A 57671-nucleotide genomic window follows, 5' to 3' on the forward strand; every position below is an offset into this window, starting at 1 on the left:
GAAATAAGTTGTGAGTTTGTGCGTGTCACATTTTCTTCGACAAGACTTTTGAACAGTCGATAGTACTGTGGCAGTCGTTTAGCAGTTGCTTTAGGCAAGCTTTTGCTTGGTTTATGATCAGTCATTGTTATACCTCAAAAATTTAATTCGATTTTATTAAAACTAAGTAATATTTAGTTTCTTTGTGATAATTTTATCAAAAATTTGTGAAATTATCAAACAAAAGGAATGGAATATTTACAAAAAATGAGAAATTGATTACAATTCTAAAAAAATATTTATTTTCCTCTTTTAATTAAGGCGCTTTCATGTTAGAATAGAAATATGAAAAAATAGATAGGGAGAAAATATGATTAAAATTTATCTTAGTGGTTCATGTTCATCTTGTAGAAAAGCTAAAAAATGGTTACGTAAACATCACATTGAATTTGAAGAAATTAATTTATCAAAAGATGTTATGGAAAAAGATGATTTAATCAAAATTTTATCCTTGACTGAAAACGGATTTGAGGATATAATTGCGACCCGAGGGAAAACATACGCATCTTTAAATTATAATTTCGATGAATTAGGACTAGAAAAAGCTTTTGAATTAATTCAGGAAAATCCACGTCTTCTAAAACGACCATTAATTTTTGACGAGGACTGTCTATTGATTGGTTTTAACGAGGATGGAATCAGAGCGTTTATTCCACCAGAAGTTAGGAGAATTGAATTGCGCGAAAGATTAATTTTAGTCTAATATTAATTTTATTTTTAGCTTATCAGATTTGGTAAGCTTTTTAATTTTAAGAATTTGGAAGAACTACAAAAAACTTGCCTTAAATGCTATAATAGAAGGACTGCTTTTCTATCATATGAAAAGGGAAAACGAAGTATTAAAAATATGCTTTGAGATTTAACGAAGAGGATAAATATCATGATTTTACTGCAAGGGAATGGAATTGCACGCACTTTTGGTGGCGATGTTTTATTTGAAAATATCAATTTTAGTTTACAAGACCATTCAAGAATTGCCCTAGTTGGCCGAAATGGAGCTGGTAAGTCAACCTTGCTTAAAATTATTGCTGGAGTTGAAGAAGCGAGTCGCGGAACTGTATCCAAGACCAAAGATTTGACAATGAATTATTTAGCGCAAGATACTGGGCTGAATTCCTCAAGGACAATATTTGCCGAAATGCTCTCTGTTTTTGATTCGCTTCGCCAAATGGAAAAACAATTGCGCCAGATGGAATTGCGAATGGGAGAACTTGCTGGGGATGAATTGACAGCTTTGATGAAACGTTACGATGCTTTATCAGAAGAATTTCGGATGAAAAATGGATTTACTTATGAATCTGAAATTAAGTCTGTCTTAAATGGTTTTCGCTTTGATGAAACAATGTGGGAAAGAGAAATTTCAAGTTTATCGGGGGGACAAAAAACACGTTTGGCTCTTGCTAAGATGTTGCTTGAAAGACCACAACTTTTGATTTTGGATGAACCAACTAACCACTTAGATATTGAAACTTTAGCTTGGCTTGAAAATTACCTTAAAAATTACGAAGGTAGTTTATTAATTGTCAGTCATGACCGCTACTTTTTGGATAAAGTGGTTAATGAAGTCTTAGAATTATCTAGAGGAGAATTGACTCGTTTTTCTGGAAATTATTCTCGCTATGTTGAACAAAGAGAGCAAAAACTCTTGTTAGAACTCAAAAATTTTGAAAAACAACAAAAAGAAATTGCTAAATTAGAGGACTATGTTGCCAGAAATTTAGTTCGGGCTTCGACGACTAAAATGGCGCAATCGCGTCGTAAAAAGTTGGAGAAAATGGAGCGTTTAGACGCACCAACAAGTGATGATAAATCGGCCAATGTTACTTTTACTCCTGAAAAAACGTCTGGAAATGTTGTTTTAACCGTTTCAGAAGCAACGGTAGGTTATGAAGATAATCGTCTCTCTGGTCCGATTAACATTGACGAGCGTAAAGGTGAGTCCCTTGCTATTGTTGGACCAAATGGAGTAGGTAAGACAACATTGATTAAGTCAATTGTTGGACAGATTCCATTTTTAGCAGGTCAAGCAAAATTGGGTGCCAATGTTACTTTGGGATATTATGACCAAGAACAAGGAAGATTGACAGCTTCCAATACTGTCTTAGACGAATTATGGAATGAGCATCGCTTACTTAATGAAGTTGAAATTCGCAATATGCTTGGAGCCTTTCTTTTTAGTGGAGATGATGTAAAGAAAACGGTTGGGATGCTTTCGGGTGGTGAAAAAGCCCGTCTTTTACTTGCTAAATTAGCAATGGATCACGATAACTTTTTAGTTTTAGATGAACCAACCAATCACTTGGATATTGATTCACGTGAGGTCTTGGAGAATGCTTTGATTGATTTTCCAGGAACAATCTTGTTTGTTTCTCATGACCGCTATTTCATCAATAGAGTAGCTACCAAAGTTTTAGAAATTGCTCCCGAAGGAAGTACAGAATTTTTGGGAGATTATGATTATTATGTCGAGAAAAAAGAAGAAGTACAAGCTGAGAGTAATTCTTCAGAAAATGGGGAACCGATAGAAAGTTTAGCTCAACAAGATTTTACAGCTCAGAAAGAAGCTCAAAAGAATCGACGTAAAGTAGAGCGCGAAATCAAGGCTTGTGAAGAGAAACTAGCCGATTTGGAAGCAAAAATTGCAGCTCTATTATTGGAAATGCAAGAAAATACCGCTGATTTTGTTAAATTAGGAGAATTACAAGCTGAAATTGACCTCTTTAATGATGAAAAAGATGAGATAGAAATGACTCTTTTAGAAGCGATGGAAGAATTGGAAAATTTGTAAGTGTTGTGAAGAGAATTTAGTGTAAATAAGCTAAAACGCGAAGCTTGAAAGCTTTGCGTTTTTTTGTTTTGTAATCTAAAAATCCTATATTTAAATAAAGCGAAACAATCATTGCTTTTTTGTTAAAAAGTAGTACAATTTAATCAAAATAAATTGAAATGCTGGAATGTGGGATGGTAAAAAGCAATAGAACAATCTCTTTGATGGGAGAAATTTTCTATGATTTACGAACACAACGAAACTTTAGATTAACTGACTTTGGAAAAGTAGGTTTGTCAAAATCATCACTGTCAGATTTTGAAAGTGGAAAGTCTATTCTTAGATTTGATAAATTAGATGCAGCTTTAGAATTAATGCATATTGAGGTTTCTGAGTTTGAATATTTTTTTAACAATTACCATTCTGATTATTTTGTTGAGATTTGTGATGAAATTGAAGATGCGAATTATATGCAAGATACTGTAAAATTAAAAGCGATTAATAGTGAGGCTGGAAAGTATGATAATGAACAAGGAAATCGAATGATATTTCTAGCGACTCAAAATTTGCTTTATGGATTGACAGAGCGAGAAGAAGTTGAAGTTACTGATTTAATGTTTAATATCGAAGTTTGGTCATATTTTGAGTTAAGTATTCTTTCGTTTGTTGTAGAACACTTGAATACCCGTTTGACTCTCTCTTTGATGAAAGACTTTTGGAAAGAAAATTTGCATTATCTCAAAGTTAAAAAATATCGGGAAAAAATTGTCCAAATTGTTTGCCGAGCAGCTGTAAAGTATATTAGTGAGAATAAATATTCCATTGCTCAAAAACTCTTGGAAGATGTTAATATTGCTTTAATACCTTATAAAAAGGATTTATTTTGCCGTAATATGTCTCGCTTTACTCTTGGCTTATTGCTTCATCAATCAGGAAAAACTGCCGAGGGGAAAGCTAAAATGGAGAGTTCTATCCGTCTTTTTGATGAATTGGGTTTGCCAGAGATGAAGGCTTATTATCAAAAAATATTTGATGAATCTGTAAAAAACTAGTGGGATATAAAAGGGATTTGAGTTCCCTTTTTATTTTTTATAAAAAATTTTTCCGAGATTTCGGAAAAGGCTTTTTGGGGCAGTTTGATTTGATATAATCATTTTAGAAAATGATTCATGAATCTTGAGTGTCGCTCACTCAGAATGGTAAAAGGAGGGTTAAAAATCTTGAAAGAAGAAATGTCACCGTAGCAGTGATGCAAAATCTCTATTGATTTGCATCGCATCTCAAAAAGGAGAAAAAATATGTCACATTTAAAAAATAATCTAGTATTTTCAAGTCTAACAATTTTACTCGTAACGGGTGGAAGTCTTGGGCTTGCCCAATCTGCACACAATAAGGTCTCATCACAAAAACTCGAAGCTAAAAATGTAAATCAAGTTTCAAACTATTCTGGTGATATTGACTTGTTGGCAGTAAGCCAACCAACTACGCCAACGACGAATAATGGTCAAATTAATCAATACTTTATCAATCGTTTTGATAATGCTATATCTTTTTTAAATGGGAAATATGTTGTAAATCATAATGTGTTACCTCAAAATACAAGTGGTGAAGAAATAAATAAATTAAATGAATCAGTTAAAATTGCAAATCAACAACTTATCGTTGGAGCTCAAAAAATCGAAAAATCTGATATTGATGTTAAGGTTGTTCAAAAAGGAAATTCCATTATTTTAGCTGAAAACCCAACGACTTTGAAGAATTCTGCTACTTCTATGGCTACTAAACATGTAGGAGTAACAAAAGTTGAATTTCACTGGTATGGTGTGCGTTTGTTTTTAAGTAAAAATGACGTAAATAAAATTTTGAAGTATGGTCCTACATCTGTTTCAATTGCGACGATTTGGATGCCAACGACTTGGGTGGTTAAATTGGCAGCATCAGCCGCTGCAGCTTCAAGTGTTAATGGAGGAATCTGGATTGACTGGGGACTTATTCCAACTAAGTGGGGATGGCAATGAAGGAGGTTTATGATGAAAAATAATAACAAGAAAAGATTTGTTGCTATAGCTCTCGTTCGTACAATTTTATTTTTAGGTGGTGCTATTCTAATTAACAATTCCGAGAAATGGAGCATTGGTTATATTTTAGGGTTTGTAATTGCACTGTTTGTTTTAGTTTCAACTTTCTTTGATAAGAGTTTGAGAAAATAACTAAGATTTCAGTGGAGGAGTCTGGGGGTTTGAATGGCAATGATTACTAAAAAGAGTATAAGAATCGTACAATATCTGAGTAGTATATTTGCCGTAATACTCGGTGTTTTAATTTTTATTTTTCCAAATGGCCTTAGCATACTTAAATATATTTTTGCAAGTATTGCAGTAATTCTTAGCATTTTAAGTCTTATCATGCAAGCTTTTCATAGAAATAAATGATAGGGTTAGGGCTGAGGGGATTTGATTTTCAATCATTGAGGGAATTTAATGAAAAAATTTATATTTTTAGCAGATGTTATCTTAAGATTTCTTTTTATGGTTTTGGTTTGGTATGTTTATACAAACTATTCGGCTGATAATAAAATGAAATGCGTTGGTTTGTCTATGGTTGCATTCAATATTATTACAATGTTTTTTGATTCCAATTATCATAAGTCGAAAAAATAAGACTTGCAAATCTGGCTCAAGTTTGTTAAACTAATAAGCAATATAACTTTTAAACTAGTCCAGAGAGGCTAGCAAGGTTGAAATCAGGAAAAATTGATTCTATTTTTACTGACAGGATTTTCTGTCAGTAAAAGTGAATTTGTTTTGATACTTTTTACACTTGCTAGGATTCTTGGCAAGTGTTTTTTATTGCTGACAACTACCAGGATTGGGCTGCACGTTATCTATACTCGCTACGGTAGTTCTGTCAGTTCAATATGACCAAAGGGAATTATTGAATCGGTAGAAAAATGAACTGTCAGCTTTGCTGATGGTTCTGTCAGTAAACTAGAAGGAGAAAATATGTCAATATCAAAAGCCATTGCTGCAGATTTATTAGAAATTAAAGCGGTCAGTCTTTCACCAAGTCAACCTTTTACTTGGGCTTCAGGAATTAAGTCGCCAATATATACTGATAATCGGGTGACCTTAGCTTATCCGGAAGTTAGAAGCCAAATCGAAGGTGCTTTTGCAGAATTGATTAAAGCGGAATTTCCAGAAGTTGAAGTCATTGCAGGAACTGCTACAGCAGGAATTCCTCATGGTGCAATTATTGCTGACTATCTTAAATTACCATTTGCTTATATTCGTAGTAAACCAAAAGACCATGGAGCAGGTAATCAAGTTGAGGGACGTGTGACAAAAGGCCAAAAAATGGTTGTGGTTGAAGATTTGATTTCGACTGGTGGTTCTGTTTTAGAAGCTGTTGCAGCCGCTGAACGTGAAGGTGCTGATGTTCTTGGTGTGGTTGCAATTTTCACTTATGAATTAGAAAAAGCGAACAGAAAATTTGCTGATGCTGGTGTTAAATTAGCCACTTTGACAACTTATTCTGAATTGATTGAAATTGCTAAAGAAACGGGTTATGTGACAAAAGAAGAATTAGAATTACTTAAAAAGTTCAAAGAAAATCAAGAAACTTGGCAAAATTAATTCACTGACAGAAATTCAAAGAGCCTGTCAGTAAATAATTAGGTTCTGGAATATCTGTCAGTTCAATGCGACCAAAGAGAGACATTGAATCGGAGGATAAATGAACAAGTCAGCAAAGCTGATTGTTCTGTCAGTTCAATGCGACCAAAGGGAGACATTGAATCGGTGGATAAATGAACAAGTCAGCAAAGCTGATTGTTCTGTCAGTAATTTATGAAAGGAAGAAAATGACTTTATTAATTAAAAATGGACGACTTGTTGACCCCAAATCAAATCGAGATGAAGTGTTAGATATTCTGATTGAAAATGACAAGATAGTAAAAATCGGCTTAAATTTGTCAGTAGAAAATGCAGAAATTGTTGATGCAAGGGGATTAGTCGTTGCCCCTGGTTTAATTGATGTTCATGTTCATTTTCGTGAACCAGGACAAACACATAAAGAAACGATTCATAGCGGTGCAAAATCAGCTGCGGCTGGTGGTTTTACAAGAGTAGTTATGATGGCAAATACAAAACCTATTTTATCTACGCCAAAAGTACTGACAGAAACTTTAGAAATTGCTGACAAAGAAGATATTAAGATTGATACAGTTGGGTCAATTACGCAAGATTTTGATGGAGAGCATTTAACAGATTTTGATGAACTCATTAAAGCAGGAGCAATCGGCTTTTCTGATGATGGTATTCCACTGACAGATGCTGGCGTTTTACGTAAAGCTCTGCAAAAAGCGAAATTAACTGACAGCCTGATTTCAATTCATGAAGAAGATCCAAATTTGATTGGAACTTTAGGAGTGAATGATGGCGAAGTGGCTCATAAATGTGGCTTCACAGGGGCACCGACTGTTTCAGAATACAGCATGATGGCGCGTGATACTATGATTGCTTACGAAACAGGCGCTCGCTTGCACATTCAACATTTATCAGCTGGAGAATCTGTTGAAGTGGTGCGATTTGCCAAAAATTTAGGAGCAAATATCACAGCAGAAGTGACTCCACAACATTTTTCGATTACAGAACAAATGATTTTTGAGCAAGGGACCAATGCTAAACTCAACCCACCATTGCGTAGAACTGCTGATATCGGTAAAATAATTGAGGGATTGAAAGATGGAACGATTGATGTCATCGCCACAGACCATGCCCCTCATACTCATGAAGAGAAAAATGTCAGCCTTGATAAGGCGCCTTCAGGAATGATTGGATTAGAAACTTCATTGCAACTTGGCTTGACAAACTTAGTCGCAAAAGGCCATTTGACACTCAGTGAATTACTGACAAAAATGACCGTTAATCCAGCTAAACTTTATAATTTTGATGCAGGTTACCTCGCAGAAAATGGACCAGCTGACCTCGTCATTTTTGACGCTGAAAATGACTATCAGGTCGGTGAAACATTTGACTCCAAAGCGACCAATTCTCCATTTATTAAACAGAAAGTTCAAGGGCAAGTCAAATATACAATATGTGATGGAAAAATAGTCTATCAAGCGAAATAATAAAAAAAAGACCTAAGAAATTAATTTTCATAGGTCCTTTTTTGTGTTACTTTACATCAGTATAAAGAACCGTTGTAGAGTAAGTCATTAAGTGAGTGGATAATTTCTAAATTATCTTTGATTGATTTTTCATTTTCTACTTTTTGAGTAATTTTTTCTGTTTGTGTTTTCATTGTTTATTTCCTTTCAAATGTCCTTTTGTTTATAAGTATAGTATATCAAGGATTTGCTTGCTAAATTCTTACAAAAATGTAATTGAAGAAAATAATTACTTTAGGAAATTAAGCTCTGAAATTAAATAGTATAAAATAATTGATTAAAAATTTTCTAAAGTTTAACTGATTTAAGTAGTTTTTATGTGAAGTTCATTGAACCATAATGACGCGATATGCTATAATAGTTCTATGAATTATTACGATGAATATAGCAAAGGGCATCTTGTCTTACCAAATGTGATTTTAGCACATTTTAGTAAGCTTTTCCCTTCTGCTTTTGATTTTTTGATTTGGTTATACTTTTTTGAAAATCAAGATATTGCACCTAGTGAAATTGCTGAAAAAACAGGTAAAAAATTATCGGAAGTCAATCAGGCCATTGATAATCTGTCCAAATTTGGAGCAATGAAGGTGACTTTAATTGAAATTGATGGAGAAATGGAAACTTTCTTTGATATTAGCCCGGCCTTTAAGCACTTAGATGAAATTTTGGGTGGTGCTGTTGCGAGTTCAACTCCAGAGAATGAAAAAGTTCAGGAAGAGGGGCAGCTTAAAGAATTAGTTAGCATGTTTGAAGCAGAAATGGGCATGATTTCTCCTGTACAAATGGAAGAATTGAGAGCTTGGCTGTTTGAAGATGGTTATGACTTTTCGTTGATTAAACAAGCTTTGCGTGAAGCAGTCCTCAATCGTAAGGTATCTTTAAATTACATTAAAGCTATTTTACGAAATTGGAAAAATGATGGGGTGAATTCTCTTCAAGCGATTGAGAGTCGACAAATGGAACGCGAAGAAGCTAAGAGAAAGAAACCACAAGAAGATTTTTATATTCCTTTGGATGGACCATGGAATAGTTAATAGAGATAATGGACGTGCACGATGTTAAGTAAAAAAAGATATCTTGAAGCTTTAGAAATTATTGAAGACATGTTCCCGCAAGCTCACGGAGAATTAGAGTGGGAAACTCCTTTTCAACTATTGATTGCGACAATTTTATCTGCCCAAGCAACTGACAAAGGAGTTAATAAGGCGACGCCGGCTCTTTTTGCGGCTTTTCCAGATGCACAAACAATGTCACAGGCTAAAGTGGAAGAAATTGAAAAGCTGATTCGGACAATTGGTCTTTACAAGACTAAAGCTAAAAATATTTTACGGACATCACAGATGTTAGTGACCGACTTTGGGGACCTTTTGCCTGATTTGCCAAAGGATAAAAAGGTTTTACAAACTTTACCGGGGGTGGGTCGAAAAACAGCAAATGTTGTTTTAGCAGAAGCCTACGGAATTCCGGGGATTGCGGTTGATACACATGTTGAACGAGTTTCTAAACGTTTGGATATCGTTCCCCAAAAAGCAACAGTTTTAGAAGTTGAAGAAAAGTTGATGAAGCTGATTCCGCAAGAAAAATGGGTACAAGCACATCACCATCTCATTTTCTTTGGGCGTTATCATTGTACAGCCAAAAAGCCGAAATGTGCAGACTGTCCTGTTTTAGATTATTGTAAATTTGGAAAGAAATATTTAAAAAATGAATGAAATTAAACTTTCAAAACGTTTGAAAGCAGTAGCTGACTATGTTGATAATGGAGCAAGACTTGCTGATATCGGCTCGGACCATGCTTATTTACCAACTTATTTGATGCAAAAATTGGTGATTGATTTTGCGGTAGCGGGAGAAGTGGTTAAAGGGCCTTTTGAAATTGCTAAAAATCATGTATCAGAAGCTGATTTAAGTGATCGGATTGAGGTTCGATTGGCCAATGGCTTAGGTGCTATTGAAAATACTGACAAGATTGATACAATCGTGATTGCTGGTATGGGAGGAATATTAATTTCCGAAATTTTAGAGGCAGGTAAAGAAAAGTTAGGCCATGTTAAACGTTTGATTTTGCAGCCTAATAATCATGAGGAAAGCCTCCGTCAGTGGTTAGTGAATCATCAATTTGTCATTAAAAAAGAAGAGATTTTATTGGAGGCTGGTAAGTTTTACGAGATTATCGTTGCCGAACCACTCTCAAAATTAATGACAGAAAAGTTGTCAGTAAATGATTTAACATTTGGCCCTTTTTTATCTAAAGAAAAATCAACTGTTTTTCAACAAAAATGGCAAAAGGAATTAAATACTTTGAATAAAATTATTGCTCGTTTGCCTGAAGAACAAGCCGAAAAACGTCAAGAGGTTTTAAATCAAATTGCGAGAATTGAGGAAGTGCTTCGATGAAAATTTCTGATTTTATGCTTGAATACGAAAAATTTTGCCCCAAAGAATTAGCTGTTGAAGGTGATCCTGTAGGTTTACAAGTTGGGAACCCAAACGATGAACTAACAAAAGTTTTGGTAACCTTGGATATTCGTGAGCAAACAGTGGCAGAAGCAAAAGCGCTGGGTGTGAATCTGATTATTGCTAAACATCCTTTGATTTTCCGCCCCCTTTCTGCATTGACTTCAATGAATGATCAGGAAAAATTAGTTTTGGACTTGGCGCGAGCTGGAATTGCTGTTTATACCAGCCATACAAATATTGATGTGGTTACTGGTGGTTTAAATGATTATTTCAGTCAGTTACTTGGAATGACTGATATTGAAGTGCTAGATGACGAAGAAGGATTGGGACGTGTTGGAAATATTGAACTGACAGAATTATCAGTGCTGACAGAAAAAGTGAAAGCAGCATTTGGGTTAGAGAGATTACGTCTTATCACTTATGACCATAATTTGACTCAAAAAATTGGAAGAATTGCAATTTGTGGTGGTTCAGGTGGAAAATTATGGCCTAAAGCTTTGGAAAAAAAGGCAGATATTTACATAACAGGAGATATTTATTATCATGTTGGTCATGATATGCTTTCAGCTGGTTTATTAGGAATAGACCCTGGTCACTATATTGAGCATGCTTTTATTGGATTAGTTGCTGACAAGCTTCGTTCTTTTGATATGGGTGTCAAGATTTATGAAAGCCAAGAAAAGACAAATCCATTTTATGACATATAAAAAAGACCCTCTTGGAGGGTCTTTTTGGTTGGGACTAATTAGCTAGCTTTTTGTTTACCACGGAAGTCAACGATTAAAAGGTTAGGGCTGAGCAATTCAGCTGTACTTCGCAATTCAATCAAATTATATGAAGGATTAATTTTGGTAGACATTTCATCTTGGAAGAAGTAAGAACCATAACCTTTATAATAAATTGGTCCAAATTCAGAATCGATACTTGCATCAAAAACTTCAGGAACATTTCCTTTTTCTACGGCAACGATACGATAGCGAGAAATTCCACCAGCACAAGCATCAACTTCAGTATTGACTTCACTCAAAGTATGGTCAAAGTCAAAAACTAAATCAACATCACCAAATGCTTTAATTTTATCAGCTGTTTTTTCATCAAATGTAATTTTCATCTTATTACCTCCACTATATATCAAGAGATGACTTGTAAATTCATCTATTTGTTATCTTTTTATACTTATATTATAACGCTAAAAAGTTCAGTAGGGAACAATAATGCTCATAAATTTTTAATTAATCTTGGTAATCTTTTAAAACCCATTCATTAATCGCATAAGCAACGCCTGATTTAGCATTTGATTTAGTTACATATTTAGCAATTTTTTTCAATTCCGATTTTCCGTTTTCCATCACAACAGGACAACCTGCAACTTCAAGCATTGAACGGTCATTTTCTTCATCTCCAATAGCCATTACTTCATCCAAGTCAAAAGAAAGTTTCTCAGCCAAATGTTGAACTGCTGACCCTTTACTTGCTTTTTTATTCATGAATTCTAAATAAAACGGTGTTGATTTCACTACATTATATCGTTCAAAGAATTCGAAGGGAAGGTATGCAATTCCGTCATCAAGAGCCGCAGGTTCATCAACCATCATTACTTTAGCAATTTCTAAAGCAGCAATATCTTCGGGTTGGCGAATATAAAGTGGCATTTTAACCATTTGGGCTTCTTGGACAGTATATCTTCCGACATCGTGATTTGGAGTATAGATTCCCTCGCGAGTGATTGCGTGAATCGGCAGTCCAATTTTACGAGCAGCAGCATCTAAGTCAAGCCAATCTTCAGAACTCAAAGTTTCTTTGATAAATTCTTCACCAGTTGCTCGCTGAACCAACCCACCATTATAAGTAATAACATAATCACTTTGGTCAGTTAATTCAAGTGCTTTTAGAATATCAACAACACCAGGTAAAGGTCGGCCAGTTGTAATGACAATTTTAACGCCAGCCGCTTTAGCTTTTTTAACAGCCGTTTTTACTTCGGCAGTAATTTGGCGATTAGGGTCAAGTAAAGTTCCGTCAAGGTCAATAGCAACAAGTTTAATCATAAGAATTTCTCTTTCTATTTCTTTCAATTTATTAAATATTTAGCAATTATAGGTTGTCATCAAGTGATAATTGTTTACTGACAGAGCCGTCAGTATTTTCAGAGGCAGTAGAATTTCTGTCAGTAAAATTTTGATTAATCACCAAGCTGTCATTAACAATATACTTGGTAAATTCAGGATTTTCTAGCATAATTTTTGGAAAATAGAATCGGCTATTTCCATGAATTGTACCTGTCAAACTTTTAATAAGTGGAGAAAGTACTGACAGCTCTGTAAGCGAACCATTTTTTTGTAAAATATTAATTTCAGTCCGCGGTTTTTCAGAACTTGGTCGATAGAAATCATAAGGTAAATCATAATTACTATGAATACCAGTGTAATAGTCAGGATTAAAGCCTGCTTCTTCAACTAAAGAAGATAAAATTTCTAAATCTTCTAATTCTACAGTCTTGGGGTCAAAAGTAATTGATTTGAGTAAATGACGATTGACATAAGCAGAAGCTAAATCAGCGAGAATTTCATCATCATGACTCATCCAAACTTGAAAATAAGTGTTCATAACGCCATCATCAAGTCTTAAATAATCTTGTAAATTATGATTTTGCTCGAAAAAGGGAACGAGACAAGGACTTGATATCGCAAAATAGTCTGGCTGACTGGCATATAAAAACTTAGCACGTGCGAGTAACTTTTGCAGTAAAACTTCCATTGAGCGTGAAGAAGCATGAAAATAAACCTGCATATACATTTGGTATCGACTGACAATATAGTCTTCAACTGCATGCATTCCTGAGTACTTAAAAGCAATTCCATTTTCCGTAGGAACAATCACTCTTAAAATCCAAGTTAAATCAAATTGTCCATAGACAGCACCTGTAAAATAAGCATCTCTAAGGAGATAATCCATGCGGTCAGCATCAATTTGACTTGAAATCAATTGAACAACTTGAGGATTAGAATATTCATGAGAAATAACAGAAGCTACCTTTTCAGGAAAATCAGGGGAGACTTTGCGTAAAATTCCATTAATTTCTGTATCAGGAGAAGTAATTATTTCTCGAGTGACCGCCTCGTGGTCTGTATTAAATAAACCTTCAAAAGTATGTGAATAAGCACCGTGTCCAACATCGTGTAATAAGGCTGCACACTGAGTTAAAAGATTCTCATCAGGATTCCATTCCAAAGGGAAATTCCGACTAAAATAATCAGTAATCCTTTTGGCAATGTGGTAAACACCCAAACAATGAGAAAAACGGGTATGTTCAGCTCCATGGAAGGTAAAGCTTGATGTTCCAAGTTGTTTAATTCGTCTTAAACGTTGGAATTCAGCAGTGTCAATCAATTCTGATATTACAGGATGATTCACCGTGATATAGTCATGAACTGGGTCACGAAAGACTTTTTCCAAAATAAAACCCCCTCTAAAATTTAAGGTCTATTCTCTATTAAAAATAAATCAGATTTTCCCTTATTTTATCCTAATTATACCCTATTTTCTCCTAAAATGCAGACCCTCATCACCTTAATCTTTTTAGCACAGACTATGTTTTTAATATTCAAGGAATTATAGTAAAATATGATTATGGAAATTATAATTAGGAATAGAATTAAAATTGACCAGCAAGAAGAGTTGGTCAAAGAAATATATCAGGGAGAGTTGAAAAAAGGAGAACATCAGACCTTACTCAAGTATCAAAATGCTGCAAATGAAAAAGTTTTACTTAAATTTGATGAAAAAGAAGTGATAATGACCCGTTTTGCAAAGCGACCTATCAAAATGCATTTTCATCCAGAAATTCCAGGTTTAACTGAATATGAAGGTTTAGGAGAACTATCAATTTTGACAAATGCTTTAAGCATTGATCATGAGAGCAGGACAATTAAAATTAATTACCAACTTTCGCAAGGTGCCCAAAAAATAGCCGATTATCATTTGAGAATTGACTGGAGAGAGCAAAATGTGGAAGGAGAAACAAATGGATAAAATTCATCTACCTAAAGAAATATATGAACGATTAGACCTTAAAGAAAACGAAGAAATTGAAATCGTCGATTTAGCGGCTGATAGTTTTACCATTCGAAAAATCAATGCCAGAAAATCAGATAAGGCGCCCAAGTGGTTTATTATTCCAACGATTATTTCTGCATTTATCTTTATTATTTTTGCCTTTGTCCTAAAACATCCTCATGTTATCGCGCTTTCTGGAAATGAATCTTTGGCAACGGCGGTTATTACAATTGCTAATGCAGTAGGGATGCTGACTTTTATTTCTGCTTATTTCTCTCGCAGAAAAGAATTTTATAAACAGATGACCAAAAGAAGTTACTGGCGGACATTTGCAACAGTCACTTTATCTGTTTTACTTATCGTCATTTTAGCATCGATGGGCCTTTTTTGGTTTTTAGGTCAAATTTTTTATGGTGTAAGTTTTGGACTCTTTACTTCCACCCTAATCTTTACTATTTTTTCTGGAATCATTAATTATGTCATGATTTTTGTTGTAGATACTTTTTCGATTAATATGATGGTAACAATGCTTTTAGTGGTTTCTATTGGTGGTTTCGTCTCAAGTATGGCCACCAATGGAAATCAGTACTGGTGGCAAAGGAATTTTAGTTTGCTTGGAACTCAGGCTTCACGTTCAAGCTGGCAATTTAATCTGACGTTAATTGTTTCGGCAGCCTTATTTGCAGCATTAATTGATTATATTTTTGTTTCATTAAGGCAAAAAGCGGGCAGTCATTATCGACAAAATATTTTGCAAGTTTTATTGACACTTTGTGCTATTTCAATTGCTTTAGTTGGATTAATTCCCAATGATCCAGGCTGGATGCATATTGCTCATGACATTGTTGCTCAATTAATAGTCTTATTTATGGCTATTTCGATACTAGGAATTCGTTGGTTTTTACCAAATGCTGATCCAAATTTATATCGTATGTCTTATTTTATTGTAGGTCTTATCTTAATCTCTTATGTTTTATGGCATCCTATTCATTATTTGACATTAACGGCTTTTGAAATTCTTTCTTTTAGCTTGTCTTTTGCTTGGTTACTCTTACTGGTAAATACTTTGATTAATATGCTTTGGAATACGAAAAAGATTTATAAAGTCTCGCTTAATTCTATAGAAGAAAAAAGTGAAAAATAAGACTTGAAAAGTAGAAAAAGAAGTAGTATAATAATATAGTTGTCTTTGTGAAGTCTCATAAAGTGCAACCGCACGAAGTTTCGTATTAAGTGGCATACGCCCACGAACAAAGGCGAGTCTAACAGTCGCTTGACTTAAAAGCGATGAAATCTAACAAGGAGGAATCACAATGTCAAACTATGCAATCATCAAAACTGGTGGTAAACAAGTTAAAGTTGAAGAAGGTTCAGTAATCTACGTTGAAAAACTCAATGTTGAAGCTGGTCAAACCGTTACTTTCGACGAAGTTATCTTTGTCGGAGGCGAAACAACTAAAGTTGGTGCACCACTCGTTGAAGGCGCAACTGTTGTTGGTGAAGTCGAAAAACATGGTAAGCAAAAGAAAGTTGTTACTTTCCAATACAAACCTAAAAAACACTCACACCGTAAACAAGGTCACCGTCAACCATACACTAAAGTTGTTATCAAATCAGTTAACGCTTAATTATGATTGAAGCTTGTATCAGGACAAAAAGAGACAAAATTGTTTCTTATGAAATCTCAGGACATGCTGAATCTGGCGAGTATGGACACGATGTAGTTTGTGCGGCGGTCAGCGTTCTATCAATTACAACGGCAAATAATATCTACGAGATGGCTCGCATTAAACCTGTGACTCAGATGGAAGATGGTTACTTGTATGTTGAAATTCCTTTGAGCATACCTGAAAAACAAGGCGTATTGGCTCAAACTTTGCTCGAAGCTTTTGCAAATTCGATGAAAGCAGTTGAGAAAAGCTATGGTCAGTACATTACACTTAAATTTGAAAATGGAGGGCAATAACATGCTTGAACTTAATCTGCAACTCTTCGCCCACAAAAAAGGTGGGGGTTCTACTTCCAATGGACGTGACTCACAAGCTAAACGTCTCGGTGCTAAAGCATCTGACGGTGAACTTGTAAGCGGCGGTTCAATCCTTTTCCGTCAACGTGGTACACATATCCATCCAGGTACTAACGTTGGCCGTGGTGGCGACGATACTCTCTTCGCTAAAATCGAAGGAACTGTTAAATTCGAAATGAAACGTGGTAAAAAACACGTATCAGTTTATCCAGTAGTGGCTAAATAAGAATTTTGAAACCTGTCTTTGACAGGTTTTTTTTATATATTAATGAATAAAGTCCTCTTGAGGGCTTTTTTTGTATCTTTTTAAATATATTTATAAATATATGCTAAAATATTTGAAAAAAAGATAAGGTGGTGCTATAATATTTTTATTATCAGTTATAGATTAAAAAGTTTGATAATTTCTTAAATCGATAATTGATTTATTTTAATTACTATAAAAATATACTTAACATAATGGTTGTTGAATTTTATTCAACTTAGAGCTAGGAGAAATAATGAATGATAAAGAACATCAACGTCATCGATTGATTTATCATACGAATGGAAAATCCTTAGAGGAAATAAATGGGACAGTAGAAGTACCTAAAAATGTTGGCTTTTTCAAAATGTTGCTAACTTACTCAGGACCGGGTGCCTTAGTTGCAGTTGGTTATATGGACCCAGGAAATTGGTCAACCTCAATAACTGGCGGACAAAACTTTCAATACTTACTGATTTCAGTCATTCTGATGTCAAGTTTAATTGCAATGCTCCTTCAATATATGTCGGCAAAATTGGGTATTGTCAGTCAAATGGATTTGGCTCAAGCTATAAGAGCAAGAACAAGTAAATCTCTAGGAATTGTTTTATGGATATTAACTGAACTTGCCATAATGGCAACGGATATTGCAGAAGTAATTGGGGCTGCTATCGCTCTTTATCTTTTATTTAATATCCCATTAATCTTAGCGGTTTTTATTACCGTTCTTGATGTCTTTTTGCTTTTGTTATTGACGAAAGTAGGTTTTAGAAAAATTGAAGCCCTTGTTATCTGTTTGATTTTAGTCATTTTGGTCATTTTTGCTTATCAAGTCGCTTTATCAAATCCAGATTGGAAAGGAATTATTGAGGGATTTATCCCCAATAGCCGGACGTTTGCCTCTTCACCAACAGTGGCAGGGATGTCTCCTTTAACAGGGGCCTTAGGGATTATTGGTGCTACAGTTATGCCTCATAATTTGTATCTCCATTCTTCTATTTCACAAAGCCGAAAAATCAATCATCAGGATAAAGCAGATGTTGCTAGAGCGGTGAGATTTTCAACATGGGATTCTAATATTCAATTGACAGTGGCTTTTGTTGTGAATTCCCTCTTGTTAATCATGGGAGTTGCCGTATTCAAAACGGGCGTGATTGATGATCCATCATTCTTTGGTTTATATGATGCCCTCTCTAATCCAACTGTTTTAAGCAATGGACTGCTTGCCGATGTAGCAAAAACAGGAGCTTTATCCACTTTGTTTGCCGTAGCTCTTCTTGCTTCAGGACAGAATTCTACTATTACAGGGACTTTAACTGGTCAAGTTATTATGGAAGGTTTTATCCATATGAGAATGCCAATGTGGGCCAGAAGATTAGTAACACGTTTACTCTCAGTTGTTCCGGTTTTGATATGTGTTTCTATGACAAAAGGACAAACTTTGAAAGCACAGCATGAAGCAATTAATAATTTGATGAATAATTCTCAAGTTTTTCTAGCCTTTGCTCTACCTTTTTCAATTATTCCTTTGTTGATGTTGACTAATAGTAAAAAGGAGATGGGTGATTTTAAAAATAATTTGATTATTAAATGTTTGGGTTGGTTTTCAGTTATTGCTTTGACCTATCTTAATTTGATTGGTTTGCCAGATCAAATTGCCAACTTTATACCTCATAATCTTGGACTATCTCATCTTATTTCTGGTTTTCTTATTTTGGGAGTTCTCTTTTTATTAATTTGGACAATCGTAGAACTTTATCGAGGAAATAAAAAAATGATGGCTTACTAAAATTGATTTAACTCTATTTTAAAATAGAGTTTTTCTTTATATTCAGTAAGGTGTGATTTAAATTAAAATATGAAATGTGCTATAATGTAAGAAAATGATTAATGGAGATTGTGTATTTGACTAAAAATTCAATTGAATTTAAACTAGAAAATCCAGAAGATGCAAGTCTACTTTTTGGGGTACAAGATAAATATTTGAAGTTAGTTGAATCTCAACTAGGGGTTGAGATTAATTATCGTGGCGAAACGGTTCAAATCGTTTCTGAGGATGAATTGACAAGGGAGCGAGCTCGTAAAGCCCTCCAAGCTCTGCAGGTACTAGTAGGTCGAGGAGTTCCAGTTCATGCGTCAGATGTCATTATTGCAATAAAGATGGTTTTAAATGATGATATTGAAAATTTCACTGCACTTTATGAAGTTGAACTGACGAAAGATGCAGCTGGAAAGTCAATTCGACTAAAAAATCTGATTCAAAAAACTTATGTTGATTCTGTCAAACATCATGATATTGTTTTTGGAATTGGACCAGCTGGAACAGGGAAAACGTTTTTAGCTGTTGTGATGGCTGTTCAAGCATTACGTAATGGTCAGGTGAAACGAATTATTTTGACAAGACCAGCTGTAGAAGCTGGTGAAAGTCTTGGGTTCTTACCAGGTGATTTGCAAGAAAAGGTTGATCCTTATTTACGACCAGTTTATGATGCCCTTTTCCAAATTTTAGGAAAGACGGCAACTGAGCGAATGATGGAACGAGGAATTATTGAAATTGCTCCGCTTGCTTACATGCGTGGTCGTACGCTTGATGATGCCTTCGTCATTTTGGATGAAGCACAGAATACAACAACGATGCAGATGAAAATGTTTTTGACTCGGCTTGGTTTTAATTCTAAAATGATTGTTAATGGAGATATTTCACAAATTGACTTACCTAATAAAGTAAAATCAGGTTTGATTGATGCCAAAGATAAATTAAGTCATGTGAAATCAATTGATTTTGTTTATTTCATGGCAAAAGATGTCGTTCGACATCCAGTTGTTGCTGAAATTATCAAAGCCTATGGTGATGAATAGTTTGGGACTTTTGTTAATGTCAGATTGATCAAATTTCTAGATAAGAAGGAAACAATAATGGCCGAAGGTTATGTCATGGATTTGCGCAAAAAAATTGGGCATGTCCCAATGGTAATTGCATGTGCAAGCTTGATTATTTATGATGAAAATCGAGGAATTTTACTTCAAAAACGGGCAGATAATGGGAAATGGTGTTATCATGGTGGGTCAGTTGAACCGAATGAAAAGGTTGAAGAAGCAGCGAAACGTGAACTCTATGAAGAAGTTGGCTTAAAAGCTGGAAAAATAAAATTGTACACTGTAGCTTCTGGGACAGAACAACACTTTTTCTATCCAAATGGGGATGAAGTTCATATTGTTGATACTGTTTTTACTTGTAATGATTTTTCTGGAGAGATTCTTTTAGAAGAATCAGAGGTTCTTGACTGTCAATGGTTTGCCTTTGATAATCTGCCAGAAGATATATTAATTGCCACAAGAGGTCCCATTTTGTCCTTTTGTAAGGAAATGTTGCAAAAAAAGGCTGACAGAAAGTAATTGTTGATTGTAAGTGACAGATTGAATGAGAAATTCTCTGACAGTTCTGTCTGTCATTAAAATTTACTGACAGAATAATAGAAATAGCTAAAATATTGAGCTACTTAGGGCTATTTTATGAATTATTGTCAGTAATTAAATAAGGAAAAAAATGTACGTAGAATTAGTTGATGAAACAGGCAAAGTGCCAAGTGAGATTATTGAACAAACCAAAGAAGTTTTAGCTTTTGCTGCTAAAAAACTGAACTTGAAAGAATCAACAGAAATGTCAGTAACTTTTGTTGATAATGCTCGTTCACATGAGTTGAATTTGCAATATCGCGAAACTGACCGACCAACCGATGTTATCTCATTAGAATATAAACCTGATGAATCAGAATTTTTCTTTGATGAAGATATGGAATTACCAGAGGAATTGTTGGAAGAAATGGATCCATTTATTGGTGAATTGTTTATTTCAATAGACAAGGCTGCTGAACAGGCTGCTGATTATGGTCACTCGATTGAACGTGAATATGGTTGGTTAGCTGTTCATGGCTTTTTGCATATCAATGGTTATGACCACTACACACCAGAAGAAGAGTCAGAAATGTTTGGTTTGCAAGAGGAGATTTTAACTGCCTATGGACTCACAAGATAAAGATGTAAAACTCTTTAAGAAAAAGGATTTTAATAATGGTAAAAGACCTGTTCAAGAGGATAGGGCCCGTTGGAAAAATCCTAATTTACTTTCGAGTTTAGACTTTGCACTGTCTGGAATTTGGACAGCTTTTAAAGAAGAACGTAACATGCGTAAACATGCTTTGGCAGCCTTTTTAGCCATTGTTTTTGGTCTCGTTTTTCAAATTTCAGAATTTGAATGGCTCTTTTTGTTGTTGTCAATTTTTCTAGTTTTTATGGCAGAACTTTTTAATTCTGCTATCGAAAATGTGGTGGATTTAGCATCAGATTACCAATTTTATATGCGTGCAAAACGAGCCAAAGATATGGCAGCTGGGGCAGTTTTAGTTATTTCGGGATTTGCATTGATTGTTGGTCTGATTGTATTTTTACCTAAAATTTGGCATCTTTTCTTTTAGAGGATAAGCGGAAATGGATAGAAAAAATGATTTTCTAAAAATATTGAAAAAGAACTCCGAATTGATGTTCATTTTGGATGAAGTTTCTGTTTTAAATTTGCCTAATTATTATCTAGCCGCAGGAAGTGTCTTTCAAACGGTTTGGAATTATTCTGACGGAAATAATTTAATGACAGGAATTCACGATATTGATATTGTGTACTTTGATAAAGAGATTTCTGCTGACAGCTCTGCTAAAAATGATAAAAAGTTAGAAAAAGTTTTATCTGAAAAATTTCCCTATCAATTTGATATTCATAATGAAGCATACATGCATCTTTGGCATAATGGAAATAAAGTACCGTATAAAAACACAGAAAATGCGATTGAGCGTTGGATTGCTACGGTTCATGCTGTAGGCATAAGTGGTAATTCACGCAATATTGAAATTTTTGCTCCCTACGGCTTAGAAGATATTTTTACTAAAACAATTCGGCCAATTTATCATGTCGATAATAATCGAATACTTTATGAAAATAAGCTTGCTAGGTGGCAAGAAAGATTTAGTAATTTAAAGATTATTGAATGGTCAGATGAAATAAAGAATTTATAAAAAGCTGAAAGGCTTTTTTATTTGATTTAATGATTAACGGCAGAGAGAAAAGCTCCTTATTTCATGAACACCAGCTTCTTTTAGAATTTGTGATGCGTGATATAAGGTGGTACCTGTTGTATAAATATCGTCAATTAATATAACTTTTGTAGGGACTTTTAGCCCTTTTTTTAATTGAAAAGGATTTGGACTTTCCAATCGTTCTTTTCGATTAAGGCTAGATTGTTTGACCGAATTCTCTTTTTCAAGAAGTTCAATAAAATTATCTTGTTGAAGAAAAGCAGTCACTTGATTGAAACCACGTTCCTCTAATCTTTTTGGTGAAATAGGAATTGGAACCAAAGGAGATTTTAGGGAAATACTTTTAAAATAGGGCTCAAAAATTTGGTATAATCGATAATCTCCAACAAATTTATACTGGCTAAAATAATCTTTCATTGCTTGATTGTAGTGAAAAATTGCCTGATGTCTGATTTTGTATCCTCTTTTTTCCCAATTTTGACAATCAGTACAGATCTCATGGACATTTGGCTTACAGCAGCGAGGACAGTGAGCTTCAGGGATCTTTTCAAAATTTTTTTGACATTTAGAACATAAAAGATTTTGAGGACTTTTGAGTAGGAAAAGTTCACTAAATAGAAAGTTTTGAGCAATACTTCTTGAACAAAGCAAACACTTTATCATGAAAAAACTCCCAGTTGGTTCATTTTTTTGATTTCTCTAACTGCCTGACACATTGCTTTGGATTTTCCGTAATGAAAAAAACTAACTAAGCCTGTTGGACGTTCAGGACTACGACCCACACGTCCAGCCATTTGTATCAGTGCGGATTTAGTGAAGTTTGGGTGCTCACTGTTGATGACAAAAACATCAACATTTGGAAAAGTGACTCCCCGTTCAAGAATTGAAGTCGCTATTAAAATAGTAATTTCTTTATTTCTAAAAGCTTTAACAATTTCCAATCTATCTTTTGTTGTTGAAGCAACGGAAGCAATTTTTTCTTTAGGAAATTTCAATTGTAGTTGTTTTGCAAATTCTTGTCCAAATTCAATTTCAGCAGCAAAAATAAGAAGAGGAAAGCCACTATTTCTTTGCTCAATTAATTTCTTATCAAATTTATTTTTCCAAAAAAATTTAGGCACGACTAAAGGAAAATTGTGAAAACGACGCGGGAGAAACAAAGGATAGAGTTTTTGCTTTTTTATATCTTTTTCAAGTTTGTCAGTAGAAGTTGCGGTCAAATATATTAAATTTCCTTCTATTTTTCTTGCTTTTTCTGCCGCAAAATAAAGCATTTCATTATCTCTAAAGGGAAAGGCATCAACTTCATCAATAATCAGCAAATCAAAAGCTTCCTTGAAACGTAAAAGCTGATGACTGGTCATTATTATTAATGGAGCTCGGAAATAGCTGTCGCCATCATGATATAAGAGTGGAATCTTACAGGAAAAATCACGTGATAATCGCTGATGAAGTTCAAGACAAACATCAATTCTTGGACTAGCTAGACCAACAACTCCACCGCTTTCTAAAATTTGTTCAATGACTTGATAAATCATTTCAGTTTTTCCAGCTCCAGTCACAGCTTGGACAATTATTTGCTGATGAGAATTAATTTCCTGACAGAGGGCATTTGAAATTGATTTTTGATTCTCTGTCAGTTTTCCCGACCAGTTTATATATGATTTCTTTGGGAAATTCTTTTGTGGCAGAAAGTACAAGAATTCATCGGAGCGGACTCGACCTAATTGAATACAACTTGGACAGTAAAATACACCAATTGGAAGTTTGACAGAATTTTTTATATGAACAGTCCCACAACGGTTGCATTTTATTTTATTGGAAGAAATTGAAGTCATTCCCAAAATTGGATTCACCTTCGCTTCTAACAAAAAATTACTAAAAATTTTACTGACAGAAATCTTGTCAGTACTTTTTATAAGTTGTAAAATATCATTTTTTAATAATAAACGGCCAAATAACTTTTCTTGATTAGTGCTCATACTATTCTATACGAAAATGCTGTTAAAATGTAACAAAATTTGTTAAAATCAGTAGCATGACTATCACTATAAAAACTGATTTTATCAATGAAGAGGAAATTAAAAAATCACGATTTATTTGCCATTTGAAAAGAATTTCATCTGAAGAAGAAGCGCGTGATTTTATTGCGAAAATCAAAAAAGAACACTGGAAAGCCAATCATAACTGCTCGGCCTATACATTAGGTGACCGTCAAGAAATTCAACGAACAAGTGATGATGGAGAGCCGTCAGGGACTGCTGGTGTTCCGATGCTTGAAATTTTAAAGAAAAAAGAAATAATCAATGTTTGTGCCGTTGTTACTCGGTATTTTGGTGGAATAAAATTAGGTGCTGGTGGTTTAATTCGTGCTTATGCGGGCAGTGTAAATCATGCCATCGAAGCTGTTGGTTTAGTTGAATTTATCAATCAACGTGAGCTTATTTTAAACCTTGATTACAGCCTCTATGACAGCTTACAGCGCTTTTTAATTGACCAAAAAATCAAAATTTCGGATAGTGAGTTTTTGTCGGATATCAAAGTAAAATGTTTTATTGACGAAGAAAAGGTTGACGAAGTCATGAATTTACTGACAGAAACTTTTAATGGAAAAATAATCATGAAAAAAGGGGACAGTCAACAAGTAGAAGTTGAATTCCTGTCATAAAATATTGATTTTAAAAAGGGAGAATTCCCTTTTTATTTATATCATAACTGATAAAGGTTTCTGTTTAAGTTAAATCAGTTAAAATACTAAAAGAACAACAATCGAAAACCTATTTTCTTAAGAAAGGAGAAAAATGACAAAAAAATTAGCACAGCTTTTATTTTTCATTTATATATTAGGACTGGTTTGGCTGGTATTATTTAAACTTTCTTTTCATCCATTTGCTTTTCTTGAAATGACGAATACAAGAAGTCTTAATCTGACACCTTTAGCCATGTCCGGTGGTCGTCGCGAGGTTTTATTTAATATTCTAGCTTTTATTCCTTTTGGTATTTTATTGACTATGAATGCACCAAAAATCTCCTTTTTAAATAAATTGGCAATTTCCATTTTATTAAGTTTTTCATTTGAAAGTCTACAATATCTTCTTGCCATTGGTGCAACGGATATTACTGACCTCATCACTAACTCACTTGGAGCCTTACTTGGAATAAGTTTCTATTATTTACTCATAAAAGTCTTTTCAAAAGCAAAAGTCGACCTTATTTTGACAATTTCTTTTACGATTTTGCTCATTTTTACGATAATCTTTATCAGGCAAAGCATAGTTCTAGGCACAGTGAGAGTGTAAAAAGTATGTTAGAATAGATGAGAAGATTATTTTAGAAGAGGAGACCTATGAAAATATTCAGAGGCTCATTTATTGTTAGTTTAATTGCCCTAATTATCGCATTTGTTTATGCTGGGTGGAATGGACTTTTTATTACGCTTATTCTTGCTGTTCTAGAAATTTCCTTATCTATGGATAACGCTATTGTGAATGCACGTATTCTCGAACGAATGAGTTCTGCATGGCAAAAAGCTTTCTTAACCTTAGGAGTTTTGATTGCCGTTCTTGGAATGCGTTTGATTTTTCCACTCTTGATTGTTGGAGTGTCAGCCCAAATTGACCCTATCAGTGCTTTAAAATTAGCTTTAGAAAAGGGAAATCCCAATACAGTAGGAACCTATGGCTATATTTTGCACCATGCTCATCCACAAATCGCAGCTTTCGGTGGAATGTTTCTATTGATGCTAGCCTTAGGATTTTTCTTTGATGAACGGGCACATACTTGGCTTAAAATACCAGAGAAAATCCTTCAAAAAATTGGAAATTTTCCGGCAGCAAATGCAATTATTTCCATTATTTTGCTTTTAATCACATCGGAATTTATTGCTAAAGATGCTCACGCTGTTTTATTTGCTGGAATTTTAGGAATCCTAACTTTCATGCTTGTTGACGGTTTTGGAGAAACGATGAGTCATAGCAAAGCTGCAAACACAACAAGTAGTGTGGTTGCGACTGGTAAGGCTGGACTTGCTTTATTCTTATATTTGGAAGTAATAGATGCTTCATTTAGTTTTGATGGGGTAATAGGTGCCTTTGCAATTACAGCAGACCCGATTATTATTCTTTTAGGATTAGGTGTGATTGGAGCGATGTTTGTAAGAAGTCTAACGCTTTATCTTGTTCAAAAAGGAACATTGAATGACCTTGTATATCTTGAACACGGAGCACATTGGGCCATTCTCACGCTTGCATTTTTAATTTTAGCAAGTATCAAATGGGAGATTGGTGAGGTTGTTACAGGACTTCTAGGAGCTGTATTTATTATTCTTTCCTTTATTTCGAGTGTGATTTATAATCGAAATCATTAAAAAGATGACGGAAGTCATCTTTTTATTTTTAGAAAAAAGTTTAAAACACAATATATTGTGTTTTTTATGATAAAATATAGATATTAAATACTATATATAGGTTTGGTTGTGATAATGAAACTTAGCATTTTACATATAAATAATACTCATCTCACCCTTGATAAGGATTTTTCTTTAATTAATAAAATCAAAGAAGAAAATAAAAAAAGAGTCATAGAAACTTTAGTTTTAGGAGATGGAAATAGCATTTTTAATAACATTGAGCACAAAAATGATGAGCAAGACCTCCTGAATACCTTTCCTTTTGATGCGACGACATTGGGAAGTCATCAATTTGATGAGGGTTCAAAAGGAATAGTGGAAAATCTAAATAAAATAAATTTTCCAATCTTAGCCGCTAATGTTAATTTTGAAGATGATAAACTTTTAAATCCTTTAGTAAAAGAAGGAAAATTTATTCCTTATCTCCTTAAAAATACAACATCAGGTAAGAAAATAGGAATATTTGGTTTGACAACAATGGATATTGTTTATCGCTCACATCCGAGTGCGGAGACTATCTTTTCTAACCCTTTTGATAAGGCAGATTTCATAGTTAAAAGATTAAAGAACCTTGGAGTTGATGTTATTATTTTATTAAGTCAACTTGGAGAAGAAATGAACCAAATGTTAGCTCAACAATTTTTAGAAATTGATATTATTATCGATAAACCCGTAGGGACATCAGGAAAAAAAGTTGAAAAATGCGGAAATACACTCATTATTCAATCTGAAACTGATAACTATTCTCTTATAGAATCTGAAATCAATATTGATGACGAAGGCAATTTACTTTTTATTCAAGAAAATAATTATGTTTGAATATGATAGATAAAACCAGAAAATTGATACCAAATAAGACAGAAGTAAGGGCATCAGTTTATTTTGCCTTGACAAAATGGGAAAATAGAGCTAGAATTTATAGGTAGCGACTCGAAGATAGTGAAAGTTCGAGAACAATAATGGCTTAACTTAAAACTGTAATGAACACAAATAAAGTAAAAAATAAAGGTGGAACCGTGCATTTGCACCCTTTGTCTCTTTTCGGATTTTTTTCGAGGATTGATGAGTGTGTGAATTGCGGTTTTTTGAATTTCGGAGGAAAATAATGGCAAATAAAAAACTAGCATTTCAAGATATTATCTTGACCCTACAAGGCTTTTGGTCTAAACAAGGGGCAAACTTGATGCAAGCTTATGATAATGAAGTAGGAGCAGGAACAATGAGCCCTTACACTTTCTTGCGTTCAAACGGACCTGAACCTTGGGGAGCCGCCTATGTGCAACCTTCACGTCGTCCTGCTGACGGTCGTTATGGTGAAAACCCAAATCGGTTGTTCCAACACCACCAATTCCAAGTTGTATTAAAACCATCTCCAAAAAATATCCAAGAACTTTATCTTCAAAGTTTAGCTGAACTTGGAATTGATGCTTTAGAGCATGATATCCGCTTTGTTGAAGATAACTGGGAAAATCCTTCAATGGGATGTGCCGGTATTGGATGGGAAGTTTGGATTGATGGGCAAGAATGTACTCAATTTACTTATTTCCAACAAGTTGGAGGAATTGAAGTTGATTCCGTAACTTCAGAAATCACTTATGGTTTGGAACGTATTGCGACAGTTATTCAAGAGGTTGATTCTGTTTATGACCTTGAATGGGGGAATGGCGTAGCTTACGGTGATATTTTCAAAGAACCTGAATACGAACATTCTAAATTTGCCTTTGAAGAATCAAACCAAGAGCTTTTACTTAAACTTTTTGGAGAATATGAACAAGAAGCGCTTGATTTATTAGATAAAGGCTTGGTTCACCCAGCTTATGATTATATTTTGAAATCTTCACATACTTTCAATTTACTTGATGCACGTGGAGCAGTTTCTGTAACTGAGCGTGCAGGCTATATGCATAGAGTTCGTACAATGGCACGTAAGGTAGCAAAAACTTTTATTGAAGAACGTGCAAAACTTGGTTTCCCGCTCTTAAAAGATGAAGCTTTGCGTGAAAAATACCTTGGTAAAAAAGGAAAATATACTAAGATTGTAGAAGGAGAAGAAAAATAATGACAAATTACTTACTTGAAATTGGTTTGGAAGAAATTCCAGCACATTTGGTGACTCCTTCAATCAATCAATTAGCCGAAAGAATGGAAACTTTTCTTAAAGAAAATCGTTTAGAATTTGATAAAATTATTAAATTTTCAACTCCACGTCGTTTAGCAATTATTGTTGAAGGTTTGGCAGAAGCGTCAGAAGCGATTGATGAAGAAGTTAAAGGTCCATCTGCTAAAATTGCTAAAGATGCGCAAGGGAATTGGTCAAAAGCGATTCAAGGTTTCTCAAGAGGACAAGGAGCTACTCCAGATGATTTAATCCTTAAGGGTGATTATTATTATGCTAAAAAACATATTGACGGAGTAAAAGCAGAAGAAATTCTGTCTAAAGTTGGCGATGAAGTCATCGCAAAAATGACATTCTCAACTTATATGAAATGGGGAAATAATGATTTTCTCTTTGTTCGTCCAATTCAATGGATTGTTTCACTTCTAGAAGATAAAGTTGTTGCTTTTGATTTATTGGACGTAACAGCAAATCGTTTTTCACGAGGCCATCGTTTCTTGGCAAATGTTGAGGTTGAACTCAAAAATGCAAATGATTATGCTAGCAAAATGCCAGAAAACTTTGTTTTAGTTGATGCTGAACATCGTAAAGCAGAAATTTCAGCTCAAATTTTGGCTCTTGCGTCTGAAAATAAATGGCAAGTTACTTTGCATAAAGATTTATTAGAAGAAGTAAATAATATTGTTGAATATCCAACTGCCTTTGTTGGTTCATTTGATCCTAAATATCTTTCTGTTCCAGCAGAAGTTTTAGTGACATCAATGCGTGATAATCAACGTTATTTTGAAGTTTATAACCAAGAAGGTCAACTCGCACCAAACTTTATCTCTGTCCGTAATGGGAACGCTGAAAATATTGAAAATGTAGTGCTTGGAAATGAAAAAGTTTTGGTTGCTCGTCTTGAAGATGCAGAGTTTTTCTGGAAAGAAGATCAAAAACTTAAAATTGAAGATTTGGTCGCTAAACTTGCTAAAGTAACTTTCCATGCTAAAATTGGTTCAATTACTGAACACATGGCGCGAACAAAAGAAATAGCCGCTAAGTTAGCTGATATTGCTGGTTTGACAGATGAAGAAAAAAGAGACGTTGCTCGTAGTGCTGAAATTTATAAATTTGACCTTTTGACAGGAATGGTTGGAGAATTTGATGAATTACAAGGGGTAATGGGTGAAAAATATGCGCTTTTAGCTGGTGAAAATGCAAATGTTTCTGCAGCAATTCGTGAACATTATATGCCAACTTCAGCCGAGGGAGAATTGCCTGAAACAAAAGTCGGTTCTGTGCTTGCAGCAGCTGACAAAATTGATTCAGTCCTCTCTTTCTTTAATGTTGGTTTAATTCCTTCTGGTTCAAATGACCCTTATGCTCTACGTCGAGCAGTACAAGGCTTGATTCGTATTATTGAAAAAATGAATTGGCATTTCGATTTATCTTTATTTATCGACCAATTTGAAGGTGAAAATCATCTTGAAATTTTGGATTTCGTCAAAGCACGTATTCAAAAACTCTTGCTTGAAAAACTCGATCGTCATGATATTGTTGAAGCGGCAATTAATAGTTCAAGCTTTGATATTACAAACATGATGGAATCGGCTTTTGTCATTGATGGGCACAAACTTCACGAACCTTTTAAACCAGCAATTGAAAATGTTTCGCGTTCAATTAATTTGGTTAAAAAAGCAAAAGATATTAAAGAAATAAATCCAACACTTTTTGAAGAAGATGCAGAAGAAGCTCTTTATAACGTTGTTATTTCTCTTCAAAATCAATGGACTTATATGCCTGGTGAAGAAAAATTCAGAGCAATTGTTCATTCACTTGCACCTGCAATTGAAACTTTCTTTGAAAGTGTAATGGTAATGGCTGAAGATTTATCAGTTCGTGATAATCGTATTGCGTTGTTGTCAGAAGTTGTTGCATTAACAAGTGTTATGGCTGATTTTTCTTTGATTAATACAAAATAAAATTGATAGATTTACTGACAGAAAGTTTATTTATGACTCTAAAAAGCTGTCAGTAAAATTTGAGTTCTGTCAGTAATTTTAACAATATTCATGAAGAAAGGAACTAAGAAATGGCAATTACAAATGAACAAGTAGAACGTATTAATGAATTAGCGCGTAAGAAGAAAGCAGAAGGATTATCAGAAGCTGAGCTTGAAGAACAAGCCCTTTTACGTCGTACTTACCTCGATAGTGTTAAAGCAAATTTCCGCTCACAAGTTGAAACCATCAAAGTTATTGATGAAAAAACAGGAGAAGATGTTACTCCGGATAAACTTAAAGAAATTCAACGTAAGAATGGGATGCGCGACTGAGCTTTTTCTTGCAAATATTTCATAAAATGTTAAAATAAATATTAATAAATGATGGGTATGGTGCACACCCGAAACCGCTTTAAGAATAAAATCTTAAAACTAATGGCGCCTACAAACAAAAGGCTATCTCCAAGTAGTCTTGTTTGTAGCGCCTTTTGTTTTGTAAAATATTATAAAGTGAGTTAAACTCACAAACAAGGAGTTTCAAAAATGAATTTTTTTAAAGTAGGAATTTCAAGAAGCGCAATTTTATATGTCTTCTTAGCTGTAATTATTGGGGGATTAATTGGTATTGTTGATGCTATATTTGGTCGAGGGCTTATCTATATTACTGAATTTAGAGATAGTCATGCCCTATATTTAATTCCATTTTTAACCTTAGCTGGTCTCTTAATCGTTTATATTTATAAGAATTTTGGTAAAGACAGCCAAAAAGGAATGGGCCTAATTTTTGAAGCGGGGAATCATGGGCGAGAAGATATTCCAAAACGTCTTGTTCCGCTGATTGTTTTCTCGACTTGGCTTTCTCATTTGTTTGGTGCCAGTGTTGGTCGTGAAGGAGTTGCAGTTCAAATCGGTGGTGTGATTGGACATGCGATTGGTAAAAAACTCTCAGCAAAAGAAGCTAAAAAAATACTTTTGATTACTGGTATGGCTGCTGGTTTTGCAGGGCTCTTTCAAACACCAATCGCAGCAACTTTCTTTGCTATTGAAATTTTAATGTTGGGTAAAATTGAGTATAGAGCTTTAATCCCAGCTTTGGTTGGTTCATATGTTGCAAGTTGGACTTCAAGCAGTTTGGGATTAGAAAAATTTTCTTTCGCAATCAATACTAACATTCATATTGACCCTTTGGTTCTTTTAAAATTGGCTGTCATTGCCGTTTGTTTTGGACTTGTAGGAAGATTTTTTGCGGAATCTTTAGCTTTTATGAAAGCAACCGTCGCTAAAAGAATTGTTAATCCTTATTATAGAATTATTTTGATGGGAATTGTCATCTCAATTGGTTTACTTGTTATTCATTTGGACCGTTATGCTGGTCTTGGGACTAATTTGATTTCTTTAAGTTTTAATGGTGGACATATCAATGGATATGATTGGATATTAAAATTAATCTTTACGGTTTTATCAATTTCTGCTGGATTCCAAGGTGGGGAAGTCACACCACTCTTTGCTATTGGTTCAACATTGGGTGCAGCTTTGGCTATGCTCTTTGGTTTACCTGTCGAATTTGTGGCTGCTGCGGGTTATGTTTCAATTTTTTCAGCCGCAACAAACTCTTATTTTGGCCCAATTTTTATTGCTGCGGAGGTCTTTGGGTTTGGTTCGGTTCAATATATCCTACCAATTATGACAATTGCCTACGTTTTGAATGGAAATTCATCCATTTATGCGCAAGAAGTTCTAAATTTGGAAGTTTAAACAAAAAGATGACCTATCTGGGTCATTTTTTTTTATATAATTTTTCAGTTTTAATGTAATCAATAACGTTTTGAGGTAAGAAGTAAGTGGGTTCAATATTTTTGGCAAACATTTCCCTTAGCATTGTACTAGAAATTGGTAACAAGGGAGCATCAAGCCAAGTAACAGGATAAGGACTTTTGGAGATTGTATCCGTTCTTCTTAAGGCAATGAATGTCACAAGTTTTAGGAGTTCATCAATTTTGTACCATTTGGGAAGATATTCCACCATGTCGCTACCAATAATGAAATAATAATCGGTATCAGGATTAGCTTCAGTCAGGAGTTTGAGCGTGTCATAACTGTAAGATTTTCCACCACGTTCAATTTCAATCAACTCAAGACCGAGTCTAGGATTTTCTTTGATTGCTAACTCAAGCATTTTGACTCGATGTTTTGCAGAAATGGTTTCTTTTTCATCGACATGAGGTGGAATATTTTCAGGCATTAGTAATACTTTATCCAAATTCATTTGTTGGGCAACTTGGTCAGCCATCATTAAATGAGCATGATGAATTGGATTAAAATTTCCTCCTAATAGACCTACTTTTTTTCTGTTCCCTTTATCCATAAGGGGGCTTTCTCCTTAATTTTTGAAATTATTTAATCTACCAATATTTTGAATCAGTCAATTTATATTGTACCATAGCTCATCGCAATCTATAAGACTAAAGAAAAACTCCTCAAGGGAGTTCTTTAATTTAAGATTCGATTTGGACAATGTATCTACTGTTAATATAATGCTCGGTGTTATCCTCATCAATTACAAGGCAATTTCCGTTGCTGTAACCTTTCTTGAAATGTAAGGCAGAGACGACACTTCCGTCTATTAAGTGGATTTTTACACTATCATTTTGTTTAAGTAGTTTCTTTAGATAACTAATCATAATCCTCTCCTTTCTCCATTACTTCTATTGTAGTACAAAAAACATAAGTGGAGCAAAAAATTGACTAGTTTTATATAAAATACATGGCGAAATTTAAATTATAATTTATTGTATAATTATAAAGGGTTCCCAGTACAAATTTAGGGCAAAATTTGATAAAATAAAGATTAGAATTGCGTTAAAATCGGTATGATTAGCGGAAGTGAATATGGGAGAAAAAATTATGCCACATCTATATCAAGACGACAGTCTTACATTACATACGGACTTATATCAAATTAATATGATGCAAACTTACTTTGAGCTTGGACGACATCAGCGTCAGGCGGTCTTTGAGGTTTTTTTCCGTGAGATGCCCTTTAAAAATGGTTATGCTGTTTTTGCTGGTTTAGAAAGAATGGTTGATTATTTAAAGAATCTTAAATTCTCGGAAACAGATATTGCCTATTTGCGTGAATTAGATTATCCGGAAGATTTTCTAAATTATTTAAAAGAATTGCGTTTTACAGGAACAGTTAGAGCGATGCAAGAAGGACAACTTGCTTTTGCTAACGAACCTTTAGTGCAGGTTGAAGGTTCGCTTGCGGAATGTCAGTTGGTCGAAACAGCTATTCTTAATATTATAAATTTCCAAACTTTGATTGCTACTAAAGCTGCTCGTATCAAATCTGTAATTGGGGATGACCCTTTGTTGGAATTTGGGACAAGACGCGCTCAAGAAATGGATGCAGCCATTTGGGGAACACGAGCAGCAATTATTGGTGGTGCTGATGCGACATCAAACGTTCGTGCAGCTAAAATCTTTGGTTTGAAGGCTAGTGGAACACATGCTCATGCTTTGGTTCAATCTTATGGAAATGATTATGAGGCTTTTAAAGCATACGCACAGACTCATAAAGATTGTGTCTTCCTTGTGGATACTTATGATACTTTAAGAGTTGGAGTTCCTTCAGCGATTAAAGTGGCGCGTGAATTTGGCGATAAAATTAATTTCCAAGGTGTACGAATTGATTCTGGAGATATGGCCTATATCTCGAAAAAAGTTCGTCAGCAACTTGATGAAGCAGGATTTACTGATGCAAAAATCTACGCTTCAAATGATTTAGATGAAAACACAATTTTAAGTTTAAAAATGCAAAAAGCAAAAATTGATGTTTGGGGAGTTGGAACTAAATTAATTACGGCTTATGATCAGCCAGCGCTTGGTGCAGTTTATAAATTAGTATCTATGGAAGATGAAAGTGGTCAAATGCAGGATACCATTAAACTTTCAAGTAATGCTGAAAAAGTTTCTACACCAGGTAAAAAACAAGTTTGGCGAATCACCAAAAAAGCAGATGGCAAATCAGAGGGGGATTATATTACATTTTCAGATGAACGCCCAGATGTAGCAGAAGAAATTTACATGTTCCACCCGCTTTATACCTACATCAATAAAAATGTGCGAGACTTCAATGCCAATCCACTTTTGAAAGATATTTTTGTGGACGGCGAATTGATTTATGAATTGCCAAGCTTGCAAGAAATTAAAGAATTTGCTCGTGAAAACCTTGAGGAACTTTGGGATGAATATAAACGTGATTTGAATCCTCAACCTTATCCAGTAGATTTGTCACAAGAATTATGGAATCATAAAATGCGCCTAATTTCACAGGTGCGTACAACAGTATCAATGACGAGATTGGATGATGAATGATGAGAATAAGACGAATAGACCTCTGTGATGCAAGACTTTTCTGGGATGTCCAAAAGCAATTGGATACAGAAAGTAAGTTCATGATGCTTGAACCAGAGGAGCGAAGATTTGATTTTAGCCGAACAATTGGTCGAATTTCACGTTTTGATTTTTTAGTTGGTGCTGATGTTGATGGAAAATTTGTTGGATTTCTGTCAGCCAAAAGAGGAAATGCTAATCGAATTAGAAATACGGCCTATGTTGTTGTAGGAATTATTGAAGAATTTCAACACCAAGGAATTGGTTCTCAACTTTTTGAGGAATTAGAAAGATGGGCAAAAGAAAAAGCAGTAAAACGCTTAGAATTAACGGTAATGATTAATAACTATGCTGCGATTGCCCTTTTTCAAAAACATGGATTCACAATAGAAGGCGTTCGCCGTGAGGCAATGTGTGTTGATGGGAAATACATTGATGAATTCTATATGAGCAAAATTTTAGATTAAAAATAGTTAATGACAGAGCTGTCAGTAAAATATAGAAACTGTCAGTAAAAGGAAGATAAAATGACATTACAAGATGAAATTATTAAAGAACTTGGTGTGAAACCAGTCATTGATCCTAAAGAAGAAATTAGGGTGTCAGTTGAATTTTTGAAAGATTATCTAAAAAAATATCCTTTCATTAAGTCTTTTGTATTAGGGATTTCTGGTGGTCAAGATTCTAGTTTAGCAGGTCGTCTGGCTCAAATTGCTATCGAGGAAATGCGTCAAGAAACTGCTGATGAGACTTATAAATTTGTAGCAATTCGCCTGCCATATGGTGTTCAAGCTGATGAAGAAGATGCCCAACGTGCGCTTGCTTTCATTCAACCTGATATCAGTTTGACAGTAAATATTAAAGCTGCTGTTGAAGGGCAAGTGGCAGCCCTCAATGAAGCTGGAATTGAAGTATCAGATTTCAACAAGGGAAATATTAAGGCACGTCAACGTATGATTACTCAGTATGCTGTGGCTGGTCAATATCAAGGAGCGGTTCTTGGAACAGACCATGCAGCAGAAAATATTACTGGATTTTTCACAAAATTTGGTGATGGTGGAGCAGACTTGCTCCCACTTTTCCGCTTGAATAAACGCCAAGGAAAAGCACTCTTGGCTGAACTTGGCGCTGACCCAGCCATTTACGAAAAAGTTCCGACTGCAGACCTTGAAGAAGGAAAACCAGGACTTGCTGACGAGATTGCATTAGGTGTGACTTACAATGATATTGATGACTACACAGAAGGTAAAGTGATTTCTGAGGATGCTAAGGCTAAAATCGAAGCATGGTGGAATAAAACACAACATAAACGTCACTTACCAATTAGTGTTTTTGATGATTTTTGGAAATAAAAACAAAAAGTTACTGACAGGATTTCTGTCAGTAATTTTTTTATTAAAAATGATGAGGACTTGAATAAGAAGTAAAATGTAATTATGATATAATTAACTAAAACGTTTACAACAAAAAGGAGGGATAAGATGACATTTATTGAAGTGATTAATGAGTCTAAAATCTATCAATCAGGACAAGAGAAGATTTATGCCAATGACCAAGTAAATTTTGAAATTGAAGAAGGAGAATTGGCTGTCATTTTAGGTTCCTCTGGGGCAGGTAAATCAACAGTCCTAAATATTTTAGGAGGAATGGATACAAATGATGAGGGAGAGGTTATTATTGATGAGGAAGAAATCTCTAATTTTTCAAACAAAGAATTGATTACCTACCGACGTTATGCCGTTGGTTTCGTTTTTCAATTTTATAATCTTGTCAATAATTTGACAGCACTAGAAAATGTCGAATTAGCTTCTGAAATTGTCGAAAATGCTCTGGATGCTAAAGAAGTGCTGAAAAGTGTCGGTCTGGAACATCGGCTTCATAATTTTCCTTCGCAACTTTCTGGTGGTGAGCAGCAAAGAGTAGCGATTGCGCGTGCCATAGCCAAAAATCCAAAAATCTTGCTTTGTGATGAACCAACCGGTGCCTTAGATTATCATACAGGAAAACAAATCTTGAAAATTCTTCAAGATATGGCCAGAAAAGAAGGAAAAACAGTTATTATTGTCACGCATAATGCTGCAATTGCTCCAATTGCCAACCGTGTCATTCAAATGCATGATGGAAAAATTAAACAAATTGATAATAATAGCCAACCAGAAGATATCGATAGAATTGAGTGGTGAGCTATGCGAAAAAAAACTTTAAATAAAGAAATTCGCAGGTCAATTACGGGTTCATTAGGTCGCTTTATTTCTATTTTTTCCTTGATGTTGTTAGGGACTTTCGCTTTTGTCGGACTAAAAGTTTCTGGACCCGATATGAGAAGGACAGCGGAAGATTTTTATGCTCAACATCATTTAGCAGATTTGACGCTAACTTCAACTTTGGGATTGGACCATTCTGACCAGCAATTAATTAACGAAACCAAGGGTGTAAAAAAAGCAGAATTTGGCTATTTTCAAGATTTGGTAATCAAAGGAAAAGAAAATAGTCTGCGTTTATTTTCTAAACCAGATGAATTGTCAACTTATGAGTTAATATCAGGCAAGTTGCCTCAAAAAGATTCAGAAATTGCTTTAGATTATTTATATGATGGACAATATAAAATAGGACAAACCATTGATTTTACCCCTCCTAAATCTAAGGATTCTGATTTGATAAAAAATCATTCCTTTAAAATTGTTGGATTTGTGAAATCAAGTGAATATGTCGATAAAAGTGATTTTGGCTCAACGACAGTTGGAACGGGTAAACTTAATGGGTATGCGCTTGTTACCAAGGAAGCCTTTGATTCTGATGTTTATATGATTGCTCGCCTATCCTATAAAAACTTACAAAATATCTCCATTTTTGATAGTAAATATGATAGCCGTTTAAAAACCGAACAAAAAACCTTAGAAAATACTTTTAAGAATCAACCAGAAAAACGCTTGGCAGCACTGAAAACAGCCCCAGAAAAACAGATTAATGAAGCGAAAAGTCAAATAGTTGAGGAAGAAAATCAACTCACTCAGCAAGAAAATCAATTAATCGCACAAAAGAATCAAATTGGGGAAAATGCATCCGCTCAAGCGATTGAGCAAATCAATGCAGGCCAAAATCAAATTAATGATGGAAAAGAAAAGATTGCTAAAGCTAAAGCAGAGCTTGCAAAGCAGGAAACAGCCCTAAACCAGCTTGAAAAACCGACTTATCAAATTAATAATCGTAAAGAAGTAAATCCGGGGTATAAGACATTTTTAGATGACTCAACAAGAATTGACAGTCTTTCAAATATTTTTCCAGTAGTCCTTTTTGCGATTGCTTTATTAGTGAGTTTGACAACAATGACTCGTTTTGTGGAAGAAGAGCGAGGAAATCTTGGGTTACTGAAGGCTTTGGGATATTCTAACCGTGATATTCGTAAGAAATTTATGGTCTATGGATTAGTTTCTAGCGGTTTAGGAGCTTTAGTAGGAACAATTATTGGACATACCTTTTTGCCGATAGCGGTATTTAATGCTTACACAGCTTCATCTACCTTTAGCAATTTACGGTTAACATTCTCTCCTTTATGGACAATAGTTGCTTTTGCGATAGCTATTGCTTGTAGTCTTTTTCCAGCATATTGGGTTGTCCGAATGGAACTAAAAGAAGTACCAGCCAGTCTCTTTTTAGCAAAAGTACCAAAAGCAGGCTCACGGATTCTTTTAGAGAAAATTAATTTTATTTGGAAAAGAATGAGTTTTACTTATAAAGTGACGGCTCGAAATCTATTTCGCTATAAAAAGAGAATGTTAATGACTATCTTTGGTGTCGCTGGCTGTACCGCTTTACTTGTCATGGGATTTGGAATTCGTGATTCCATTTCTGGTTTATCAAAGAAACAATTTGGTCAAATTTTGCACTATGACATGATTACTATTGAAAAAAATAAAGTAAATGACAAAGAAAAAGAAGAGATAGATAAAGAATTAGCCTCATCAGAAATTGAGAATTATTTGCCGATTGCCTTTGAAAATTTGACAAAAGAAGCCAGTGGCAAATTAGAAAAACAAGAGGTTAACTTAATTGCGACAAATCGTTCTGATGATTTATCAAAATACATTAGCTTAAAATCTCGTAAAAATAGTCAAAAAATTGAATTAAATAACTCTGGAGCAGTCCTTTCAGAAAAATTTGCTGAACTTTTAGACCTTAAAGTTGGTGATTCTCTGACACTAAAAGATAGTGAAAATCAGCCTCATAAGATAAAAGTAGCAGCAATTACTGAAATGTATATGGGCCATTATATTTTCATGAATCAATCGGTTTACCAAAAGGTTTTTAAAAAAGATTTTGTGGCAAATGCCCAATTGATTAAGTTGAAAAATGCGTCTACAAATAATATTCAAAAAATGTCAGCTCAATTTATGCAAGAAGACGGAATTCAAGCAGTTTCACAAAATAGTGACCTCAAAAAGGTGATTGAATCCTTTATGTATGGCATTAATAGTGTCATGATTGTTTTGATTACTTGTGCCATTTTACTTGCGATTGTTGTCATCTATAATTTAACAAATATCAATGTTTCCGAGAGAATTCGCGAATTAGCCACAATCAAAGTTTTAGGATTCTATGACCGTGAAGTCACACTTTATATTTATCGGGAAACGATTTTATTAAGCTTTTTAGGAATTCTGGTTGGTTTTGGTTTGGGGGATTATTTCCATCAGGTTATTATGAACCAATTGTCAGCTGACCAAATTATGTTTGCACCGGGATTACTTTGGACAAATCTTTTATTATCGGCAGCAATTACTTTTGCGACTACTCTTTTGCTAGCTATTGTTGTTCATTTCAAATTAAAAGCCGTGGATATGCTTGGGGCTTTGAAATCAGTAGATTAATCATTAAAAATTTTACTGACAGCTTTTTAAGAAATAAAAAAATTACTGACAGAAATTTCATCAGTAATTTTTTTATTATTTTTCAACTTTACGTTTGAGGTCACCAATTTGTTGGCCTTTATCTTCGTCAGCTAAAATCTCTTCAAAAGCAGGGAGTTGAATTTCTTCTCCATATTTTTGGTAAAGAGCAGTAGTCACCAAACGATAAGCTAGTCGTGCATTTCTTGAAAGAATTGGCCCATGGAAATAAGTTCCAAAAGTATTTTTGTAAATTAAACCTTCGGTTTGGTCATCTGGATTATTTCCACCACCGTAAACGACGGTTCCTAGTGGCTTTTCGTCATCAGACAGATAGGTAATTCCTGAATGGTTTTCAAAACCATAATAAGTTTCACCAAATTCTTCATTGTGAGTTTCAATATCACCAATAAAACGGTCAGTTCGTAAATTTTCAGTATAATGTCCAAGAATTCCCGTTCCTTGAATTTTTGTCCCTTCGGAATTAACATAGTACTGACCGAGCATTTGATAACCACCGCAAATTGCAAGAAGTGGTTTTTCAGATTCAATGTAATCTTTTAAAGGTGCTGACAAGTCAAGCAATGATTGGTCAGCAATAATTTCTTGCTCATAATCTTGACCACCACCCCAGAAAACAAGGTCATAATCTTCTTTTGCAAAAGTATCACCTAAAGAAACGATATTGAAGGTCATCTCTGCCCCTAATTTTTCTCCGACATACTTGAGCATGAGAATATTTCCGTTATCACCATAAGTATTCATTAAATCACCATAAAGATGAGCCACATTGAGGGAATACTTTGGATTTTCAAGATTTGATTTTAAAGAGATATAAGCCATTTAACGCATTTCCTTTCCAAGATAATGACCCTCAGCCAATAATTCACGCATTTGTAACATGGCAGTGTAAGTTGCCAAAATATAAACATGCTCTTTTGGACTCTCTTTAATTGCCTCTAAAACTTCTGAAAATTCCTTGCGTTCAGAAATATTTTCGGCATTAAAACCTGTCACACGCATTCTTCTAGCCATTTCAGATGAACGAACACCACCTGTGATAATTTGGTCAATTTCCATATCATTAATTAATTCAAAATTAGCATCCCAAATCCAACTTGTGTCAATTCCGTCAGCATAATTGGCATTTAAAAGGCTAACTAAAGTGAAAGGATAATTGGCTAATTTCATCATTTCAAGGGCTTGATTAGCACCTACTGGATTTTTAATCAAAACAATGGTTACTTTTTTTCCATCAATTTCAAGCGTTTCTTGACGACCAAAAACTGCTTTAGAAAGTTCAAAACCAGCCGCAATTGTTTCTTTTGGCACATTGAAATATTCAGCGACAGATACAGCAGCAAGAGCATTATAAATATTATAAAGTCCGCCAACATTAATTTTATAATCTGTCCCATCGATGACAAATTTAGAAGAAGTATTTGTAATCTCTGATAATTCTGTCAGTTGATAATCTAATTCTGGACGACTAAAGCCACAATTTTCACAGATATAATTTCCTAAGTTAGCATAGGTATTCATCTTGTAAGCCAAAATATGATGACAAACGGGACAAACAATCCCCTCAGTATTGTAATGAGCATGAGTAGGTTCATGGCTTTCATGGTTGAAACCATAGTATTTTACAGGATTAACTAATTTTTTTGAGTTGAAAAGTGGACTATCGCCATTTAACAAAACCGTACCTTTAGGACTATTTGCCGCACCCTTGACAATAAAGTCATAAGTTGTATAAATCTCGCCATAGCGGTCCATTTGGTCACGGAAAATATTAGTAAACACAAATAACGAAGGTTTGATATATTCAGTGATTTTTGGCAAACTCGCTTCATCAATCTCAAGAACAGCAAATTTCTTTTCGCCAGTTTTCGCTTTGGGAGCTTTCAAAAATGTGGATACAATCCCCGTTATCATATTAGCCCCAGTTGGATTTGTCACAACCGGTCCAAAAGCCTTTTCTAGAATTCCCACGGTCAGTGCTGTGGTCAATGTTTTTCCATTTGTCCCAGTCACAACAATGATTTCATAATTTTTTGTCAGTGATTTAAGAATTTCAGGATCAAATTTTAAAGCAATTTTTCCTGGTAAAGTTGAACCGCGCTTGAAAAATTTTTCCAAGACAAAGCGCGATGAATTACCAGCAAACTTTGCAAATGAAGTTTTTATTGTCATAAGCAATATTATACCAAATACAGGGATTTTTTGCTCTATAAAATTTGAAAAAAATTTATAAAACATATTTGATACTACTAACAAAAAAAAGTGATAAAATAATATCATTATGAATAGCAGAATATTCCAACACAATACTTTTACGACACTTTCTAGTGGTTTTTACAAGGGAACGATTACCCTCAAAGAAGCACTAGAACACGGATCAGTCGGTATCGGCACACTTGATACTGCAAATGGAGAAGTGACCATTATCAATGGAATCGCTTATCACGGGGACTCAGAAAATCATGTCCGATTAGTTGAAGAAGATGAGACAATGCCTTATGTGGCAATGGTCGAACATCAGCCAATCGCAAAGTTTACTGACAGCTCTGTCAGTAATTCAGAAGATTTTCTGTCAGCACTGACCAAGCGATTTCCAACAGCAAATACCGCTTATACTATTGTTATGACTGGTCAATTCAAAGAAGTGACAGTCAGTAGCAAACCAGCCAATAACACTCGTCCTTATGACGAAATTATGGCTGACCAACCTTATTTTACAAAAGAAAATATTTCTGGAACTATGGTTGGAGTTTGGGCGCCAAAACATTTGACTGACCTTTTTGGTCTTGGTTTTCACTTACATTTTGTCAGTGATGATAAAACTTTTACCGCACATGTCCAAAATTTCATTACAGAAAACCTTGAGATTGAAATTGGTAAAATAACCAAAATTGACCAAGAATTTCCTGACGATGATGAAAACTTTGACCAGCACTTATTTCAATAATTTTGTCTGATATAGAAGACAGACTTCTCAAATTTTGTTACTATTCAATTGAGAAGTCAGTAATTTGATTAAAATGTAATTTATAGAATATTTTGCTATAAAATAAAAGTAATTATAGCTCTCACAGAACCGCTCTCTTCATAATAAGAGCGGTTTTTTATTGCAAAATATGCTATAATTGTCCTAACTGATTTTTAGTTATAAAAAAGAAAAATGGAAGTTTAGTGACCAAAAAGCAAATTTCAAACCAGGTTGGTCCATAAGAACTCATATAAAGGAATCAAAATGAATCTACAAGAAATGAACGCCCGTAAGGAAAAAATTCGTAATTTTTCTATTATTGCCCATATTGACCACGGAAAATCAACACTTGCTGACCGTATTCTCGAGCAAACTGAAACCGTCTCAAAACGAGAAATGCAAGCCCAACTTCTTGACTCAATGGATCTTGAACGTGAACGCGGAATTACCATTAAATTAAATGCTATTGAGCTAAATTATAAAGCCAAAGATGGGGAAACTTATATTTTCCACTTGATTGATACCCCAGGTCACGTCGATTTTACTTATGAAGTTTCACGAAGCCTTGCTGCCTGTGAGGGAGCAATTTTGGTTGTTGATGCTGCACAAGGAATCGAAGCCCAAACACTTGCAAATGTTTATCTTGCTTTGGATAATGACCTTGAAATTTTACCCGTCATCAATAAAATTGACTTACCAGCTGCTGACCCAGAAATGGTTCGTCAAGAGATTGAAGATGTGATTGGTTTAGACGCCTCTGAAGCCGTTCTTGCTTCAGCCAAAGCTGGGATTGGTATTGAAGAAATTCTTGAACAAATTGTTGAGAAAGTTCCCGCCCCTCAAGGTGAAGTTGACGCTCCGCTCAAGGCTTTGATTTTTGACTCAGTTTATGATGCATATCGAGGCGTTATCCTTCAAATTCGGGTCATTGACGGCTCGCTTAAAGTTGGGGACCGTATTCAATTGATGAGTAACGGTAAAGAATTTGATGTCACAGAAGTTGGTATTTTCACGCCAAAAGCTGTTTCTCGTGATTTCTTGATGGCTGGAGATGTTGGTTATGTAGCAGCATCTATTAAAACCGTTGCGGATACACGTGTCGGAGATACCGTGACCCTCGCATCAAATCCAGCAACTGAGGCCCTAAAGGGTTATAAAGAAATGAATCCAATGGTATTTGCGGGGATTTATCCAATTGAATCAAATAAATTCAATGACTTGCGCGAAGCCCTAGAAAAACTTCAATTAAACGATGCTAGTCTTCGTTTTGAACCTGAAACATCGCAAGCGCTTGGTTTCGGATTCCGTTGTGGTTTCCTCGGTCTTTTGCATATGGATGTCATTCAAGAGCGTTTAGAACGTGAATTTGGTATTGATTTGATCATGACCGCGCCATCCGTTGTTTATCATATCAATACAACGGACGGTGAAACCCTTGAAGTAGCCAACCCATCAGAATTCCCAGATCCTACGCGCATTGAAAACATCGAAGAACCATTTGTTAAAGCTCAAATCATGGTACCAAATGATTTCGTTGGTCCGGTTATGGAATTAGCTCAACGGAAACGTGGAATTTTCCTAACAATGGATTATTTAGACGCAAATCGGGTGAATATCATATATAATATTCCATTGAGTGAAATTGTCTTTGATTTCTTTGATAAACTTAAATCATCAACTAAAGGTTATGCCAGCTTTGATTATGAGATTTCTGATTATCGTCCATCAAATCTTGTGAAAATGGACATTCTCTTAAATGCTGAAAAAGTCGATGCCTTAAGTTTCATTGTCCACAAAGACTTTGCCTTTGAACGCGGGAAAGTCATTGTTGAAAAACTTAAAAAACTCATTCCACGTCAACAATTTGAAGTGCCAATTCAAGCGACTATCGGAAATAAAATCGTTGCCCGTTCAGATATTAAAGCTCTTCGTAAAAACGTATTGGCCAAATGTTATGGTGGTGATATTTCCCGTAAACGAAAACTCCTTGAAAAACAAAAAGCCGGTAAAAAACGAATGAAAGCCATTGGTTCAGTAGAAGTCCCTCAAGAAGCCTTCTTATCTGTACTCTCAATGGATGAAGAATAAAACATCTTAAAATCACCATCAAGGTGGTTTTTTGTTACAATAAAAGAAGTAGAAAAGAGGTAGAAAATGAAAATATTTATCGTTGGAAGTACCGGACGTGTAGGTAAAAGTTTGCTTAAATCTCTCTCAACAACGGACCATCAAATCTATGCTGGAGCAAGAAAAGTTGAGCAAGTTCCTCAATATAATAATGTAAAAGCGGTTCATTTTGATGTTGATTGGAGACCAGAGGAAATGGCCAAACAATTACATGGAATGGATGCTATTATTAATGTTTCAGGCTCAGGTGGAAAAAGTTTATTGAAAGTTGACTTATATGGGGCTGTCAAACTCATGCAGGCAGCTGAGAAAGCAGAAGTTAAACGATTTATCTTACTAAGTACGATTTTTTCTCTTCAACCAGAAAAATGGATTGGTACCGGCTTTGATGCATTAAAAGATTATTATATTGCTAAACATTTTGCTGATTTATATCTTACTAAAGAAACAAATTTAGATTATACAATCATTCAACCTGGAGCATTAACAGAGGAAGAGGCAACAGGATTGATTGATATTAATGATGAGGTTTCTGCAAGTAACACAATAGGAGATGTGGCAGATACTATCAAAGAATTAGTGATGACCGATCATTCAATTGGAAAAGTCATTTCAATGCACAATGGAAAAACGGCGATTAAAGAAGCTCTTGAAAGTCTTTAAACTTTTCTTAACATTTAAAAGATACTTAAAAATTTAAGTATCTTTTTTGATTACAGTAAAAAATTGACAGGAGAGTCTGTAATATTTTATAATTTTAATGACGCTTAAAAGAAAGCGCTAAACAATAAATTGTCAATGTCCGCGATTTATTCAAAAAAATTTAAGGAGTTTTATGGACACAAAAAAAATTAGATGGTTTACCGTCGCATTCATTGCCTTTAACATGGTTTGGGGGATGGGGAATGTTGTTAATAACTTTGCCCAACAAGGAATTACTGTTGTTACCTCATGGCTGTTAATTTTGGCTTTGTACTTTATTCCCTATGCACTTATTGTTGGTCAACTGGGTTCAACTTTTAAAGATAGTAAAGGTGGGGTCAGTTCATGGGTTGAAAATACCAGTACAAAACGCTTGGCTTATTATGCCGCATGGACTTATTGGGTAGTTCACATTCCTTATTTGGCTCAAAAACCACAAGCGATTTTGATTGCTTTTGGTTGGGTGGGTCAAGGAAACGGAAATCTGGTTAATCAGATGTCAATGACCGCTGTTGCTCTGGCTTCCTTAGCAATTTTTTTAGCTTTCTTATGGTTGTCAACAAAAGGGTTAAATACTCTTAAAGTGATTGGTGGGCTTGCGGGAACAGCAATGTTTGTTATGAGTTTACTTTTCATTGTCATGGCGATTGGAGCACCTTTTATCGCAAAAGATTTCCATATTGCAACGCCTGACATGGGAAATATTAAAACTTATATCCCTAAATTTGACTTCAGTTATTTTACAACTATCTCAATGCTAGTTTTCGCTGTCGGTGGTGCTGAAAAAATTTCTCCTTATGTTAATCAAACGAAAAACCCAGCAAAAGAATTTCCAAGAGGGATGTTTTTGCTTGCTGGAATGGTTGGTATCTGTGCCGTCTTAGGTTCGATTGCCATGGGAATGATTTTCTCAAGCGGTAATTTACCAAATGACTTGATGGCTAATGGTGCTTATGCAGCATTCCAAATTTTAGGTCAACACTTTGGTGTCGGAAACTTTTTAATGATTGTTTATGCTTTAACTAACGGTGTAGGACAAATTGCTGCCTTAGCTTTCTCTATTGATGCGCCGTTACGCATTTTACTTGCTGATGCTGACCCAGAATTCGTTCCAGCATGGTTGCGTAAAAAAACGAACAAAGGAACGCTTAAAAATGGTTATACATTAACAGGGATTCTTGTTAGTATCATTATTCTTTTACCATTACTTGGAATCGGAGATATGAATGAATTGGTCAAATGGTTGACTAATTTAAATTCAGTTGTGATGCCAATGCGTTATCTTTGGGTCTTCTTTGCCTTCATTATGTTAAATCGGGCAGTAAAACATTTTCAATCTGAATATAAATTTATCAAACAAAAACGTCTAGCCATGATTGCTGGTGCTTGGTGTTTCCTCTTTACACTCATCGCCTGCGTGTTAGGAATGGTTCCAAAATTGGACTACACTGCTAATCCATCTGCATGGTGGTTCCAACTTGCATCGAATATTTTGACACCAATTGTTTTAATTTTACTAGGTATGCTTTTGCCTTTCATTGCTCGTCGTGAACAACGCAAAACAAATGGTCTTGATTTAAATTCGCTCAATGTGGAATAAAGCCAGATTATCCCTGATTTTTTCAGGGTTTTTTTGATGTATATTTTAGAATAAAACAAAAGGATAAGTATTCTTAAAAATATCTAAGGATTAATTGTAAAAACTAGTCTATATCTATGAGAAAAGCTGACTTTTCGTGCAAAATTTGGTATAATATAGATAATCTGTTTGTCAATTGGGGCAAACTCTTCCGAAAGCAAGAAAGGAAAGTAAAATTTCATTTTAATGAGATTTTACAAGGCAAACATGCAAGACAAAAATGTTATCAATGTCAATTTAGTTGAGGAGATGAAGACGTCATTTCGTGACTATGCAATGTCAGTTATCGTTGCACGGGCACTTCCTGATGTACGTGATGGTTTAAAACCCGTTCACCGTCGTATTCTCTACGGAATGAATGAACTTGGAAATACTCCAGATAAACCACATAAAAAATCAGCACGTATTGTCGGTGAAGTTATGGGTAAATATCACCCACACGGAGACAGTTCAATCTATGAAGCAATGGTACGTATGGCTCAATGGTGGTCTTATCGTCATATGCTTGCTGACGGACACGGTAACTTTGGTTCAATGGACGGAGACGGTGCCGCAGCGATGCGCTATACCGAAGCTCGTTTAAGTAAAATTGCCATGGAAATGTTGCGCGATATCAACAAAAATACCGTTGATTTCATGGACAATTTCGATGGTACTGAACGTGAACCGCTCGTTTTACCTGCTCGTTTTCCAAACCTTTTAGTTAATGGAACCACAGGGATTGCCGTTGGGATGGCAACAAACATTCCACCACATAATCTGGGTGAAACAATTGATGCAGTAGATATGCTCATGGAAAATCCAGAAGCTTCAGTTACTGATTTAATGTCTGTGATTCCTGGACCTGACTTCCCAACAGGGGCTTTGGTTATGGGTAAATCTGGTATTCGCCGTGCTTATGAAACTGGTAAAGGTTCAATTACATTACGTGCAAAAACCCACATTGAAGAAATGGCTGGTGGAAAAGAACGTATCGTTGTGACTGAATTACCTTATATGGTCAATAAAGCGCGTTTGGTTGAACATATTGTTCGTTTAAACCATGAAAAACGAATTGAAGGATTGACTGCGGTTCGTGATGAATCCAACCGTGAAGGAATTCGCGTGGTTATCGAAGTTCGTCGTGACTTATCAGCACACGTTATCTTAAATAATCTGTTCAAACTAACAAGTTTGCAAACTTCATTTGGTTTCAATATGTTGGCGATTGAAAAAGGAATTCCTAAAATTCTTTCTTTGAAAGAAATCTTAGTTGATTATATTGAACATCAAATAGAAGTTGTTGAACGTCGTACAGCCTTTGATAAAGCACGTGCAGAAGCACGCGCACATATCTTGGAAGGTTTACGTATCGCTCTTGACAATATTGACCGTATCATTACAATTATCCGTGAATCACAAACGGATGCCATTGCACAAAAAACAATGATGGATGAATTCCTCCTCTCTGAAAAACAATCGCAAGCTATTCTTGATATGCGTTTGCGTCGTTTGACCGGATTGGAACGTGATAAAATTGAGGCAGAATATCAAGATTTAGTCGCTTTGATTGCTGACTTAGCCGATATTTTGGCAAAACCTGAACGTGTTAAGAAAATTATTCGTGAAGAATTAGAAGAAGTTAAACGTAAATTTGCTGACAAACGTCGAACAGAATTGTTAGTTGGTGAAGTTCTTACTCTTGAAGATGAAGATTTGATTGAGGAAGAAGATGTATTGATTACTTTATCAAATAAAGGATATATCAAACGTCTAGCTAATGACGAATTCCGTGCCCAAAATCGTGGTGGACGTGGTGTTCAAGGAATGGGAATGTCTGATGATGACTTTGTTCAACATTTGGTATCTACATCAACACATGATCATTTACTCTTCTTTACAAATCTTGGACGTGTTTACCGAATGAAAGGATATGAAATTCCTGAATACGGTCGGACAGCAAAAGGATTGCCAATTGTCAATCTCCTTAAGCTTGATGACGGTGAAAAAATTGCAACAATCATCAATGTTGACCGTGACCAAGCGGCGAAATATCTCTTCTTCACAACACGTAATGGAATTGTTAAACGAACTTCAACCAGTCAATTTAGCAATATTCGGACAAATGGTTTGAAGGCTTTGAAACTCCGAGATGGTGACGAACTGATTAATGTGCTTAGAACTTCGGGTGAAGATGAGGTGATTATCGGAACTCATTTGGGATACTCAGTTCGCTTTAAAGGTGCAGTTGTTCGTGATATGGGACGTGCAGCAGCCGGTGTTAAAGGGGTTAACCTCAGAGAAGGCGACTATGTTGTCGGAACTTCACGAATTGATGATAGTCAAGAAGTTCTTGTCATCTCAGAAAATGGTCTTGGTAAACGAACTCAGGCTTCGGAATATCCAACAAAAGGCCGTGGTGGTAAAGGGATGAAAGTCATGAATGTCACAGAAAGAACTGGTAAATTAGCTGGTTTAACTGCTGTCAATGGTGACGAAGATTTGATGGTTATTACAGATACAGGGGTTATTATCCGTACAAATGTGGCTAACATTTCTCAAACTGGTCGAGCTGCCCAAGGGGTTAAAGTAATGCGACTTGATGATGAAGCACAAATTGTAACCTTTGCACTTGTAGATCCAGTCATTGAAGATGAAGAAGTTGATGCGCCAGAACTTACTGATGAAACAATTTCTACTGACAATAACGAAGGATAATTGAAAAGAAAGTCTGCCAGTTACTGACAGACTTTCTGACTGAATAAGTTGGTGCTGACAGGTCTGTCAGTAAAAATTAGAGAATGAAAAAAATAATAATTTGGGTTCTAGCAGCACTTAGTTTAATCAGCTTAAGTGCTTGCGCTAATGGAAAATCTAGTCAAAAAGATAATCGTAATTTATTAACGTCACCAATTAATAAAGACGTGACGACAATGGGAACTTACATTAAAGTCACTGTTTATGACAAAGGAAAAGAAGCTGCAGTAGAAAAGGCTCTAAAACTTCCTGTTGAATACAATAATTTAACAACCGTTAATCAATCAGGTTCACAAATTGATGAGATTAACCAAAATGCAGGAATTAAACCTATCAAGGTGAATTCAAATGTATATGAATTAGTTAAAGCTGGTTATAACTATTCAGCTAAAGATTTAGGTTATGATATTACAATTGGTTCACTGACAAGTCTTTGGAACATTGGAATGGATAACGCTAGAAAGCCTGCTCAATCAGAAATTGATCAAGTTTTGCCTTTAATTAATTATCATGACATAAAATTTGATGATAAAAATGAAACAATTTATCTGACACAAAAAGGCGCTCGTTTGGACTTGGGTTCCATTGTCAAAGGGTTTGTTGCCATGAAAATGGTTGATTCACTCAAAAAAGATGGTGTTACCACAGGGATTGTCAACTTGGGTTCTAGTTCGATTTATGTGATTGGTCATTCACCGAGAGGTGCTGACAGTCCGTGGACAATCGGAATTAAGAATCCAAATGATCCAACTGGGACTCAAATGGGGATTATTAAAGCTTTTAATGAGCACGTCAATACTTCAGGAATTTACGAGAGATATTTAGAAGTTGATGGGCATAAATACAGTCATATTTTAAATCCTAAGACAGGCTATCCTTTTGAGAATGATATTGCCAGTATCACCTTGTTAATTTCAGGAAAAGATAAGACCAATGGTGATGGTTTGTCAACAATGATATACGCTATGGGAACTAAAAAAGGTTACGAATACGTTGAAAAGTTGAAAAACGTTGAGGCTGTATTTGTTGATAAAGATAATAAGGTTTATATCACACCTGGACTGAAAGACAAATTTCAGCTTTCAGATAAAAAAACATTTGAAGTTGGTAATATTACAAACCTAAAATAATTGTTTAAATCTTGCTATACGCAAGATTTTTTTGTAAAACAATTAAAACTTTTGACTCAGAACTTAAAGCATGATACAATGAATAAAAAGAGTACACAAAAAGACAAGGTGGGTAAAATGGCAGAGCGTAAAAAAACTAAAAGAGGAAAATATAACTGGCTGTTAAATACGTTTATTGTTCTTCTATTTATAGTAGGGTTAGTCTTAATTTTTAATAAGCCAATTCGTAACATGTTGATTGCAACAAATAGTAATAAATATCAACTTCATAATGTTTCACAAGAAAAGATAGAAAAAAACAAAAAAGCTGATGTGAGTTTTGATTTTGCTGCGGTAAAATCAGTAGATTTTCAATCAGTCCTTACCAACCAGTTTAATAGTCAACCTCTACCTGTAATTGGTGGTATTGCAATTCCCGAATTAAATATCAATCTTCCTATCTTTAAAGGGGTTGGAAATACTTCACTTTTATATGGAGCGGGAACAATGAAAGCTGACGAAGTCATGGGTGAAGGTAACTATAGTTTGGCTGGTCATAATATGACTGGATTTACTTCTGACTTATCTATCTTATTCACTCCGTTAGAGAAAGCAAAAGCAGGAATGACAATTTATGTGACTGATAAAGATAATATTTATCAGTATAAAATTGATAAGATTGATGTAGTGACGCCAGAACATGTTGAAGTAATCAATGATAGTCCAGGTAAAAAAGAAATCACTTTAGTAACCTGTGCTGATGCTGAGGCAACTCATCGAATCATTGTACATGGAACTTTTGTAGATAAGACATCTTACGATAAAGCAACTGATACCATGAAAAATGCATTTGAAACCAAATATAATCAAATTAAAAATTTCTGATTTAAGAAATCTAAATCAAAAAGTTCCGTGAAACTCACGGGACTTTTTTTATTTCAAAGTAATTGATTAAAAATGAGAATAGGAGTATAATTCTATTGTAAAATAAAGTAAAAAAAGTAATTTAAATAACATATTGTGAATGAAGATATATTTTACAAAATTATAGTTCAAATCGTAAAAGCAAATGCAACAGTCATCATAAATTAAACAAAAAGGGAAAAACAAAATGAATGAAGAATTATATAATTTTTTACTGGGAAAAATATTTTATTTTTGTCAATTGCCAAGCTATACAAAATGGGGAATCTGGTCATTTGAACCTGACGGTAAGATAAAAGGAATGCATAGTGACTTTGAACAAACATGGAAAATTGAAAATGGGCGGCTATTAATTTTAGATAGTCAAGGGCACGTCACTTGTATTTTTGAAGGTCAGATAGAAAAAATGCAAAAAAGTCATTTGCTTCGTCCAGGAATGGAACATTTTCAAGTTGCTTTGATTGCTACTGATTTAATCGGTTATGATTATTTTGATAGCCTTTGCCCGATTGAAAATGATTTAGTTGCAGCATGTATGGAAACAGGGTCAGTGGCAAATGAAAAACTACGTCAGCTTCTTTTAGAAGATAAAACCATTGACGGTTATTATGCCGGTCGGGCTTATGCTGTTAAGAGAAAAGATTTAGAAATTGGATTAAAGCAATATAAAGGAGTTTTTTATGATTTAGAGCTTTCGCAAAACCAGCCTGATTTTTTTACTAAAAAACTTTTGGTTTGGTTCCCAGGACTATTGAGCTACAATCACGGGAATGCTCGGGAAAACTTCTTTCCTAATCCTTTTGAAGGAATTACAGGCTCTATTGCTAAAAATACAGTGGTATTAAGAATTGCCGATAGTAATTTAATTAATGGTTCTTATTATCTCAACACTCCCAATTTTAGAGATTATGAACAAAATATTCAGGAATTAATCGCAAAAACAGCCGAAGAAGAAGGGATACTTAGGGAGAATATACTATGTGCCGGTTCTTCCCGCGGGGGTATGGGTGCACTTTACCATGGATTACTTGGAAATTATGCACTTGTATCAATGGATCCTGTCGTAGATCGTAGTCCCTGGTTGCAATCTGCTGATGTTCAATTAATGTTTGATTGTATTCCTGTTTCATTCGTAGATAAGCTCAATCAATTATTGGAAAAAACAAATTTATCAGCTGAAAAAATACAAGTAATAACAAGCCCTCAAGTTCCGATTACTTATCCATTTATTATTCAATTAAAAACTTGGAAGTTAGCACTTAAAACTTATCGTATGAAGTTGGCAGATGAACAATTTGATTATCAGCCCTATGGTGGGAAAATGCATGGAGATTTTGTAAATCGTAATATCCCCCTGCTCTTGATGAAAATTAATGAATTTCTTTATGGATGCGATTCAATAGAGAATACGATAGATGAAAAAACCTTGTAAATAATCAAGGTTTTTGATTATCCTCCAAATATAAAAATGGATGAAAAATTATTGAAAAAATGATATGATAACGACATATATTAATTATTTTTGGATAAAAGTTATTTGATAGAAGGAAGTTATGAAAAATAAAAAATCAGCTAAAGTTAAGCAAGATAAGGTAAAACAAAGATTAAAACGAGTAAAACCATGGCAGGATAAGTCTGCAAAACTTCTCGGGCATTTATTACAATTTGCCTCAATTTATGCTTTAATAGTTGGGATTGTCGGCTGGTTGATGCCTCCTGTTCAAAAACTATTATCTGGTTTCCTCTATCTTTTTGCCCTTCCTACCGATTTTAGTATTTTTAATGCAATTGTTCTATTTATTTTAGCAAGCTCAATTCGACACCGGAGAAGATTGGCACTTTGGATAGAAATTATCTATTTCCAATTAGCTTTTGTTGCATTTGGTCTTATTTTCTTATTGGCCTATTTCTTTGGACTTGTGACCAAAGAAGCACTTGACATGTCACAATTTTCTATCTTCTCACTTTTATTTGTTATTCTGGGAGTAGTTGTTTCTCTTGCGACAGCTGTATTAATGATTTTATCTCGAAATGCCTTCCCAACAAAAATTGTGAATGGCACTTGGTGGAAAGGTATAATTATTGCGGCTGTAGGATTTGTCTGCTCTATTATTGGCGGAGTAATCGTTTCATTTTTAACTTTCCATGGTTCTGTATCCTTAGCTCAAAGAATTGCTTACGTTTTTAGAGAATCTGTCAGTGATTTCCGTTACCTTCTTCCTTTTGGTCAGGAAATTTTCCCGTACAGCTCTGGAAATAATATTTGGGTCAGTACTACGATTTCAGTCATAATGCTTCTTGGTTTTATCAGCGCATTTCTCATATTCACGCGCTCTACTCAAAAAGAACTTTCGGCAAATGCAAAACAAGAACTAGCAATCCGTCAGCTAATTCTAGATTATGGAGATAATGACTCGCTTGCTTACTTTGCGACTCGCAGAGATAAGAAAGCTATCTTTTCTAAAAATAAAAAAGCTGCCATCACTTATCATCTTTTTGGAGATGTTTTGTTAGCCAGCGGCGACCCAATCGGAGATGAAAAATCATGGAAAAGTGCGGGAGAAGCATTTCTCAACCTTGCACGAGCACAGGGCTGGACACCAGGCGTTATTGGCTCCTCTGAAGCAGGAGCAAAAATGTACGCTCAATTAGGGCTGAACGCAACTGTATTCGGGGATGAAGCGGTCGTTATCGTTCGTGACTTTTCTATTGAAAATCCAGCCATGCATGATGTTGCACAAGTTATGCGTCGTGCAAAAAGAGAAAACTATCAAGTCAAGATTCGTCGCCAGGCTGAAATTCCTGCTACAGAACTTAGTGATTTAACCAAATTAACAGAACAATGGCGAAATGGTGATGAACGTGGTTATTCAATGGCTTCAAGTCGATTTGGTGATCCAACAGACCAACAAATAATGATTGTAACAGCATCCGATGCTGCTGGAAAAGTTCAAGGAATTTTATCCTTTGTTCCGGTGGGGTCAGATAAACTGTCGCTTGATACGATGAGACGTTCTCCTGAGGCAATGAATGGAGCTGTCACTTTCATGATTAGCAGTTTGATAGAAGCAGCTAAAGAAAAAGAGATAAGCGAAATTAGTTTAAACTTTGCAGCAGCACGGCAATTCTTCATTAACGGAGAAACATTGCAAGCCAATGCCTTAGATAAAGCGGCACGAACTGTAATGAAATTCTTTTCGCGTTGGTACCAATTGGAATCACTTTATCGTTCAAATGATATTTACTTGCCAGAATGGCGAACTCGTTATATTTGTTATGATAATGGCGGTTCTCTTACTTCAGTTCTTTTTGCAATTGGCCAAGCTGAAGGATTTGTTCCGACGAATATCTTTTCTAAAATTAAAAGTTTCTTTTCACGAGATTATGACCCTAGAACAGAAAATCGCTGGTGGAAAAAATCAGATTTCATCAAAAAGGTTCATCGACTTGAAGAAAATAAACGATTGGAATTATTGAATGAAGCTGGTCATGATGACAGTTATCTAAAAAAATTAAATGATCTTAGAGAAAATGGCATTCCACCATTTAGTCTTCCCGATAGCGAAACTGAATCAGTAGAAACCCTTAGAAATAAATTTGAATCAGTTGATGAATTTGATGAAAAAGAATATAGCATTCATGGGAAGTTAATTAGTTTGCGTGGCCGAGGCGCAATGCAATTTGCAGATTTGGCAGATAATCAAGCAAAAATTCAATTGGTTATAAAACGTGACACTCTTAATGAATATGCTGAATTAGAAAATCGTTTAGAAAATTTTGCAATATGGAAAAAAGATGTGACCGTTGGTGATAGAGTACTTGTTAAAGGAACGCTGATGCGCACGCAAACAGGTGAATTGAGTCTACGGGTTAACTCATGGAAAATGCTTTCTAAAACACTAAGAGAACTGACAGATATCGAAAAAATAGACCATACAAAATTTATTGAACGGACAGAATATTTATCAAGAATTAGAAGAGATTTGCTATCAAACAGATTTGTTGAAGTAGATAAGCAGGATTATTTGGCATTGGCTGCGGGATATGATAAGGTATTTTCTATTCAGAATTCAAAAGTAACAGTTTTATGGGCTTATCAATCAATTGAATCCTTAAAGAACCTTCTTAGTAATCTACTTGAAGATGAAGTTCTAATGGATTTATCAGAAGTTTTTCCAGACCCTGAAGCTAATGAAGATGCTTTGCCAGAGTTAAAAAGAGCGCTCAGTTATGGTTTGCCTGCTTTTGCAATGGCAGAGTTCTATTTACCAACTGAAGCAGCTGATTTAGGAGTAGATTCAGAAAATGAAAAAAAGTAATTACTTAATCATTATTGCTATTTGTGCTGCCTTATTGTACAATGCTTGGATTCTTGCATTTTGGTTAAATCCAACTGTAGTTAACTCAAGTCTTTTGAGTGGACTTTCTGCACTTGATCAACCTTATCATCAATTATTCACCTTAACAGATATTCTTTTCGCTTGTTTTTCTTTGATACTTGCGTGGGGACTTTTTAAACAAAATGAAAGAGAAGACAAACGTCTTCTCATAATTTTTCTTTCGATTGCGGGATTTGGTGCAGCAACAGGCTTAGCTACACTTTTTCCTTATGCTGATATTGCTCACAGTGAGGGAATTCCTAATCCTCTTAAAGCACCTGAACTCTTTTTACATGACGGATTAAGTGTTTTAGCCTTATTATTTATTCTTACAGGAGTGATTTTTTCACTTTTAGTTTATCGAAATAAATTTGTTTTCCTTTTGGCCATTGCTTTTGTAATTACAACTTTGCTTTCTTTCATTGCGGGTGCAATTCCTCAGTTAGTAGGCCCTCTTGGTCAGCAGATTAATGGTGTGCTTGGTGGTATATGGATAGTCTTTATTTGTTGGAGAGTTCTGAACGGCACTTCAAAAGAAGTTCGTAAGGAGAACTGACCGTACGCATAGGTGATAATTTAAGGAGTAGTCTAGCAGAAATAAAGCCAAAAAAAGCCGCAAATAGATGACCCATATCCCAAATACTATGTTCAACGAATAACGGAAGTAAGATAAATAGTCCTAAAATTATAAGTCCAATATAAAACATTCGTTTTCTCATTATAAGAATGGCAGCAGCGCAACCAGCAACTAAAATATATGAAACACCAACATCAGTTGCCATTGCTAAAGAACTGGGAGCACGTCCGCTATTTATTGCCCAAAGTTCAAGAAAAATAGTAGTGAGACTGGCTAAAATATGACCAGACAATGTGATGACAATCATTCTTGGTGAACCATATTTTCGTTCTGCCCAAGAAATAACGGTCCAAAAAAGGACAACATAAATGAGGAGACCTGCTCCGTTATCCGCAACCCAAAAAGCACTATCAAAAAAAGTAGAGATTGGTTTATCAGAAACTCTGGCTATACTTGTTGAAGAATGGTTCGTTAGAATGTTAATTAAGTGTTGCGGTGCAGTTCTTTGAACTAGCGTAAAAGCGCAAAAAATGGCGGTATAGGTAAATGTTGCAGGGGCTGACTGAAGCCATTTTGAAAGAAAATGAGTATAGACAGATAATTTTCGAACCTCATCGTGAATTTTACGAGAAAAATGAGCTAAAAATTTTAAAAAATACCAAGTACAACATAAAATTAATACAGTTGATAAAAAAATCATAATTTATTCCTTTTCTTTTTATTATACCATTAAAGCTTATGGAGGGGTTAGCATATTTATTAGGCTTAGACCATAAAAATAGAAGATTATAAGAGGCTCGCATTAAGTGATTTACTTATGATATAATTAATAATGATTTGCAGCTAGGAG

General features: G+C 34.9%; 57 protein-coding genes, 1 riboswitch and 1 other annotated feature (1 of these 59 cut by a window edge). Of the genes, 46 read left to right on the forward strand and 11 right to left on the reverse strand.

Annotated features, from left to right (window positions below; genetic code table 11):
* Window positions 1-125, reverse strand: the start of a protein-coding gene (locus IAE52_RS00815; protein WP_021464703.1) for a redox-sensing transcriptional repressor Rex. Its footprint begins 526 nt before the window's first position; 125 of the gene's 651 nt are visible here — the first part of the coding sequence; its start codon is at window positions 123-125; the stop codon falls past the left edge of the window.
* A 224-nt stretch (window positions 126-349) separates the two neighbouring features.
* Here IAE52_RS00815 and IAE52_RS00820 point away from each other — a divergent pair, with 224 nt between their 5' ends.
* The 6 genes from IAE52_RS00820 to IAE52_RS00845 all read left to right on the forward strand — a co-directional run bounded on the left by IAE52_RS00820 (window position 350) and on the right by IAE52_RS00845 (window position 5238).
* Window positions 350-742 (forward strand): Spx/MgsR family RNA polymerase-binding regulatory protein, encoded by a 393-nt coding sequence (locus tag IAE52_RS00820; protein ID WP_033900228.1) that lies wholly within the window; start codon window positions 350-352, stop codon window positions 740-742.
* 177 nt (window positions 743-919) lie between these two features.
* Complete coding sequence (locus IAE52_RS00825) at window positions 920-2827, forward strand: ABC-F family ATP-binding cassette domain-containing protein (protein WP_039115323.1); 1908 nt, start codon at window positions 920-922, stop codon at window positions 2825-2827.
* A gap of 173 nt (window positions 2828-3000) precedes the next feature.
* The gene (locus IAE52_RS00830) at window positions 3001-3858 is read left to right on the forward strand and encodes an XRE/MutR family transcriptional regulator (protein WP_042230271.1); all 858 of its coding nucleotides are present in this window, start codon (window positions 3001-3003) and stop codon (window positions 3856-3858) included.
* A gap of 246 nt (window positions 3859-4104) precedes the next feature.
* On the forward strand, window positions 4105-4824 hold the full coding sequence (locus IAE52_RS00835) for a hypothetical protein (protein WP_109990840.1): 720 nt from the start codon (window positions 4105-4107) through the stop codon (window positions 4822-4824).
* A 12-nt stretch (window positions 4825-4836) separates the two neighbouring features.
* Entirely contained in the window at window positions 4837-5016 is a 180-nt protein-coding gene (locus IAE52_RS00840; protein ID WP_012897690.1) for a hypothetical protein, read from the forward strand.
* Window positions 5017-5049: 33 nt separating this feature from the next.
* Window positions 5050-5238, forward strand: coding sequence for a hypothetical protein (locus IAE52_RS00845; protein ID WP_109990841.1), 189 nt, complete (start codon window positions 5050-5052; stop codon window positions 5236-5238).
* A 461-nt stretch (window positions 5239-5699) separates the two neighbouring features.
* Here IAE52_RS00845 and IAE52_RS11620 read toward each other — a convergent pair whose 3' ends face one another.
* Window positions 5700-5828 (reverse strand): hypothetical protein, encoded by a 129-nt coding sequence (locus IAE52_RS11620; RefSeq protein ID WP_255531042.1) that lies wholly within the window; start codon window positions 5826-5828, stop codon window positions 5700-5702.
* Here IAE52_RS11620 and pyrE point away from each other — a divergent pair.
* From pyrE to IAE52_RS00875, 6 genes are all read left to right on the forward strand, one after another.
* The gene (gene pyrE / locus IAE52_RS00850; protein ID WP_003132758.1) at window positions 5809-6438 is read left to right on the forward strand and encodes an orotate phosphoribosyltransferase; all 630 of its coding nucleotides are present in this window, start codon (window positions 5809-5811) and stop codon (window positions 6436-6438) included. The two genes, IAE52_RS11620 and pyrE, sit on opposite strands and share 20 nt — an antisense overlap.
* A gap of 227 nt (window positions 6439-6665) precedes the next feature.
* Entirely contained in the window at window positions 6666-7937 is a 1272-nt protein-coding gene (locus tag IAE52_RS00855) for a dihydroorotase (RefSeq protein WP_033899410.1), read from the forward strand.
* A 404-nt stretch (window positions 7938-8341) separates the two neighbouring features.
* A complete protein-coding gene (locus IAE52_RS00860) occupies window positions 8342-9010 on the forward strand; it encodes a DnaD domain-containing protein (RefSeq protein ID WP_021722526.1) in 669 nt (222 codons plus the stop codon).
* 21 nt (window positions 9011-9031) lie between these two features.
* Window positions 9032-9688 (forward strand): endonuclease III, encoded by a 657-nt coding sequence (gene nth, locus IAE52_RS00865; RefSeq protein WP_012897695.1) that lies wholly within the window; start codon window positions 9032-9034, stop codon window positions 9686-9688.
* Entirely contained in the window at window positions 9681-10373 is a 693-nt protein-coding gene (locus tag IAE52_RS00870; protein WP_021722524.1) for a tRNA (adenine(22)-N(1))-methyltransferase TrmK, read from the forward strand. Before nth ends, IAE52_RS00870 begins: the two co-directional genes overlap by 8 nt.
* The gene (locus tag IAE52_RS00875; RefSeq protein ID WP_109990843.1) at window positions 10370-11143 is read left to right on the forward strand and encodes a Nif3-like dinuclear metal center hexameric protein; all 774 of its coding nucleotides are present in this window, start codon (window positions 10370-10372) and stop codon (window positions 11141-11143) included. Before IAE52_RS00870 ends, IAE52_RS00875 begins: the two co-directional genes overlap by 4 nt.
* A 38-nt stretch (window positions 11144-11181) precedes the next feature.
* Here the strand turns inward: IAE52_RS00875 and IAE52_RS00880 are convergent, their stop codons facing one another.
* From IAE52_RS00880 to IAE52_RS00890, 3 genes are all read right to left on the reverse strand, one after another.
* A complete protein-coding gene (locus IAE52_RS00880; RefSeq protein ID WP_003130630.1) occupies window positions 11182-11547 on the reverse strand; it encodes an iron-sulfur cluster biosynthesis family protein in 366 nt (121 codons plus the stop codon).
* 121 nt (window positions 11548-11668) lie between these two features.
* Window positions 11669-12484: a sugar-phosphatase gene (yidA, locus tag IAE52_RS00885; protein WP_003130632.1), complete on the reverse strand. Its 816-nt coding sequence runs from the start codon at window positions 12482-12484 to the stop codon at window positions 11669-11671.
* Window positions 12485-12530: 46 nt separating this feature from the next.
* Window positions 12531-13892, reverse strand: a complete 1362-nt coding sequence (locus IAE52_RS00890; protein ID WP_109990844.1) for an HD domain-containing protein — start codon at window positions 13890-13892, stop codon at window positions 12531-12533.
* A gap of 174 nt (window positions 13893-14066) precedes the next feature.
* Here IAE52_RS00890 and IAE52_RS00895 point away from each other — a divergent pair, with 174 nt between their 5' ends.
* From IAE52_RS00895 to IAE52_RS00945, 11 genes are all read left to right on the forward strand, one after another.
* Window positions 14067-14468, forward strand: a complete 402-nt coding sequence (locus IAE52_RS00895; RefSeq protein WP_026138891.1) for a DUF1934 domain-containing protein — start codon at window positions 14067-14069, stop codon at window positions 14466-14468.
* Window positions 14461-15636 (forward strand): DUF998 domain-containing protein, encoded by a 1176-nt coding sequence (locus IAE52_RS00900; protein ID WP_003130638.1) that lies wholly within the window; start codon window positions 14461-14463, stop codon window positions 15634-15636. Before IAE52_RS00895 ends, IAE52_RS00900 begins: the two co-directional genes overlap by 8 nt.
* A gap of 56 nt (window positions 15637-15692) precedes the next feature.
* Window positions 15693-15766 (forward strand) — a sequence feature (ribosomal protein L21 leader region).
* A 39-nt stretch (window positions 15767-15805) separates the two neighbouring features.
* Window positions 15806-16120, forward strand: a complete 315-nt coding sequence (gene rplU / locus IAE52_RS00905; RefSeq protein WP_003130644.1) for a 50S ribosomal protein L21 — start codon at window positions 15806-15808, stop codon at window positions 16118-16120.
* 2 nt (window positions 16121-16122) lie between these two features.
* Window positions 16123-16458 carry a ribosomal-processing cysteine protease Prp gene (locus IAE52_RS00910; protein WP_012897702.1) on the forward strand — a complete coding sequence of 112 codons (336 nt, stop codon included), beginning with the start codon at window positions 16123-16125 and terminating at the stop codon, window positions 16456-16458.
* A 1-nt stretch (window position 16459) separates the two neighbouring features.
* The gene (rpmA, locus tag IAE52_RS00915) at window positions 16460-16744 is read left to right on the forward strand and encodes a 50S ribosomal protein L27 (protein ID WP_003130646.1); all 285 of its coding nucleotides are present in this window, start codon (window positions 16460-16462) and stop codon (window positions 16742-16744) included.
* Window positions 16745-17018: 274 nt separating this feature from the next.
* Complete coding sequence (locus IAE52_RS00920) at window positions 17019-18551, forward strand: Nramp family divalent metal transporter (RefSeq protein WP_058202813.1); 1533 nt, start codon at window positions 17019-17021, stop codon at window positions 18549-18551.
* A gap of 101 nt (window positions 18552-18652) precedes the next feature.
* Complete coding sequence (locus IAE52_RS00925; protein ID WP_003130649.1) at window positions 18653-19621, forward strand: PhoH family protein; 969 nt, start codon at window positions 18653-18655, stop codon at window positions 19619-19621.
* Between the two features lie 57 nt (window positions 19622-19678).
* Complete coding sequence (locus tag IAE52_RS00930; RefSeq protein WP_021722517.1) at window positions 19679-20158, forward strand: NUDIX hydrolase; 480 nt, start codon at window positions 19679-19681, stop codon at window positions 20156-20158.
* Window positions 20159-20309: 151 nt separating this feature from the next.
* A complete protein-coding gene (gene ybeY / locus IAE52_RS00935) occupies window positions 20310-20798 on the forward strand; it encodes an rRNA maturation RNase YbeY (RefSeq protein WP_021722516.1) in 489 nt (162 codons plus the stop codon).
* Window positions 20782-21237, forward strand: coding sequence for a diacylglycerol kinase family protein (locus tag IAE52_RS00940; protein ID WP_003130653.1), 456 nt, complete (start codon window positions 20782-20784; stop codon window positions 21235-21237). Before ybeY ends, IAE52_RS00940 begins: the two co-directional genes overlap by 17 nt.
* A gap of 13 nt (window positions 21238-21250) precedes the next feature.
* A complete protein-coding gene (locus IAE52_RS00945) occupies window positions 21251-21829 on the forward strand; it encodes a nucleotidyltransferase family protein (protein ID WP_021722515.1) in 579 nt (192 codons plus the stop codon).
* 33 nt (window positions 21830-21862) lie between these two features.
* On the opposite strand, the gene IAE52_RS11665 is transcribed toward IAE52_RS00945, so the two are convergent.
* Together IAE52_RS11665 and IAE52_RS00955 are read right to left on the reverse strand one after the other, a co-directional pair.
* The gene (locus IAE52_RS11665; RefSeq protein WP_109990845.1) at window positions 21863-22513 is read right to left on the reverse strand and encodes a ComF family protein; all 651 of its coding nucleotides are present in this window, start codon (window positions 22511-22513) and stop codon (window positions 21863-21865) included.
* Window positions 22510-23832: a DEAD/DEAH box helicase gene (locus tag IAE52_RS00955; RefSeq protein WP_109990846.1), complete on the reverse strand. Its 1323-nt coding sequence runs from the start codon at window positions 23830-23832 to the stop codon at window positions 22510-22512. Before IAE52_RS00955 ends, IAE52_RS11665 begins: the two co-directional genes overlap by 4 nt.
* Window positions 23833-23888: 56 nt before the next feature.
* Here IAE52_RS00955 and IAE52_RS00960 point away from each other — a divergent pair, with 56 nt between their 5' ends.
* The 8 genes from IAE52_RS00960 to IAE52_RS00995 all read left to right on the forward strand — a co-directional run bounded on the left by IAE52_RS00960 (window position 23889) and on the right by IAE52_RS00995 (window position 32113).
* Window positions 23889-24518, forward strand: a complete 630-nt coding sequence (locus IAE52_RS00960) for a YigZ family protein (protein ID WP_003130660.1) — start codon at window positions 23889-23891, stop codon at window positions 24516-24518.
* 133 nt (window positions 24519-24651) lie between these two features.
* On the forward strand, window positions 24652-25149 hold the full coding sequence (locus IAE52_RS00965; RefSeq protein WP_003130662.1) for a VanZ family protein: 498 nt from the start codon (window positions 24652-24654) through the stop codon (window positions 25147-25149).
* Between the two features lie 47 nt (window positions 25150-25196).
* The gene (locus tag IAE52_RS00970; protein ID WP_012897709.1) at window positions 25197-26216 is read left to right on the forward strand and encodes a DUF475 domain-containing protein; all 1020 of its coding nucleotides are present in this window, start codon (window positions 25197-25199) and stop codon (window positions 26214-26216) included.
* A 114-nt stretch (window positions 26217-26330) separates the two neighbouring features.
* Window positions 26331-27077 carry a bifunctional metallophosphatase/5'-nucleotidase gene (locus IAE52_RS00975; RefSeq protein ID WP_200136626.1) on the forward strand — a complete coding sequence of 249 codons (747 nt, stop codon included), beginning with the start codon at window positions 26331-26333 and terminating at the stop codon, window positions 27075-27077.
* A gap of 286 nt (window positions 27078-27363) precedes the next feature.
* Window positions 27364-28317 (forward strand): glycine--tRNA ligase subunit alpha, encoded by a 954-nt coding sequence (gene glyQ / locus IAE52_RS00980; protein ID WP_003130667.1) that lies wholly within the window; start codon window positions 27364-27366, stop codon window positions 28315-28317.
* Window positions 28317-30338 carry a glycine--tRNA ligase subunit beta gene (gene glyS / locus IAE52_RS00985; RefSeq protein ID WP_058212252.1) on the forward strand — a complete coding sequence of 674 codons (2022 nt, stop codon included), beginning with the start codon at window positions 28317-28319 and terminating at the stop codon, window positions 30336-30338. Before glyQ ends, glyS begins: the two co-directional genes overlap by 1 nt.
* Before the next feature lie 110 nt (window positions 30339-30448).
* Window positions 30449-30691 carry a DUF896 domain-containing protein gene (locus tag IAE52_RS00990; RefSeq protein WP_033899438.1) on the forward strand — a complete coding sequence of 81 codons (243 nt, stop codon included), beginning with the start codon at window positions 30449-30451 and terminating at the stop codon, window positions 30689-30691.
* 44 nt (window positions 30692-30735) lie between these two features.
* A riboswitch (Fluoride riboswitch) is annotated at window positions 30736-30810 on the forward strand.
* A 91-nt stretch (window positions 30811-30901) separates the two neighbouring features.
* Entirely contained in the window at window positions 30902-32113 is a 1212-nt protein-coding gene (locus IAE52_RS00995; RefSeq protein WP_015426309.1) for a voltage-gated chloride channel family protein, read from the forward strand.
* A gap of 22 nt (window positions 32114-32135) precedes the next feature.
* Here the strand turns inward: IAE52_RS00995 and IAE52_RS01000 are convergent, their stop codons facing one another.
* Window positions 32136-32723: a nicotinate-nucleotide adenylyltransferase gene (locus IAE52_RS01000; RefSeq protein WP_200136627.1), complete on the reverse strand. Its 588-nt coding sequence runs from the start codon at window positions 32721-32723 to the stop codon at window positions 32136-32138.
* Between the two features lie 539 nt (window positions 32724-33262).
* Here IAE52_RS01000 and IAE52_RS01005 point away from each other — a divergent pair.
* From IAE52_RS01005 to IAE52_RS01025, 5 genes are all read left to right on the forward strand, one after another.
* Window positions 33263-34735: a nicotinate phosphoribosyltransferase gene (locus IAE52_RS01005; protein WP_021722509.1), complete on the forward strand. Its 1473-nt coding sequence runs from the start codon at window positions 33263-33265 to the stop codon at window positions 34733-34735.
* Entirely contained in the window at window positions 34732-35220 is a 489-nt protein-coding gene (locus IAE52_RS01010; protein ID WP_029343839.1) for a GNAT family N-acetyltransferase, read from the forward strand. The genes IAE52_RS01005 and IAE52_RS01010 overlap by 4 nt, the downstream gene beginning before the upstream one ends.
* A 60-nt stretch (window positions 35221-35280) precedes the next feature.
* A complete protein-coding gene (nadE, locus tag IAE52_RS01015; RefSeq protein WP_033899443.1) occupies window positions 35281-36105 on the forward strand; it encodes an ammonia-dependent NAD(+) synthetase in 825 nt (274 codons plus the stop codon).
* Between the two features lie 129 nt (window positions 36106-36234).
* Window positions 36235-36936, forward strand: a complete 702-nt coding sequence (locus IAE52_RS01020; RefSeq protein ID WP_033899445.1) for an ABC transporter ATP-binding protein — start codon at window positions 36235-36237, stop codon at window positions 36934-36936.
* Window positions 36937-36939: 3 nt separating this feature from the next.
* Window positions 36940-39621, forward strand: coding sequence for an FtsX-like permease family protein (locus IAE52_RS01025; protein WP_033899447.1), 2682 nt, complete (start codon window positions 36940-36942; stop codon window positions 39619-39621).
* Between the two features lie 75 nt (window positions 39622-39696).
* On the opposite strand, the gene gatD is transcribed toward IAE52_RS01025, so the two are convergent.
* The gene (gene gatD, locus IAE52_RS01030; RefSeq protein ID WP_021722506.1) at window positions 39697-40482 is read right to left on the reverse strand and encodes a lipid II isoglutaminyl synthase subunit GatD; all 786 of its coding nucleotides are present in this window, start codon (window positions 40480-40482) and stop codon (window positions 39697-39699) included.
* Complete coding sequence (gene murT, locus IAE52_RS01035; protein ID WP_109991415.1) at window positions 40483-41832, reverse strand: lipid II isoglutaminyl synthase subunit MurT; 1350 nt, start codon at window positions 41830-41832, stop codon at window positions 40483-40485.
* A 109-nt stretch (window positions 41833-41941) separates the two neighbouring features.
* Here murT and IAE52_RS01040 point away from each other — a divergent pair, with 109 nt between their 5' ends.
* The 10 genes from IAE52_RS01040 to IAE52_RS01085 all read left to right on the forward strand — a co-directional run bounded on the left by IAE52_RS01040 (window position 41942) and on the right by IAE52_RS01085 (window position 56800).
* On the forward strand, window positions 41942-42607 hold the full coding sequence (locus tag IAE52_RS01040) for an acetolactate decarboxylase (RefSeq protein WP_021722505.1): 666 nt from the start codon (window positions 41942-41944) through the stop codon (window positions 42605-42607).
* A 285-nt stretch (window positions 42608-42892) separates the two neighbouring features.
* Window positions 42893-44716, forward strand: a complete 1824-nt coding sequence (gene lepA / locus IAE52_RS01045; RefSeq protein WP_033899449.1) for a translation elongation factor 4 — start codon at window positions 42893-42895, stop codon at window positions 44714-44716.
* A gap of 66 nt (window positions 44717-44782) precedes the next feature.
* Window positions 44783-45418 (forward strand): SDR family oxidoreductase, encoded by a 636-nt coding sequence (locus tag IAE52_RS01050; protein WP_109990849.1) that lies wholly within the window; start codon window positions 44783-44785, stop codon window positions 45416-45418.
* A 172-nt stretch (window positions 45419-45590) separates the two neighbouring features.
* Window positions 45591-47057 carry an APC family permease gene (locus tag IAE52_RS01055; protein ID WP_058217467.1) on the forward strand — a complete coding sequence of 489 codons (1467 nt, stop codon included), beginning with the start codon at window positions 45591-45593 and terminating at the stop codon, window positions 47055-47057.
* A 246-nt stretch (window positions 47058-47303) separates the two neighbouring features.
* Window positions 47304-49793, forward strand: coding sequence for a DNA gyrase subunit A (gyrA, locus tag IAE52_RS01060; RefSeq protein ID WP_109990850.1), 2490 nt, complete (start codon window positions 47304-47306; stop codon window positions 49791-49793).
* 83 nt (window positions 49794-49876) lie between these two features.
* Window positions 49877-50962, forward strand: coding sequence for an FAD:protein FMN transferase (locus IAE52_RS01065; protein WP_109990851.1), 1086 nt, complete (start codon window positions 49877-49879; stop codon window positions 50960-50962).
* Between the two features lie 117 nt (window positions 50963-51079).
* A complete protein-coding gene (locus tag IAE52_RS01070; RefSeq protein ID WP_012897725.1) occupies window positions 51080-51826 on the forward strand; it encodes a class A sortase in 747 nt (248 codons plus the stop codon).
* A gap of 226 nt (window positions 51827-52052) precedes the next feature.
* A complete protein-coding gene (locus IAE52_RS01075; protein ID WP_058219982.1) occupies window positions 52053-53297 on the forward strand; it encodes an XcbB/CpsF family capsular polysaccharide biosynthesis protein in 1245 nt (414 codons plus the stop codon).
* Window positions 53298-53418: 121 nt separating this feature from the next.
* Window positions 53419-56184, forward strand: a complete 2766-nt coding sequence (locus IAE52_RS01080; protein WP_058223047.1) for a phosphatidylglycerol lysyltransferase domain-containing protein — start codon at window positions 53419-53421, stop codon at window positions 56182-56184.
* Complete coding sequence (locus IAE52_RS01085) at window positions 56171-56800, forward strand: DUF998 domain-containing protein (protein ID WP_033899454.1); 630 nt, start codon at window positions 56171-56173, stop codon at window positions 56798-56800. The genes IAE52_RS01080 and IAE52_RS01085 overlap by 14 nt, the downstream gene beginning before the upstream one ends.
* On the opposite strand, the gene IAE52_RS01090 is transcribed toward IAE52_RS01085, so the two are convergent.
* Window positions 56745-57521, reverse strand: coding sequence for a rhomboid-like protein (locus tag IAE52_RS01090; RefSeq protein WP_109990852.1), 777 nt, complete (start codon window positions 57519-57521; stop codon window positions 56745-56747). The genes IAE52_RS01085 and IAE52_RS01090 overlap by 56 nt on opposite strands.
* Window positions 57522-57671 lie beyond the last annotated feature (150 nt).

The sequence above is a fragment of the Lactococcus sp. S47 genome, from assembly GCF_016517475.1.
GTDB lineage: Bacteria > Bacillota > Bacilli > Lactobacillales > Streptococcaceae > Lactococcus > Lactococcus lactis.

Excerpts from the sequence above, each read along its gene's own strand:
- IAE52_RS00880 (WP_003130630.1), bottom strand. The coding sequence starts at position 11,547 with ATGAAAATTACATTTGATGAAAAAACAGCTGATAAAATTAAAGCATTT.
- IAE52_RS01025 (WP_033899447.1), top strand. The coding sequence starts at position 36,940 with ATGCGAAAAAAAACTTTAAATAAAGAAATTCGCAGGTCAATTACGGGT.
- IAE52_RS00820 (WP_033900228.1), top strand. The coding sequence starts at position 350 with ATGATTAAAATTTATCTTAGTGGTTCATGTTCATCTTGTAGAAAAGCT.
- IAE52_RS00960 (WP_003130660.1), top strand. The coding sequence starts at position 23,889 with ATGACTATCACTATAAAAACTGATTTTATCAATGAAGAGGAAATTAAA.
- rpmA (WP_003130646.1), top strand. The coding sequence starts at position 16,460 with ATGCTTGAACTTAATCTGCAACTCTTCGCCCACAAAAAAGGTGGGGGT.
- IAE52_RS01080 (WP_058223047.1), top strand. The coding sequence starts at position 53,419 with ATGAAAAATAAAAAATCAGCTAAAGTTAAGCAAGATAAGGTAAAACAA.
- IAE52_RS01075 (WP_058219982.1), top strand. The coding sequence starts at position 52,053 with ATGAATGAAGAATTATATAATTTTTTACTGGGAAAAATATTTTATTTT.
- IAE52_RS00860 (WP_021722526.1), top strand. The coding sequence starts at position 8,342 with ATGAATTATTACGATGAATATAGCAAAGGGCATCTTGTCTTACCAAAT.
- rplU (WP_003130644.1), top strand. The coding sequence starts at position 15,806 with ATGTCAAACTATGCAATCATCAAAACTGGTGGTAAACAAGTTAAAGTT.
- IAE52_RS00835 (WP_109990840.1), top strand. The coding sequence starts at position 4,105 with ATGTCACATTTAAAAAATAATCTAGTATTTTCAAGTCTAACAATTTTA.
- IAE52_RS01070 (WP_012897725.1), top strand. The coding sequence starts at position 51,080 with ATGGCAGAGCGTAAAAAAACTAAAAGAGGAAAATATAACTGGCTGTTA.
- IAE52_RS01005 (WP_021722509.1), top strand. The coding sequence starts at position 33,263 with ATGCCACATCTATATCAAGACGACAGTCTTACATTACATACGGACTTA.
- IAE52_RS00970 (WP_012897709.1), top strand. The coding sequence starts at position 25,197 with ATGAAAATATTCAGAGGCTCATTTATTGTTAGTTTAATTGCCCTAATT.
- IAE52_RS11665 (WP_109990845.1), bottom strand. The coding sequence starts at position 22,513 with ATGATAAAGTGTTTGCTTTGTTCAAGAAGTATTGCTCAAAACTTTCTA.
- gatD (WP_021722506.1), bottom strand. The coding sequence starts at position 40,482 with ATGGCTTATATCTCTTTAAAATCAAATCTTGAAAATCCAAAGTATTCC.
- ybeY (WP_021722516.1), top strand. The coding sequence starts at position 20,310 with ATGTACGTAGAATTAGTTGATGAAACAGGCAAAGTGCCAAGTGAGATT.
- IAE52_RS00975 (WP_200136626.1), top strand. The coding sequence starts at position 26,331 with ATGAAACTTAGCATTTTACATATAAATAATACTCATCTCACCCTTGAT.
- lepA (WP_033899449.1), top strand. The coding sequence starts at position 42,893 with ATGAATCTACAAGAAATGAACGCCCGTAAGGAAAAAATTCGTAATTTT.
- IAE52_RS00990 (WP_033899438.1), top strand. The coding sequence starts at position 30,449 with ATGGCAATTACAAATGAACAAGTAGAACGTATTAATGAATTAGCGCGT.
- IAE52_RS00870 (WP_021722524.1), top strand. The coding sequence starts at position 9,681 with ATGAATGAAATTAAACTTTCAAAACGTTTGAAAGCAGTAGCTGACTAT.
- nth (WP_012897695.1), top strand. The coding sequence starts at position 9,032 with ATGTTAAGTAAAAAAAGATATCTTGAAGCTTTAGAAATTATTGAAGAC.
- yidA (WP_003130632.1), bottom strand. The coding sequence starts at position 12,484 with ATGATTAAACTTGTTGCTATTGACCTTGACGGAACTTTACTTGACCCT.
- IAE52_RS01020 (WP_033899445.1), top strand. The coding sequence starts at position 36,235 with ATGACATTTATTGAAGTGATTAATGAGTCTAAAATCTATCAATCAGGA.
- IAE52_RS00830 (WP_042230271.1), top strand. The coding sequence starts at position 3,001 with ATGGTAAAAAGCAATAGAACAATCTCTTTGATGGGAGAAATTTTCTAT.
- IAE52_RS01050 (WP_109990849.1), top strand. The coding sequence starts at position 44,783 with ATGAAAATATTTATCGTTGGAAGTACCGGACGTGTAGGTAAAAGTTTG.
- murT (WP_109991415.1), bottom strand. The coding sequence starts at position 41,832 with ATGACAATAAAAACTTCATTTGCAAAGTTTGCTGGTAATTCATCGCGC.
- IAE52_RS00910 (WP_012897702.1), top strand. The coding sequence starts at position 16,123 with ATGATTGAAGCTTGTATCAGGACAAAAAGAGACAAAATTGTTTCTTAT.
- IAE52_RS01055 (WP_058217467.1), top strand. The coding sequence starts at position 45,591 with ATGGACACAAAAAAAATTAGATGGTTTACCGTCGCATTCATTGCCTTT.
- IAE52_RS00920 (WP_058202813.1), top strand. The coding sequence starts at position 17,019 with ATGAATGATAAAGAACATCAACGTCATCGATTGATTTATCATACGAAT.
- IAE52_RS00825 (WP_039115323.1), top strand. The coding sequence starts at position 920 with ATGATTTTACTGCAAGGGAATGGAATTGCACGCACTTTTGGTGGCGAT.
- IAE52_RS00855 (WP_033899410.1), top strand. The coding sequence starts at position 6,666 with ATGACTTTATTAATTAAAAATGGACGACTTGTTGACCCCAAATCAAAT.
- IAE52_RS00840 (WP_012897690.1), top strand. The coding sequence starts at position 4,837 with ATGAAAAATAATAACAAGAAAAGATTTGTTGCTATAGCTCTCGTTCGT.
- IAE52_RS00895 (WP_026138891.1), top strand. The coding sequence starts at position 14,067 with ATGGAAATTATAATTAGGAATAGAATTAAAATTGACCAGCAAGAAGAG.
- IAE52_RS00955 (WP_109990846.1), bottom strand. The coding sequence starts at position 23,832 with ATGAGCACTAATCAAGAAAAGTTATTTGGCCGTTTATTATTAAAAAAT.
- IAE52_RS01010 (WP_029343839.1), top strand. The coding sequence starts at position 34,732 with ATGATGAGAATAAGACGAATAGACCTCTGTGATGCAAGACTTTTCTGG.
- IAE52_RS01065 (WP_109990851.1), top strand. The coding sequence starts at position 49,877 with ATGAAAAAAATAATAATTTGGGTTCTAGCAGCACTTAGTTTAATCAGC.
- IAE52_RS01040 (WP_021722505.1), top strand. The coding sequence starts at position 41,942 with ATGAATAGCAGAATATTCCAACACAATACTTTTACGACACTTTCTAGT.
- IAE52_RS00875 (WP_109990843.1), top strand. The coding sequence starts at position 10,370 with ATGAAAATTTCTGATTTTATGCTTGAATACGAAAAATTTTGCCCCAAA.
- IAE52_RS01090 (WP_109990852.1), bottom strand. The coding sequence starts at position 57,521 with ATGATTTTTTTATCAACTGTATTAATTTTATGTTGTACTTGGTATTTT.
- IAE52_RS01000 (WP_200136627.1), bottom strand. The coding sequence starts at position 32,723 with ATGGATAAAGGGAACAGAAAAAAAGTAGGTCTATTAGGAGGAAATTTT.
- IAE52_RS00900 (WP_003130638.1), top strand. The coding sequence starts at position 14,461 with ATGGATAAAATTCATCTACCTAAAGAAATATATGAACGATTAGACCTT.
- glyS (WP_058212252.1), top strand. The coding sequence starts at position 28,317 with ATGACAAATTACTTACTTGAAATTGGTTTGGAAGAAATTCCAGCACAT.
- nadE (WP_033899443.1), top strand. The coding sequence starts at position 35,281 with ATGACATTACAAGATGAAATTATTAAAGAACTTGGTGTGAAACCAGTC.
- IAE52_RS00845 (WP_109990841.1), top strand. The coding sequence starts at position 5,050 with ATGGCAATGATTACTAAAAAGAGTATAAGAATCGTACAATATCTGAGT.
- IAE52_RS00995 (WP_015426309.1), top strand. The coding sequence starts at position 30,902 with ATGAATTTTTTTAAAGTAGGAATTTCAAGAAGCGCAATTTTATATGTC.
- pyrE (WP_003132758.1), top strand. The coding sequence starts at position 5,809 with ATGTCAATATCAAAAGCCATTGCTGCAGATTTATTAGAAATTAAAGCG.
- glyQ (WP_003130667.1), top strand. The coding sequence starts at position 27,364 with ATGGCAAATAAAAAACTAGCATTTCAAGATATTATCTTGACCCTACAA.
- IAE52_RS01085 (WP_033899454.1), top strand. The coding sequence starts at position 56,171 with ATGAAAAAAAGTAATTACTTAATCATTATTGCTATTTGTGCTGCCTTA.
- IAE52_RS00965 (WP_003130662.1), top strand. The coding sequence starts at position 24,652 with ATGACAAAAAAATTAGCACAGCTTTTATTTTTCATTTATATATTAGGA.
- IAE52_RS00930 (WP_021722517.1), top strand. The coding sequence starts at position 19,679 with ATGGCCGAAGGTTATGTCATGGATTTGCGCAAAAAAATTGGGCATGTC.
- gyrA (WP_109990850.1), top strand. The coding sequence starts at position 47,304 with ATGCAAGACAAAAATGTTATCAATGTCAATTTAGTTGAGGAGATGAAG.
- IAE52_RS11620 (WP_255531042.1), bottom strand. The coding sequence starts at position 5,828 with ATGGCTTTTGATATTGACATATTTTCTCCTTCTAGTTTACTGACAGAA.
- IAE52_RS00925 (WP_003130649.1), top strand. The coding sequence starts at position 18,653 with ATGGAGATTGTGTATTTGACTAAAAATTCAATTGAATTTAAACTAGAA.
- IAE52_RS00945 (WP_021722515.1), top strand. The coding sequence starts at position 21,251 with ATGGATAGAAAAAATGATTTTCTAAAAATATTGAAAAAGAACTCCGAA.
- IAE52_RS00940 (WP_003130653.1), top strand. The coding sequence starts at position 20,782 with ATGGACTCACAAGATAAAGATGTAAAACTCTTTAAGAAAAAGGATTTT.